Raw genomic sequence first — 57,671 nt, forward strand, 5'->3', positions numbered from 1 at the left:
GTTCATCTCCCCGATCAGGTTTCTCTCCATATCGCCCTCCCGTGTCTCTGCACGGTCGAGCGTAAGCCCGTTGGTCGAATCGGTGAAAGTACGTTGGTGCGATCGGCGGGGATGCGTTGGCGGAATCGGCGCCGCCCGTTGGCCTAAACGGCGAATCTTAGATTAGCGGTAACACCTTTTCAGCCTCACGAGGCATGCCGAAAACAGACGGGGCTCGCTACAGGTGGTAGCGGCCGAGCAGCTCGGGGTATCCCTCATCGACGGCATCGTTGAACTGATGCGCGTACAGCCCGATGGCGAGCACCCAGGTGAGGGTCAAGACGATGGCGACAAGGATCGTGAGCGCCACCGCGCTGAACGCAAGCGCCGGCGTCGGGCCCGTGAGCGACCCGGTCATGATGAGCAGCGCCGCCACGAGCACCGCCACGAACACGGTCACCCGCCGGAACGCCCGACGGCGCGCCCGATGGGCGCGCGCGAGCGCCGCGTGCAGCGCCGCGAGCTCGTCGACGGAGAAGCGCCTCTCGACGAGCTTCGCGCGCTCGTGGGCGCTCAGGCTGTTGATGTGCAGCTGCGCCACGGCTCCCCTACCCCTCGAGCTGCTCGCTCGCCTCGAGCCATGCGGTCTCGAGCCCGTCGATCTCGGCGCGCTCGGCATCGATCTCGGCCTGCTTGGCGACAAGCGCCGTGTAGTCGGTCGGGTCGATCTGGGTCAGCGCCGCCTCGAGCTCCTCCAGTTTCGCGCGGCGGCTCTCCATCTTGCGCTCGAGCGAGGAGACCTCGCGGCGCAGGCGCTGCCGCTCGGCATTCGAAAGTCCTGAGGGCTGCGGGCCGGCACCGGACGACTCCGCCGCGCTCGCAGCAGCATCCGCCGTGCGCCCCGCGCGCGCCGCCCCCTCCGTGCCGTCGTGCGCCGCCGCGACCAGGCGCAGGTACTCGTCCACGCCGCCCGCCACATGGCGCAGGCGCCCGTCGATGATGGCGTACTGGCTGTCGGTCACGCGCTCCATGAGGTAGCGGTCGTGCGTCACGAGGATGAGCGTGCCCGGCCACCCGTCGAGCAGGTCCTCCACGATGGCGAGCATGTCCGTGTCGAGGTCGTTGCCCGGCTCGTCGAGGATGAGCACATTCGGCTCGTCGAGAATCGTCAGCAAGAGCGACAGGCGGCGGCGCTGGCCGCCGGAGAGGTCCCCGATGCGGCTCCAGAGCTGCTGCGTGGTGAAGCCGAGGCGCTCGAGCAGCTTCTCGGGGCTCGTCTCCTTGCCGTCCACGATGTAGAGGCGCTTGTAGTGCGACAGCACCTCGCGGATGGTCTGGTCCATATAGGGCGCGAGCTCGTCGAGCTGCTGCGAGAGGATGCCGAAGCGCACCGTAGCGCCGATCTTCACGCGGCCGCGCACGGGCGCGAGCTTGCCCTGGATCACCTGGAGCAGCGTCGACTTGCCCGCGCCGTTCTCGCCGAGCAGCCCGAAGCGGTCGCCCGCGCCGATAAGCCAGGTGGCATCCGACACGACCGGACGAAACGCCCCGGTCTCCTCGTCGGAATAGCCCGCCGTGGCGTCGATCACATCGATCACCTGCTTACCGAGGCGCGAGACCGCGAGCCGCTTCAGCTCGAGCTCGTTGCGCACCGGCGGCACGTCGGCGATGAGCGCCCGGGCCGCCTCGACGCGGAACTTCGGCTTCGTCGAGCGGGCCTGCGCGCCGCGCGAGAGCCACGCGAGCTCCTTGCGCGCCATGTTGCGCCGGCGGTCCTCCGCAGCCGCAGCCAGGCGGTCGCGCTCCACGCGCTGCAGGATGTAGGCGGAGTAGCCGCCTTCGAACGGGTCGACCCGGCCGTCATGCACCTCCCACATGGAGGTGCAGACCTCGTCGAGGAACCAGCGGTCGTGCGTGACCACGAGCAGCGCGCCCACGCCGGCCGCCCAACGCGTCTTCAGGTGCGCGGCGAGCCAGTTGATGGTGCGGATATCCAGGTGGTTCGTGGGCTCGTCGAGCATGAGGACGTCGTAGTCGCCGATGAGCAGGCGCGCAAGGTCCACGCGGCGGCGCTGGCCGCCGGAGAGCTCGCCGACCTTCCCCTCCCACTCGACATCGGCGATCAGCCCGTCGAGCACCGAGCGCACGCGCGGGCTCGAGGCCCACTCGTACTCCGGCGCGTCGCCCACCACGGCATGGTGCACGGTCGCGTTATCGTCGAGCGCGTCCTTCTGCCCGAGCAGGCCCACCGTCACGCCGCGGCGGTGCGTCACGCGGCCGTCGTCTGGTTCCAGCTCGCCGGCGAGCACGGACAGCAGCGTCGACTTGCCGTCGCCGTTGCGGCCGACGATGCCGATGCGGTCGCCCTCGTTCACGCCAAGAGTCACGTCGTCGAAGATATGCTTCGTCGGAAACTCAAGCTCAACCGAATCGCAACCCAATAGGATGGCCATGCGCCGCCCCTTCGCCTCAAGATGTCTTTCCAGCCATCCATCCTAGCACGTCGGCACCTCCTTCCCCCTGAAGGAGAAACGACGCGCATCTCCCTAAGGAAACACTGACTGGCGGCTTCCCCGTCCCCCTTGAGGACAAGCTGCCCCAGTACGATCGCGCGGAAACAACAGCGGCGGCGCACGTTCCCCGAAAGAACGTGCGCCGCCGGGCGAATGTCGAGGTGGGAAGCGGCACGCTAGCGCAGGCTCGCCACCAAGCGGTGCGCCGAGGGCGCCGCGGCGAGCAGCAGCGCGAGCATGATGACGGCGCCTGCGATGGAGGCCGCCCACATGGGGATGAACGACAAGAACGCGTCGAACACCATGCCGCTCATGATGGTGCCGAGCGCATACCCGAGCATCTCGAGGCTCGTGATCCAGCCGGTGATCTTACCCATGTCCTTCGTGCCGTACAGGCGGACCGCCACGAGCGGCGGGGCGACGGTGCCCATGCACGTGCCGAAGCCGAAGAACGTCGCCGCGACGATCGGGCCCACCGTCGTCGCCGGGAAGCACATGCCCGCGCTACCGATCAGGCACGCGAGGCTGCCGATGATGATGCCCCAGCGCACGCCAACGCGGTCATAGAGGCTGCCCGTCACGATCTTGGAGATGAGCACGACGATCATGTTGTAGGAGTAGAACATGCTCGCGAACTCCGCCGTGTGGCCGCCCGTCACGACGGTCTGGCCCTCGACGGTCACCGAGGTCAGGTTCGTGATGGAGTTCGGGATGGCAGCGCCGTTCAGCACGCCCATGACGACGAAGCCGGCAACGAGCATCCAAAACGACGGATGGCTGCGCACGCGCTTCCAGCCGACCTCGACGTCCACGACGGCATCGCCCGCCGCCCCCTTCTTGGCGCCGGGTGCGCCGGAGGCACCCGAGCCGTACGGCTCAAGGCCGATATCGGAAGGGCGGCTGTGGAAGACGGCCACCGTGATGGGGAACGAGATGATGAAGCACACCGCGGCGAGCACGAGGAAGGCCGTGCGCCAGCCGTAGGCGCCGATAAGGCCGTTCACCACGGGGCCCAAGATGGCGCCGCCGAAACCGGAGCCCGAGAGGGCGAGCGCCACCGCGAAGCCCTGCTTGGCCGAAAACCAGTTCGTGACCACGATGGAGATGAGCAGGCGCGTGCCCGCCACGACCACGAGACCGTCGATGGCGAACAGCACGAACAGCTGCCAGGCCGCGCCCGCGCACGCGAAACCGACGAGGGCCGCCGCCGTGATGGCCACCGACAGGCCTCCAAGGATGCGCCCGGGCACGCGGTCGACGACGTGGCCCACCACGAGCGCGCCCACGATCGAGACGAGCGTCGACAGCGAGTTCGCCGTGTTGTACGTGCCGACGGTGATGCCCAGATCAGCCACGATGTGCGGCTGGAAGAGCGACATGCCGCTCACCATGATGGTGTAGCACGTCGCCATGATCAGAAATCCCGCGGCGACGAGCCACCATCCGAAAAAGGGTTTCGTCCCCTTGCCGCCCCGAGCGGCACTCCCCTGCGTCATCGCTCCTCCTCATAGGTCATGTGGCACCTGCCCCCGCGCGATGGCGCTCGCTTCCCCCGGGAAGCGCGCGCCGCGGCGCAAAGGCACGTCAACGGTTTGCAAGCCAGGTCACGGCGGCGGCCGCGTGCATCGCCGCGCCCATCCACAAGACGCTCTCGTCGAGCACCATATGCGGGTTGTGGTGCGGCGCGGCGTCGACGCTACCCGCGCCAAGCTGCACGAACATGCTCGGCACCGCGCGCGACACGTACGCGAAGTCCTCCGTCACGGGCATGGGCGCGTCGATGGTCACGCGCTCCGTCCCCGCCACGGCCCGAAGCGCGTCCACGAGCTCATCGGCGAGCGCGGGATCCGTGACCGTGCACGGGACCTCGAACGTCGCGATGTCGCAGGTTGCCCGCCACGCCTCCGTGTAAGCACGGATGATCTCGGGCAGGCGCTCGAGCGCATGGGCGCGTGCCTCGACGTCGAAGCTGCGCATCCCGAGCTTGAGCTCGGCCGTGTCGGGCAGGGCGTTCGGCACCGTGCCGCCGCCCATGGTCCCCACCGACAGCGTGATGGAGGCCGCCGGGTCGATCTCGCGCGTCATGAACAGGTTCACCGCCTGGTAGATCTGGTTCACGACCATGAGCGGGTCGATGCACTGCTGCGGGGCCGACGTGTGGCCGCCGCGGCCATGCACGCGCACGGCGATGGTGTCGAGCGAGGCGCTCGTGACGCCGGGCGTGTACACGATGCCGCCCGCCGGCGCGTTGGCGATCACGTGCAGGGCGAAGGCGGCGTCGACCTTCGGGTTCTCGAGCAGACCGTCGTCGATCATCGTCTGGGAACCGTACCCGAGCTCCTCGCCCGGCTGGAACATGAGCTTGACGGTGCCCGGCAGCTCCGCCTCGTGCTCTTTCAGCACGCGTGCCGCCGCGAGCACCATCGCCGCATGGGCGTCGTGGCCGCACATATGGCTGCAATCGCGCTGCGAGCAGAACGGCAGGTCGTTTTCCTCCACGATGGGCAGCGCGTCCATGTCGGCGCGCAACAGGATGCACGGGCCGCCGGCGCCGATCGTGGCGACGATGCCCGTCGATGCGGTGATGCCCGGAAAACCGAGCTCCTCGTAGCGCTGCGTGAGCTCGGGCGCAACCGCGCCGCAGGTGCGCCAGGGGATGCCGAGCGCATCCAGGCGGGCGCACACGAACCCCGCCGTCTCGGGCAGGCTCATGCCCACCTCGGGGATCCGGTGCAGCGCACGGCGGTCGGCGACGATGTCATCCTGCAGGCGACGCGCCGTCTCCACCACCGTGGACCTCAGGCGATCGAGATCGAGTTCGCTCATGGCCCGACCCTTCTGGTACGTAAGGCGGTCTCGCGGCACCTATGCACATCGAGACCCGTGCATGGTGGGATAATACCACCGTTCGTGTAGAGCGGCCGTTTTTATGCATATTGTTACGTTTCGGGCATGCGGGCGCCGCCCACGGATGCCGCGCGGACGCCGGCCAGCCTCCCCGTTCACAGGCGCGCCCGTACGCACTATGCTGGATGCAGATGCGAACGACGATGCCGGGAGGCGGACATGAGCGAGACGATTCCGACCAGATTCGAGAACGCGGCGATCCTCACCGAGGACCCCGCCTGCCCCCGCGCGGACACGATGGTCGTCCAGGGAGGGTCCATCGCCTGGGTGGGCTGGGCAGACGATGTGCCCGAGCGCTTCACCGGCGACGCGTGCCGCGCCGTCGACCTCGCGGGCGCCCGCGTCATCCCCGGTTTCGTGGACGCGCACATGCACGCGCTCATGCTCGCCGCCTTCAGCACGCAGATCTCGGCGCTGCCGCCCGCGGTCAACTCCATCGAGGAGCTCGTGGACGCCATACGCCGCGTGCGCGCGACCCAGGACGCCGACATGTGGATCCAGGGCTGGGGCTACGACGAGGAGCTGCTGGCCGAAAAGCGCTCCCCCACCCGCTGGGACCTCGACCGCGGATGCGCCGACGCCCCCGTGTGCATCCTGCGCACCTGCGGGCACATCCGCTGCGTGAACAGCCGCGCCCTCGAGATCGCCGGCATCACGCGTGACACCCCCGATCCCGCAGGCGGCCAGATCGAGCGCGACGAGAACGGCGAGCCCACCGGGGTCCTCAAGGAGACGGCGCGCGACCTCGTGAACCCGTACATCCCGCATGCGAGCCTCGAGGACGACGTGCGCAACCTCGTCGACCTCGGTCGGCTCATGGCCTCCCAGGGCATCGTCGCCGCGACGGACATGTGCACGCTCGACGGCACCGACGCCATGCCCGCGCTGCGAGCCGCCGCGCGCGCCGGCCTGAAGCAGGATGTCGCCACCTACGTGCTGTGGGATTACGTGAAGGACGACCCCGCCTTCCGCATCGATACGAAGGAGACCGACCGGGCGCAACAGGTGTTCTGCGCCGGCATCAAGCTGCTCTCCGATGGAAGCGTCTCCGGCAGGACCGCCTGGTTCGACGTGCCCTACCTGGGCGCCGACCCGTCTGACCCCGACGCGTGCGGCTTTCCCACCTGCACCGATGAGGAGCTCGACGGCGCCATCGCCTTCTGCCGCGACAACACCTGCCAGCTCTCCGTCCACGCCATGGGCACGCGCGCCATCGACCGCGTGCTGGCGCACCTCGACGGTATCGCGCCGTGGTGCGAGGGATATCCGCACGTCCGCATGGAGCACGTGACGGCGCCGTCCGCTCAAGCCGTCGAGACGTTCGCGCGCACGGGCATCGGCGTGGTCACCCAGCCCATCTTCCCCTACGCGGAGATCGCCACCTACCGCGCCAACTGCGGGGATGAGCGCACGCGCACCTACTATCCGCTGCGCACGCTCATCGACGCCGGCGTGAGGCTCTGCATCTCCACCGACGCGCCCGCAACCTCGTGGGCCACGCCCTCCGATCCCTTCCCCAACATCAAAAGCGCCGTCACCCGCCACGCGAGCACGGGCTTCGACTTCGGGGCGTCCGAGCGCATCGACATCGAGGAGGCCCTCGCGCTCTACACGCGCGAGGCGGCGCGCATGGTCGGATTCGCCGACCTCGGCATGCTGCGCGCAGGCTACAAGGCGAGCTTCGTCGTGCTCGACCGCGACATCCTGGCCGTTCCCGCCGATGAGATCGACCAGGTGGGCGTCAGCGCGACCTACATCCGCGGCGAGCGGGTCTTCTAGCAAACCCGGGATCCCGGCGCTCGCGCGCCTGTGGCGGGGTGAGCGCCGGAATGGCCGGGGATATCACGGCATATGAATACAGCGACGACCCGGATGACCGGGCCGCCGCCGCTGCATGGTTGTCCGCTCCGCGCCGGCTGCACCAGCAAGCCGCCGCAGGGGTATGAATATGCGCTCGGCTAGGAGAACATACCGGTGAGGTAGTCGTTCAGGCGCTTGTCGCCCGGGCGCTGGAAAATCTGGTCGGTCTCGCCGTACTCAACCATCTCGCCCATGTAGAAGAAGGCCGTGCGGTTGGAGACGCGGGACGCCTGCTCCATGTTGTGCGTCACGATGACGATGGCGCGGTCCTGCACGATGGAGTTCATCAAATCCTCGATGGCAAGCGTCGAGATCGGGTCGAGTGCCGAGCACGGCTCGTCGAACAGGATGACATCCGGATGCATGGCGAGCGTGCGCGCGATGCACAGGCGCTGCTGCTGGCCGCCGGACAGCGCGAACGCGCTCTGGTTGAGCTTGTCTTTCACCTCGTCCCACAGCGCCGCGCCGCGCAGGGACTCCTCCACCATCTGGTCGAGCGTGTCCTTGTCCTTGATGCCGTGGCGCTTCGGCGCGAACGTGATGTTCTCGCGGATGGACTTATGGAACGGGTTCGGCTGCTGGAACACCATGCCGATGGACTTGCGGAGCTCGTAGAGGTTCTCGGTCTTGGTGTTGATGTTTCTGCCCTGGTAGAGGATCTCGCCCTCGACGCGACAGCCCTTGATCTCACGGTTCATGAGGTTCAGGCTGCGCAGGAAGGTGGACTTGCCGCATCCGGACGGGCCGATGAGCGCGGTGATCTCGCCCTTGTGGAACTTCAGGCTCGTATCGTTCAGCGCATGGTGGTCGCCGTAGTATACGTTCACGTCCTTCGTCTCGAGGATGACCTCGTCGGAGATGGCCACGCCCGTGGTGCGGTGCGCCTTCTCGCTCGAGCCGACACTCTTCAGGAACTGATCGGTTTCTGTCGTCATTCGGCAGTCATCCTCCTCGCGAGCGCGTTGCCGGCAATGCGCGAGAGCACATTGAAGAGCAGCACGCAGATCATCAGAAGCGCGGCGGTACCCCAGACGATGTGCTGGGCCTCGGGGCTGCCCTCACCGTAGATCTTATAGATGTGCACGGCGAGCGACTCGCCCGGACGGAAGATGTTCCACGCGCACGTGGGGCTGGCGAAGTTCAGGGAGAAGAAGTTCAGGCGCGCCGGCGAGCTCATACCGGAGGTAAAGAGCAGCGCCGCGGCCTCGCCGAACACGCGGCCGGCCGAAAGCACCACGCCGGTGACGATGGCGGGCATGGCGGCCGGGATCAGCACGTGCAGCGTCGTCTCCCAGCGGGTGAGGCCCATGGCGAGGCACGCATCGCGCTGGCTCGACGGAACGTCCTCGAGCGCCTGCTGGATCACGCGGGTCAGGATGGGGATATTGAACATCGTGAGCGCGATGGCACCGGAGATGAGCGAGTAGCCCCAGCCGAAGCTCACCGAGAACATCAGGAAGCCGAACATGCCGACAACGATGGAGGGCAGGCTGGAGAGGGTCTCGATGGCCGTGGACGCGACCTTGGTGATGGGTCCCTCGGGTGCGTACTCGACGAGGAACACCGCCGCGCCCAGCGAGATGGGCAGCGAGATGATCAGGGTCAAGATCAGCAGGTAGAACGAGTCGAACAGCTGGTAGGCGATACCGCCCTCAGTGCCGTTCGAGCGGCTCGCCTCGGTCAGGAAGCCGGGCTGGAAGAGCTGGCCCATGCCCTGGGCGAGGATATAGAGGACCATCGCGACGACGATGAGCATGACGATGCCCACGATCAGGGTCAGGATACCGGTTGCGATCCGGTCGTTGCGCATGGAGCGCCTGATACGGGCGTTCTGCGCATCCGTGGAGATGTTAGCCACGAGCCTTCGCCCCCTTCGCGCCGATGAGGTGGATGATCAGGATGAAGATGAGCGACATGCCCATCAGCAACAGGCCGAGCGACCACAGGACGTCGTTTTGCACCGAGCCGGTGGCGTAGACCGCCATGGAGGTGGTGAGCGTCGTGGTGATGGTCGAGGCGGAGTCGAGCAGGCCGTGGGGCATGGCCTCCACGCCGCCGATGACCATGCGCACGGCGAGGGTCTCGCCGAACGCGCGCGTCATGCCGAGGATGACCGCGGTCATGAGGGAGGGCGTGGCGCTCTTCAGCACGACGTGCCAGATGGTCTGCCAGCGGGTGTAGCCGAGCGCCAGCGAACCGTTGCGGTAGCCGTCGGGCACCGCGCGCAGCGCATCGATCGACAGCGTCGTGATCGTCGGCAGGATCATGAGCGCGAGCACGATGGAGCCGGGCAGGATACCGAGGCCCAAATCGACGTTGAAGATCACGCGGATGGCCCCGACGATGACGTGGAAGCCGATCAGGCCGAACACGACCGAGGGGATACCGACCAGCAGCTCGATGAGCGGCTGGAAGTACTTCTTGCCGAACTTCGGCTGAATCTCGACGACGAAGATGGCCGCACCGATCGCGATGGGCACCGCGATGATCGTCGAGATGATCGTAACCGCGAACGAGGTCACGATGAGCGGGAGCGCGCCCGTATTGGGCAGGCCGGTCGCCTCGTTGGTGTTCGCGAGGTTCCAGTCCGTTCCCGTGAAGAACTCTGCTACGTTAACGCCATCCTTGATGAAGGTGGACAGGCCGCGCTGAGCAACCATGAAGATGAGAGCCACAACGACAAGTGTCACGAGCGCGACACAGGCGCCCGTGACACTCAAGCCTACCTTCTCAAGGTTGCGTTTAGGCATCTGCTTCGCCATAGCGCACCTTTCGAAGAATATCTACGTACAGGGGCGTAAACCGGGGATACCCGAGTCTACTTCTCGGTGACGTTGCCCTCGGCGTCCTTGACAACGGTCATCTTGGAGACGGGGATGAAGCCCTGCTCCTCGACGAGGGAACCCTGGACGTCATCGGAGAGCATGTACTCGAGGAACGCCGTGGTGGCCTCGTCGGCGTCCTTCTTGCAGTACATGTGCTCGGTGGCCCAGATGGGGAACGAGTTGTCGCAGACGTTCTCGGAGGTGGGCTCGACGCCGTTGACCTTGATGGCCGTGAACTTGGAGTCGTCGAAGTGCGAGAAGTCAAGGTAGGAGATGGCGTTGTCGGTGGAGCCGATCTGGGTCACGACGTCGCCGGACTTGTCGAGCTCGGCCTTGCCCTTGAAGGTGGACTCGGGCTGGCCGGCGCCGAAGACGGCGGCCTCGAAGGTGGCGCGGGTGCCGGAGCCGGACTTACGGTTCATGACGTAGATCTCGGCGTCCTCGCCGCCGACCTCGGACCAGTTGGTGATCTCGCCGGAGAAGATGCCCTTGAGCTGCTCGAGGGTCAGGTCGCCGACGGTGACGTTCAGGGAGACGACGGGGCCCATGCCGACGACGGCGACCTCATGGTCAACGAGGTCGGCGCACTGATCGGCCTCGAGCTTGGTCTCGGCGAACACGTCGGAGTTGCCGATGCTCACGGTACCGTCGGCCACAGCGGTGAGGCCGGTGCCCGAACCGTTGCCCGAACCGGTGATGGAGACATCCTGGTTCTCGTTCATGAACTGCTCGGCGGCAGCCTCGACGAGGGCCTGGAACGAAGAGGCGCCATCGTAGGTAACCGTACCGGTGAGCGTGGAGCCCTCAGCGGCAGAGGAACCCGCGGCGGTCGCGGCGGTATCGCCACCGCAGCCGGCGAGACCGAGGCCCGCGACGGCGGCAAGGCTGCCGGCGAGACCGAGGAACTGACGACGAGAGCAAGCGTTGTCGAACATAGTTCTCCTTTCGCGAACACACGCGATCCGTGTTTCGCACCATCTGTATTAGGGCGGCCATGCATTCCCGCCCACGTTCCGCAACGTACTGTATCGCGCGTTCGCCGCCCGATTTCGCTCGCTCACGTCTTATTACGATGCTCTGACCAACCATTACGCGGGGATTTCTACCCCCTTACAAGCACCTTACAAACCGCCCCGTCTCCGTGTCTCCATTGGGGACGGGGTAGTTTGGTGCCACTGTGGCACCTGCCGGGACAGACCTTGCCCACGCGACGTCACGGTTCTCAGCGGGGACGGCAGCAGGTGTGCCGAGCGGCACGCCCGCATAGGGCCCCTTCGCCGACGGCAGGCGATGCGCAGGACGCAGCAGCCGCGATGCCGGTGCCGCATCCGATGACGGCCCGTCCGCACCGAAGCCCATCATGCCCCTCGGCATCCGCGCGCCACAAAAAACGGCCCTGACCGCCTGTGCAGTCAGGGCCGTCGGAGCGCTCGAACCCTAGAGCTCAAGTTCCATCAGGCGCACGAGGGCCAAGATGTAGATCTTCAGGGCCTCCTTGAGCTGCGCCTCGTTCGCGCACTCGTTCGGGCCGTGCATGCTGCCGCCCCAGGCGGGCAGCTCAAGGTCGTTGTCCTCCGGGCCGAACGACACGGCGCAGGCGAAATTGCGCGCGTAGGTGCCACCGCCCATGGAGAACGGACGCGCCTCGCGACCGGTCACCTCACCGTATACATCGAGCAGAGCCTGGACCGCCGGGTGGTCCGCCGAGCACGAGAACGGCGGCTTGGCGCGCCCCAGCTCGCACGCGGCGCCGAAGCGCCCGGCAAGCGCCTCGCAGCGCGCGGCCAGCTCATCGGCGGTGGTGCTGTCGGGGAAGCGCACGTCGATGGTCTGGCGAATGCGGCCGCCCGCCACCTCGATCGTGCCGCCGTTCACCGTCAGCGGGCCGAACGCCTCGCTCGCAGTGGCGATGCCCATGGCCTCCCCCGCCGTGTCGGCGTGGATGGTCGCCAGCAGCTCGGCAAAGCGGCGCTCCTCCCCCTCCAGCACGTCCGCCTCGATCAGGTAGCCGACGATGAGGCCGATGGCGTTGAGGGTGCCCTCGGGCAGCGACGCGTGGCCGCCGATGCCGTGCGCCACGATGCGCGCGCGGCCGGGCTCGACGGATGCGATCTCCAGCCGGTCGGCATGGGCCACGGGAGCCGGCAGCTCGGAGGCGTCGATCGCGACCACGCAGACCGACTCGGCGGGAATGGCGTTCGTGGCCTCGGCCCCGCTCCACGAGACGATGCGCCCATCTTCGATGGGTGCGCTCACGAACGTGGCGCCGAAGCAGCCCTTCTCGGCGTTGCCCACCGGGAACTCGGCGTCGGGCGTGAACAGGAAGGCGGGGTCCTCATGGTCGTCGAGGTAGTGGTGCACGTCGGTCATGCCCACCTCCTCGTCGCAGCCGAGCAGCGCGCGGAACGTATAGGGCGCAGGCGCGTCCAGGCGACGCAGGTAGGCGCCGGCGTAGAGCGACAGCACCGCCGGGCCCTTGTCGTCGATGACGCCGCGGCCGAGCAGCCAGCCCTCGCGGCGCTCGAGCGTGAACGGGTCGGTGTTCCAACCGGGGCCCGCGGGCACGACATCCACATGCGCGATCGTCGCGATCTGGCGCGCCGATGCGCCCGGAATGTCGGCGATGCCCACATACCCATCGTCGTCAGACGTCTCAAAGCCCAGGCGCTGCGCGATGCCGAGCGCGCAGTCGAGCGCGCCGCGCACGCCCGGACCGAACGGCGCACCCGCGGTGCCCAGCGACGAATCGGCCACCGATGCCACGCCCACGAGCTGGGCGATATCGGCGACGACGTCCTCCCATACCTCGTCGACGTATGCGTCGACGGAAGCCTCGAGTTCCTTGTCCATCTCTATCCTTTCGATCAAGCAGAACGATCGCGACCCATCATACCCCGGGCACGCCCTGTCCTCATAGGGGACAGTCCCCAATGAGGACAGTGGCACCAAACTACCCCGTCCCCAATGGAGACAGGCTAGAGGCCGAGCAGAGCCGCCACCTCGGGCATGCCATGGGCGATCACGTCCGCGCCCGCGCGCTCGTGCTCGCCGGAGCGCGCCGTACCGGTATAGACGCCGATGCAGGGCACGCCGCACGCATGTGCGCCGATGGTATCGTGCTCACGGTCGCCCACCATGACGGCGTCGTCAGGGCTGGCACCAAGCCGCCGCAGCGCCTCGGCGATGCAATCGGCCTTCGTATCGCGACCGGGCTCGACGCGCCCCGCAACCGTCTCGAACGGCGGCAGGTCCATATGGGAGAGCATCTCGAGTGCCGTCACCTCGAGACGCGACGTCGCGATGGCGATGCGCGTGCCGCGTTCACGCAGGCCGGCGAGCAGCCGCGGTACACCGGGATTCGGCGGGTAGTCGGCGGGCGTCACGGCCACGTTGAAGATCTCGCGGTAAGCGTCCGTCAGCCGCATCGCCTCCGCTCGGTCGACCCCGAGCAGGCCCGCGAAGCCGTCCAGGAGCGGCGGCCCGATCAGATAGTTCAGGTCCCCCACCGAATCGGGATCGTAACCGCAACGCGCCAGGGCCGCACGCGCGGTCGTCAGCACGGCACCCGTCGTGTCGGCGACGGTCCCATCGAAATCGAACAGCACCACGGGACGCGCCGCGAACGGGCACGCCCCACCACCCTTGCGCTCTTCCATGGTCAGCCCCTCTCCTTTCCGCATAGCACCTAGTGCGCCACCGAGTTCAAATTCAGCATGACGACGCCCACGACGCACAGGATCATCCCGATCACGCTCACCGGCGTCATCTGCTCACCGAAGAGCACAACCGCGATCAGGGTCGTGGCGACGATACCCACCGCGCACCACGTCGCATACGCCACCGACAAATCGACCGTCAGCAACGCGCGCGACAGGCACCAATAGCAGGCGACGTAGAACACGACCGTCGCTGCGCTCCACGCCGCATGCGTGAACCCCTGCGAGTACTTCAGGCACGTGGTCGCTACGATCTCACTGCCGATCGCGGCAGCGAGCAGCAGATACCCCGTGTGCGCCATAGTTGCCCTCCATTTGTCGGCACCCGCATCCCCAGGCACTCCCATCTACGCAAAAAGCCCCGACACCAGCGTGCCGGGGCTTCTCATTCTAGCAACGATGCTCACGCATCGCACGCAGCGTCAGCAGCAGATGCTACTCGGCATCCTCGTCCTTCTTCTCGGACGGCAGCGGAGCGACCTCGATCTCGACGCCGAGGGTCTCGGCGGCGGACTTCATCGAGAGGCTGATGCGACGACGGTCGAGGTCGATCTCCATGACCTTGACCTGGACCTTAGCGCCCACATGGGTGACCTGGGACGGCTGGTCGACGTGCTTGTTGGCCATCTCGGAGATGTGCACGAGGCCCTCGATGCCATCACCAAGGTCGACGAACGCACCGAACGGCACGAGCTTGGTAACGGTGCCCTCGACGATAGCGCCCACGGGGTACTTCTTGACGAGCGCGCGCCACGGATCCTCGGTGGTCTGCTTGAGACCGAGGGAGATGCGCTCGCGGTTGAGGTCGACATCCAGAACCTCGACCTCGACCTCCTGGCCGACCTTGACGACCTCGGAGGGGTGGTTGACATGGTTCCAGGAGAGCTCGGAGATGTGGATGAGGCCGTCGATACCGCCCAGATCCACAAAGGCGCCGAAGTCCACGATGGAGGACACGGTGCCCTTGAGGCGCATACCGGCCTTGAGCTTGGAGAGGATCTCGGTGCGCTCGGCCTTGCGGGACTCCTCGAGCACGACGCGGCGGGACAGAACGACGTTGTTGCGGTTGCGGTCCATCTCGATGACGCGAGCCTCGATGGAGGTGTGCAGGTAGGAGCTGAGGTCCTTGACGCGACGGAGGTCGACGAGCGAAGCGGGCAGGAAGCCGCGCAGGCCGATGTCGAGGATCAGGCCGCCCTTGACGACCTCGATGACCTCGCCCTCGACGTTCTCGCCGGAGTTGAACTTCTCCTCGATGCGGTTCCAAGCGCGCTCGTACTCGGCACGCTTCTTGGACAGCACCAGACGACCATCCTTGTCCTCCTTCTGAAGGACAAGAGCCTCGATGGAATCGCCCAGCGAGACGATGTCTGCAGGGTTGGCATCCTTGCGGATGGAGAGCTCACGGACGGGAATGACGCCCTCGGACTTGAAGCCGATGTCCACGAGGACCTCGTCGCGCTCAATCTTCACGACGGTGCCGTTGACCAGATCTCCCTCGTCGAAATCGGTGATGGTGCCGTCGATGAGGCTGTTCATCTCCTCCTCATTCACATCATCAAGGGAGAAAATGGACGAGTTCTGAATCTCACTCAAAGGTGGACCCCTTTCGAACTACGGGGCCCCGATTGCTAGGACCTGCAGATTGCACGAGCACTGGACCTTGTCCGACGCCGTGCGCACCGTTTGGAACTTCTCGGGAGCCGACAGATACTGATGCGAGCGTATGCTCACGTTTGTCTAGGGTACGTGGAAACGTACCGAATTTCAAGCGCGAACAGTGATTTTTACGTAAGCGGCCGGAAATCGCCCCGGCGCTACGGGCTGCCCGCCCTTCCATTCGGCGACATGATGCCGCAGGATTTCGGGCCTGCCTTCATCGACCGATCGCATTTCATGAAACAGAAACATCCATCGTGCAAAAATGGTGGGCATATGGCCCGTTGTCGCACTACATATATATGTGCAGCCTGCGTCCGTTTGATTGTTTCCCGAATGCGACACCGCGCTCCTGCGCTGCCGCCCGTCGTGCTACGATACCCGCCAACCGAACGTAGCGGGACATCGAGGAGGCGCCATGCTCAAAGCCGTCGTATTCGACATGGACGATACCCTGCTCGACATCAATCTCGGCGCCTTCGTCGCCGTCCTCGCGAAAGACGAGTCGAACCTGCTCGCCGACATCGGGCGCAAGAACCCCCTCTCCATGTTCGCCGCCTACACCGCGGCCATGCTCGAGATGAATCGCGCCGAGCGCGACAACACGTGCACGAACCGCGAGCTGTTCGACAGCATTATCGAGCGTCGCGGCGGCGTGGCGCTGCGCGACCCTGTGATCGCCGACGCGCTCGCCTTCTACGAGCGCGAGATCCTCCCCTCCCGCAACGACGGCATCATCAGTGCGCGCCCCATGCCGGGCGCGCGGGAAACACTTGAAGCCGTGCGGGAACGCGGCCTGCGCTGCGCGCTGCTCACCAACCCCTGCTTCAGCGCCGAGTGCATCGAGTGCCGGATGGGCTGGGCGGACATCCGCGACGTGCCGTTCGAGCTCGTGACGACCATGGAGAACACCCGCCGCGCCAAACCGAACGCGACCTACTACCAAGACGCGCTCGATGAGCTCGGGCTGGCCCCGCATGAGGTCCTTATGGTGGGAAACGACCCGCGTCGCGACTTCCCCACCCCCGATATCGGGCTTGCGACCGCCTACGTCGGCCGCGGCACCCCGGTGCGCGCCCGCTGGTGCGGCCCGATTGCCGATCTGGCACGCGATCTCGACCGTCTGATCGAGCAGTTCGCTGAGAGCGGCGACGATGTGCCGGCGGATTGCACCTGATTTCCGATATTAGGCTCCCCCTGTGAGAGACAGCTCTGGCAGCGCCTGTTGTCAGGGTGCGTACCTGCGTATTCGCCGCTTCGGCAGGTGCCGATAACTCCGGTATGTCGTTTTGGGCGCCTAACTGCGGAAATACATTGCAGCTACCGCCGCTGCGGCCTCCTGCGGACACTGCGCCCGGGCGCGCACGCCGCCCCGATCGACCTCCAACCGCAAAACAACCCTGCCCGGACGCTCTCACGGCACGTGTGCCGGGGTGCAACCGGGCCGGGCTTTCTCGCCACGTGAGGTAATGGGCACCGCCTATACGCGCGTCTTGCCGATCATGATGTTGAGAATCTCCACGTCGGTCTCCTTCATGCCGACACGGCCCACGTACCCCATGCTCTCGATGGTCTCCTCGACCGTCTTCTGCACGAGGCCCTCGCCCGCGCGGAACCCGCGCCCGGCCATCGCCATGTCGCAGCCCAGGATAGCCGCATCCACCGCCGCGGAGATCTTCGCCGCGCAGCTCGGCTTCGCGCCGTCGCACACGATGCCGCCCACGTTGCCGAGCGTGTTCACGATCGTCGCACCGACCTGCCCGTGCGTGCCGCCACGCATCCAGCAGATGGCAGCACCTGCGCCGCAGGCAGCGCAGACCACACCGCAAAACGCCGACAGCGCACCGATGTAGCCTTTGACGTGCGCCGCCACGAGATCGGAAAGGGCAAGCGCGCGCACAAGCTTCTCGTGGTCCACTCCCAGCTGCTCGGCGTACTCCATCACGGGCATGCAGGCGGTGATGCCCTGGTTGCCCGAGCCGCACACGATGGCGACGGGCAGGGCGCAGCCGCTCATACGGGCGTCGGAGCCGGCGGCGGCGCGGGCGCGGGCGCGGCAGGCGACATCCTTCTCGCGGCAGGCGAGCAGCGTGCGGCCCACCTCGGCACCCCAGGCGTGCTCCAAGCCCTCGCGCGAGATGGCGTCGTTCAGCGCGAGCTGACGCTCGAGCACCTCGCGTGCGCCCTCGATGTCGCCCGAATCGGCGAAGTCGATGATCGCATCGATCTTCAGCATGTCGTAGGCGGGATTCGCCTCGTGCTCCATGAGCGCCGGATCGGCCTCGCGCGAACCCTCGAGCGTGGCGTCGTCGAGCGCCCGGAAGACCACGTTAGTGTGGTGCTCGGCGATGACGACCTCGGCGGTGTGCCCCGAGGCGTGCGCGCAAACCTTGATATAGAGGTTGGGGACATCCTCGACAAGCTCGACCGTGCAGAAGCCGGGGCGCTCGAGCAGCTCGCGCGTGCGGGCGATATCCGCCGTGCTCACGGTCTCGAGCACCTCGAGCGCGCTGTCGGCGTTGCCGCCCACGGCGCCGAGCGTGGCGGCAGCCTCGATACCCTGCATGCCGTCGGAGTTGGGCACGGTCACGCTCTTGACGTTCTTGATGATGTTGCCGGAGCACCCCACCTCGAGGGACTCGGGCTCCGTTCCCAGCGTGCGCGCCACGAGCGCGGCGGCGTAGGCCACGGCGATGGGCTCGGTGCAGCCGAGCGCGCAGACGAGCTCCTCGTTCAGGACCTCGCAGAACGCGCGATCGCGGATGTCGGTGCAGAACGGGGCTTGCGGTTGCGCCATGGCAGTCTCCCTCACAGGAAAAACTATGCAAATCAACCCCTATTGTATGCGTTTTTCAGCCAAACCGAAACGCCCTCCAGACCCCATGTCCTCATTTGTCCTCATTGGGGACGGGGTATCCAGAGGACATCTGGCATCGTCCGGGACAGCCCTTGCACATGGGGCCAGGTGGCGCAAACGTTCGCGTTCGCCGGATGCGGGCCCCGGCAGTCTTTGCGGGCAAATGCAGGAGCTCCCTCATCCGCCGCTTGCGCCGCACAAACGCAAACTTCGAGGCCGCCCGTTGCCGCCGGGGGCAACATGGCACCAAACTACCCCGTCCCCAATGAAGACAGGGCGCTTCCGGCGGAGACGGGGGCGCTAGGGGTCGCTCCCGTCCCCGCAGGAAGCGCCCTGCGGGATGCGCTTATGTTGGCGAATCTGCCACCGTGCGCCAGCGCGCTAGAACACCGACTGCGTACCGGTGCCCATCTCCACCACGGGGGACAGCGCATCGAGCGCCGCGCGATCGGCGGCGATACCCGCCTCGACCTTTTCCATCTGCTCGGCCACCGCAGACGGGGCGGTGCCGCCGCGCGTCGTGCGCGCGGCCACGATAGCGTCCAGGTCGAACGCGCCCAGCACGTCGTCGCCAAACAGGTCGCTCGCCGCGCGGAACGTCTCGAGCGGCAGCTCAGAGATGTCGCAGCCGGCCTTCTCCGCCTCGAGCACGAGATGGCCCACCACGGCGTGCGCCTCGCGGAACGGCATGCCGCGCTTGGCGAGGTAGTCGGCAACATCGGTCGCCGCGAGGTGCCCGCGGTGCATGACGGCGCGCATGCGGTCGGCGTGCACCGTCCACGTGCTCACCATGCCGCACATCACGGACAGGCACTGCTCGAGCGTTCGCGCCGCATCGAGCGCGCCCTCCTTGTCCTCCTGCAGGTCCTTGTTATAGGCCAGAGGCAGGCCCTTCACCGTCACGAGCAGCTGCACGAGGTCGCCCACCACCCGGCCGCTCTTGCCGCGGATGAGCTCGGCGAAGTCGGGGTTCTTCTTCTGCGGCATGATCGAGGAGCCCGTCGAGAACGAATCGGACAGCGAGATGAAGCCGAACTCCTGGCTGCTCCACAGCACGATCTCCTCGGAGAGGCGCGACAGGTGCACCGCCATGACCGAGCAGGCGTACTCGAGGTCGAGCAGAAAGTCGCGGTCGGACACCGCGTCGAGCGAGTTCTCGATCACACGGGAGAAGCCGAGCGCGTCGGCTGTCATCTGGCGGTCGAGCGGATAGGTCGTACCCGCGAGCGCGGCGGCACCGAGCGGCGAGGCGTCGGCAGCGTCGAAGGCGGCGGACAGGCGGACGAAGTCACGCGCGAGCATCCACGCGTAGGCGAGCAGATGGTGCGCGAAGAGCACCGGCTGCGCGTGCTGCAGATGCGTCATGCCCGGCAGGATCGTGTCGCCCGCATCCTTCGCGGCGGCGACGAGAACGTCTCTCATCGCGAGGTTCTGCTCCATCAGGCCGCGCGCAAGGGCCTTCGCGGCCAGGCGCGTATCCGTGGCGACCTGGTCGTTTCGAGAGCGCCCCGTATGCAGGCGGCCGCCCGCGGCGCCGATACGGCGCGTGAGCTCGCTCTCGATCGCCATGTGGATGTCCTCGTCGTTGATGTCGAACGTGAACGTCCCGGCGTCGATATCGGCCTGGATGCCGTCGAGGCCCGTGCAGATCGCCTGGGCGTCCTCATCGGAGATGATCCCCTTGGCGGCGAGCATGGTCGCATGCGCCTTGGAGCCGGCGATGTCCTGCCGGTACAGATGGCGATCGACCGGCAGCGACGCGCCGAACTGCTGGGTGAGCTCGGACACCGAGCCCTCGAAGCGGCCTCCCCACAGCGCCATCTAGCACGCCCCCTCGAGCTTGTAGACCGACACGCAGGTCATGGCGCCGCCCTGGTGGAGCAGCTCGCGGGCGCTGCCGGCGGCGACGGGCGCGGCGCCGGTCACGGCAAAGCCGGCGACCCGCGAGCGCGGACCGCGGTGGGCGCCATCGGCGTGCACCCACTCCTTCAGCGACGAGGGCGTGGCGTATACGGCGTCATAGTCGAGCTCGGGTACGAGCGCGGAGAGAAAGGCGAACATGGGGAAACTCCAATCGAAAGACGAGGGGCGCAGCGGCCCGAGCGCGCAGCGGCCAGAAAGCGCGGCCGCCCGCAGGCATGAGCGTAGGCGCGATAAGAAGGCGCCGCCCCCGGCAAGTCGCGACCGGGGACGGCGCGGCGGTGCGCACGAGCACCGCAAGAAGGTAGGAGGCTCGGGGCCCCGACGTGTCAGTGTCAGTGGTCGGTCGGAACCAGAGCAGGGAGGTAGCTGGGGCTTAGGCGAGCTCGGACGCGGCGACAGAGGTCGGGCCCTGCATCTTCGCCCAGGTCTTGAGGGAGAGGGTCTCGATGGTGATGAAGCCCTCGGAGGCCTTCTCGTCGAAGGTGGTGTCGCGGTCGTAGGTGGCCAGGCCGAAGTCATACAGCGAGCAGGGGCTCTTGCGGCCCATGACGGTGCAGTGGCCCTTGAAGAACTTGACGCGGACGGTGCCGGTCACGAACTTCTGCGTCTCGGCCATGAAGGCGTCGAGCGCCTTCTTCAGCGGGCTGAACCACTGGCCGTTGTACACGCAGGTAGCCCAGGTCTGCTCGAGGTAGAGCTTCTGGTGCAGCACGTCGCGCTCGAGCGTCAGGTCCTCGAGGGCCTTGTGGGCGTTGATGAGGGTGAGCGCGGCGGGAACCTCATAGCACTCGCGGGACTTCAGGCCCACCATGCGGTTCTCCATCAGGTCGAGGCGGCCGTAGCCGTTCTCGCCCGCAATCGCGTTCAGCTTCTCCACGAGCTGGGCGAGCGGCATCTCAACGCCGTCGAGCGCCACGGGCTTGCCGCCCTGGAAGTCGATGTCGACGTAGGTCGGGGTGTCCGGGGTCTCCTCCGGGTCCTTCGTCATGACCCAGACGTCATGCGGGGGCTCGTTCCACGGGTCCTCGAGCACACCGCACTCGATGGCGCGGCCCCACAGGTTGTCGTCGATGGAGTAGGGGTTGTCGTTGGCGCCCTCGGGCACCGGCACGCCGTGCGCATGGGCGTAGGCGACCTCGTCGGGGCGGCACTTCAGATCCCACTCGCGCACCGGCGCGATGACCTCGAGCGAGGGGTCGAGCGTCAGGATGGACGCCTCGAAGCGCACCTGGTCGTTGCCCTTGCCGGTGCAGCCGTGGGCGACGTACTTGGCGCCGTACTGGTGCGCGACATCAACGAGCTTGGCGGCGAGCAGCGGGCGGGACAGGGCGGAGAGCAGCGGGTACTTGTTCTCGTACATGGAGTTCGCGGCGATGGCCTTCGTGAGGTACTCGTCGGCGTACTCGTCTTTCAGCTCGAGCACGTGGCAGTCAATGACGCCCAGGTCGAGCGCCTTCTGCTTCTTGTACTCGAGGCCGTGGATCTCCTGGCCGACGTTACCGAGCACGCAGATGACATCGAGGCCCTTCTCCTCCTGGAGCCACTTGATGCAGACGGAGGTGTCCAGACCGCCAGAGTACGCGAGAACGACTTTTTCCTTGCTCATGGGAGTTCCTTTCAAATAAATGAGCGGATGGAACCGGATGAGCCCGCCTTGGCAGTGCTTGCGCTGCGCATACGCATGGATATCGAGCTGTTCGAACGAAAACTCCCCTACCGGCCTACGCATAGAGCGCGACCCCGATATGATCAGAGGAGGAAACCCGACGCACCTATCGACGAACCCTGTGCACGAGAGTTTGCCCTCATGCGGATCGAGACGACTCGGTTATCGTCGTCGGGAAATCGCACGCTGGCGTCGGATAGCAACCGTGGCGGCATTCTGGCTGGGCATGATGGCGCTTGCGGCCATGCCCTCATATGTTGCCAGAACCGTGTTCACCGGAGTGCTCCCTAGACGTTCCAGTACGTGCAGATACAACCGTGAGCGGTAGCGTGTGTTCGCTGAGCGGTCGTGCCGCCTGTCCGCTTCACGTTGGACGCTACTATACGCTAAAGCGCGTACAGCGTGAACCGAGATTTTTCAAATTCATTGGATTTATTTTCGGCACCCGTGGCGAATACCTAATGCGACCTGCGGGTTTGCACACCTTGATGCCACGTAACAAACAGGAAACTTTATGCACGCGCTCCCCCGAGACGCATAACGCAGCGTCGATATGCGGCCGAGGACGATATGATGCGCGTGTGATGAAGACGGCAGCGTGCCGAAATCGACGGAGCCCGAAGCGCTCCGAAAGCGTCGGGTACGGGGCGCCAAACGCCGCATGCGCAATAACGACGAACTTGCCAACAGTCTCGCTAAGAGGTCTTCTGAGCGAGACTGTTGGCAAGTTCGTCAAGTTGCCCTGGGGGTAGCCGCCCCCGGACCTGTCACGGCACGACGCACTCGCTTCCCTCCCGTGGCGTCGGATGCGCGTACCGGCAGCGGTGCCCTATTCGCCCTTCCCCAAGCGCAGCACCAGGGCGATGAGCGGCACGCCGAGGACCACGCAGCTCGCCCCCACGAGCACCGCCTGCACGCCGAACAGGTCGGCAAGCACCGGCGCGGCGAACAGCGGCAGAACGCCCGCGCCGTTGAAGCCCGCGTTCATGACGGAGTTCACGCGGCCGAGCAGCGACAGCGGCGCGTTGATCTGCACGAGCGTGTTCTGCAGCGGTGTGACCATGCCGAACGCGCAGCCGAGCAGAACCTGGCCGCAGATGGCGCAGATGACGTTGTCCGTCCCCACGTAGAGGATGCAGGCCGCGCCCTCGGCGGCGATCAGCAGCATGAGTGTGCGCACCGTGATGAGACGGTGCGGCACGCGCATGGCGAGCATCGCACCCGCGACGCTGCCCACGCCCGCCGCGCTCGACAGCCACCCCATCCACGAGATCTCGACCTGCAGCACATCGCGGTAGTAGAGCGACTCGAGCGGGTCGAAGGCGCCGTAGCCCGCATAGGCGAGCACGCCGACCAAAAACAGCAGGGCAAGCGAGGGCACCGAGAAGACCGCGCGGGCGGAATCGGCGAAGGTGCCGGCGGAGGACACCTCATCGTCTGCCCGCCCCAGGGCGCGCTCGACAGCCGGCGCGCCGCCGATACGTCGCAGCAAGACGGCAGCCGGCAGGACACCGAGGATCGCGAGGACGCCGGCGAACACGAAGACGCGCTGCACGGGCAGCACGGTCGCGATGATGCCGCCGATGGTCGGCCCCACCACCACCGCGGCGTTCGACACGACCGACAGCAGGGCGTTGGCGCGCTTGAGCTCCTCGGTATCGATGGTGAGGTAGGCGGGGTAGCTCGACAGGAACGTAAACCCGAGGCCCGTGGCCAGGCCGAACCCCGCGCTCATTGCGAGCACGCTCGCCATGCTCACAGAGACGAGCTGGAAGGCAAAGCTCGTTGCGGCGGCGGTCACGAGCGCGACCAGTGTGTGCACCGCGGGACCGCGCGTATCGAGCAGCGAGCCACCGCAGGCGTTGCCGCCGATGATAAACAGGTTGAAGAGCCCGACGGCGAGCGCGATGGCGGCGGTGCTCGCCTCGAGCTCATAGGTCAGCGTGCCGATAACGCCGATGAAATAGGCCGCCTGGACCCCCAGGTAGAGCAGAAAGCGCACGGCGGCAAGCGCGATGGCGCCGCGCGGCAGCCGGGCTGCAGACGATATGTCCATACGGAGCAACCTCCCGAACGTCGATATCTACCGGACAGATGCGCCGGAAATATCAGTCGGTAAGCTCCAGCAGCCGATCGATGACCTGTGCCACACCGCGCTCGTTGTTGGTGGGCGCCACGAAGCGCGCGTGGGCGCGCATGTGCTCCTCGGCGTTGGCGACCACGTACCCGTGGCCCACGGCCTCGAGCATCTGGATGTCGTTGTAGGTGTCGCCGAGCGCCAGCGCGTCGGCAAGCGGGATGCCGAGGTACTCGCACAGACGGCGGATGCCCGTACCCTTGTCGACATGCTTGTTCATCATGTCGATCCACTCGCGCCCGGCGTTCGTGACCGAGAAGCGCCCGCCCCAGGCATCAGCGTAGGTCTCGGCGTAGACCTCCTCGGCCGTCTTGTCCGGGAAGTAGACGGTGTACTTGTTGACATCCACATCGAGGTCGTCGAGCGAGTCGACGTAGACGATCTGCGTGAAGAAGCGACGGAAGAAGTCGTCGTAGACGGCGTCGCAGCGGCGCAGGTAGCCCGCCTCGATGCCGCAGACCACCGGGCAGCCGCGCCCGTCGGCGAGCGTGAAGTCGATGAGCTCGTGGTAGGTGGCGACATCGATGAGATCGGTGAACACGATCTCGCCGGCGCACGAGATGGCCGCCCCGTTGTCGGAGAGCAGCGCCATGTAGTCGGTCAGGTCCGGGAACATGTCGCGCAGCGTGTAGAGGGGACGGCCGCTCGCAGCGCAGAACACGATGCCGCGCTCGGCCAGCGCGCGGATGCGCTCGGCCATGTGCGGCGGCATGCTGCCGTCGTCTGCAAGCAGGGTGCAGTCCATGTCGCTCGCCACGAGCTTCACGCGGGCGAGGTCCGCGTCATCGAACATCGTGGGCATATCGTGGATGGACATACAGCTACCTCTCCTCCGGGCGCCTTCGCAGCAACGCCATCGATTATAGCGTGGCGCAGCCGCACACGGGACGGCTTCGCGCCAAGTCGGCACAGGCGCGGGCGGGCACGCACCCCGAAGGACGCTCGGTACCGGGTGTGCCCCGGCGGCGCACCCGGTACCCCCTCGTGCTACTTGGCGTCAGCCCAGGTGACACCCGTGGAGGCCTCGGCGATCAGCGGCACGCGAAGCTCCACGACGCCCTCCATCTCGCGGCGGACCATCTCCGTCAGACGGTCCACCTCCTCAACGGGGCACTCGAAGTCGAGTTCGTCGTGCACCTGCAGGATCATGCGCGCGGCGAAGCCCTCCTCGCGCAGGCGGCGCGCCACGCGCGCCATGGCGATCTTGATGATGTCGGCAGCGCTGCCCTGCATGGGGTGGTTCATGGCCGTGCGCTCGCCGAACGCGCGCTGCGCGGGGTTGCGCATCTTAAGCTCGGGGATGGGGCGGCGCCGGCCGAACATGGTCTCCGCGTAGCCCTTCTGCTTTGCCTCGGCGACGGTGCGGTCCAGATAGGTGCGCACGCCGGGGTAGGCGCGGAAGTACGCCTCGATCATCTCGCGCGCCTCGGCCATGGGGATGTCGAGCGACTGCGACAGGCCATAGGCCTGCTGCCCGTACACGATGCCGAAGTTCACCGCCTTGGCGCGGCTGCGCAGCTCGCGGGTCACCTCGGACACGGGCACGCCGAACACGCGCGCGGCGGTCTCGGCATGGAAGTCCTCGCCCTCGTTGAACGCGCGCACCAGATGCTCATCGGCCGACAGGTGCGCGAGCAGGCGCAGCTCGATCTGGCTGTAGTCGACGGCCAGAAACACGCGGCCCTCGCCCGCCGAGAACGCCGTCTTCACCGTGTGGCCCAGCTCCGAGCGCGTCGGGATGTTCTGCAGGTTCGGATTCGAGCTCGACAGGCGGCCGGTGGCGGTGATCGTCTGGTTGTAGGTCGTGTGCACGCGGTGGTCGCCATTCTGCTCGGCAAGCGGCCCCAGCGTGTCGAGATAGGTCGACTTGATCTTCGACTTCTCGCGCCACTCGAGGATGAGGCGCACGATCTCGTGGTCGCGCGCGAGGTCCTCGAGCACCTTGGCATTCGTGGAGTAGTAGCCGCGCTGGGTCTTCTTCAGGCCCTTCGTGGGAAGCCCCATGACGTCGAACAGGATGTGCGAGAGCTGCATCGGGCTGCCGATATTGAACGAGTCGTCGCCCGCGAGCGCGCGGATGCGCCCGGCGAGCTCGTCGATCTCGCCGGCGAGCTTCTCGCTCATGGCGTGCAGGCGCACCGGGTCGACGAGCATGCCCGTGCGCTCCATGTCGGCGAGCACCGGCACGAGCGGCATCTCGATCTCGGTGAACACCGCCACCGCGCCCTGCGCGTCGAGCGCCGTCGCGAGCGGGGTCAGCGCGGCCAGCGCGAGCGCGGCGGAGCGGGCGGCGGCGGGCAGCGCGTCGGCGGCGGCACCCTCCTCCCCTGCCGCTGCCGGCAGCGGCGCGTGCAGGTAGGTGTCGGCGATGTAGGCGTCGTCGAACGACGAGCGGGCGGAATCGAGCAGGTAGGCCGCCACGACCGTGTCGAAGATGCGCATCGCGTCGACATCGAGCGCGTCCATGGCCGCGGGCTTAGACGAGTCGGTGGGCACAAGCTCGTGGATGAGCGCCTTCACGTCGGGCGAGACGACCTTGCCCGCCTCGAACAGGCGGCGGAGCACACCGGTGATGAGACCGTCCGCAAAATCGAAGCCAGCGGCCGCCGCCACACTGCAGCTCGCGCCCTCCGGATCCTCGAAGGAGACCAGGGCATCGGGCAGCGCGACCCAGAGGGTATGGGTGAGACCGAAAAGCGCCCCCGCCTCGCGGTCGTCATCGAGCACGGCGGCGACCCACTCGCCCTCCTCGATGGCGCGTGCCACGAGGGCCGCGGCCTTCTCCACGCCCTCGCCGCTCTCGGCATACGCGCGCACGGGCGCGGGCAGCTCGAGGGCGGCCACGGCAGGTGCCGCGGCGCCGGACTCGCCGCCGATCAGCGAGAGGAAGCGGTTCTGCATGGCGTTGATGCCGAGCTCGCCCAGGGCTGCCGAGACCGCCTCGGCGTCGTAGGCCGGGAAGGCAGTGTGCTCGAAGTCGAGCTCCACCGGCGCGTTCGTCTGGATGGTCGCGACCTTGCGCGACAGCAGCGCGTCGTCGATATGGGCGCGCAGGTTCTCGCCCATCTTGCCCTTGACCTCGTCGGCGTGCGCGATGACCTCGTCGAGCGAACCGTACTGGTTGATGAGGGCGGAGGCCTTCTTGGGGCCGATGCCCGGCACGCCGGGGATGTTGTCGGAGGAGTCGCCCTTGAGGCCGTAGAAGTCGGGCACGAGCTCGGGCGTGATGCCGTGGTAGAGGTCCTCGACCGACTCGGGCGTCATGATCTGCACGTCGGACAGGCCCTTCTTCGTGCCGACGATGCGCACGTGGTCGGTGGAGAGCTGGTACATGTCGCGGTCGCCGGTGATGAGGTACATATCGCAGCCGGCGGCCTCACCCGCGCGCGCGAGCGTGCCCAGGATGTCGTCGCCCTCCCAGCCCTCGGCCTCCAAGATGGGCACCGACAGCTTGCCGAGCAGCTCCTTGATCATGGGGAACTGCTGGCGCAGATCTGGATCCATCGGCGGGCGCTGCGCCTTGTACTGGGGCAGCATCTCCATGCGCACGCGGGGCTTGCCGCGGTCGAAGGCCACGGCGACCCCGTCCGGATGGAAGGCGTCGATCATCTTCAAAAACATGTTGAGGAAGCCGAAGATGGCGTTCGTGGGGCGTCCGTCCGGCGCGTTCATGGTCGGCGGCACGGCGTGGAACGCGCGGTGCATGAGCGAGTTGCCGTCGATGACGGCGAAGATGCGGCGGGAGCCGGCGGGGGTATCGGGCATGGGAAACGTCCTCTCTTGTCGTATGCCCTACAGTCTACCCGCCCGCGCGGACTCGCGCTATCGGTGTGGTGGAGGCGAGATGGACGGGGAGGATACATGTGGCATTTCGCGGAGGACTGCAGCGGCGACCCGTTTGGTGACGCGCCGTCCTGGCGAATGCGAGCGCGTGCACCGGGCAGCACGACGCGCGATACAGCAAGGCGGCCCATCCGCTTTGTGGCAGATGGGCCGCCTCTGTGTTGCAGCGGTACTTATGGCGCGGGGCAACAAATGTGCCCGATGACCGCTTACGCCTGGGATGCGGCCTTGCGATCCATGTAGGCGAACACCGCGACGATGATCAGCAGCACCATGGTCACGAAGTTGCTGCCGATCAGCGACGTCACGGCACCGGCGATGCTCCAGCCGAACACCGAGCCGAGCTTCGCCGTGTCGGCGCTGTTGCGCATGGCCTTGGCGCCCGCGACGAGCGCGACGATGTGGCACACGACCAGAGCAACGACCAGCACCACGCCGGCACCCATCAGGACGCTCAGGAAGAACACGGGGTTGTCGGTGAAGGAGAAGCCGTCGAGCTCGATCGATCCGCTGACGGCGCCGAAGGACACCGAATCGGAGAGCGAGGGGTCGTTGATCGCAGCCGTGCCGAACGCAAGACCAGCGGCGACCAGCACCATCAGCACGATGCAGATGGCGGCGACCACGACCGTCGCGATACCCAGACCGCGTATCGCCTTCGCATGAGAGGTATTCATAGTTCAATCCTTTCCGCCAAATGTACGCCTCGAAGGGCGACATCCACTGAGTAATACCACAGCGGTGCCAGACGATGACGAAATTGGGAATGAACGCAGCTGATACGGATTGAACGACGAATGCGGAGCGTTGAGTGCGTGCACCGCTTGCATGCCGCTTCGATAGGCGACGAAATGCGGTGACCACCTAGTGGGCGAAGTGCGCGCCCTCCTCCGACGCCGCAGCAACCCCGCGCTCGCCGGCGACGAGGACCGCGATGATGATCGTCAGCACCAGCAAAACGGGATTGCAGCCGACAAGCGACGCGATGGCGGCAACGATCATCCACACGAACAGCGCGCCGAGCTTTTCCGCATGCCGTGCACCTCGGATGCCCATGATGCCCGCGATAAGCACAATGACGTGGGCGGCTGTCAGCACGCCCACGACAACGCCCAGCGTCTGGATGATCCACTCCACCAAGACGGCCGGATCGCTCGCGGGAATGCCCAAGCTCTCGAGCGTCTGCATCTCATCGGGATTGAGCGCCAGCTCGTACGTCAGCTGGCTGCGCGCATCAGGGTTGTCCATCATGGCACCGGCGAGTCCGAAGATCGCAAGCGCGGTGCTCAAAAGCAGAATGCAAAGCAGCGAAATGACAACAGTCGAAATGCTGAGCCCTCGGATCAGTCCCGCGTGAGATGTCTGCATGGTGCCACGCCCTACTCGGTCGATTCGGATGGTGTGACCATCGTAGCATGCGAAACCTGCAGCTCCGCTGCTGAAGACGGCCAGCGGTACGGCTTGAACCGGGCTTTGGAGCGGGAATCGGACGTGCGCGTCGTCCCCTGGACACCACCGCTCCGCGCGAACAATTGCAATAGGAGTTTGGTAAGCCTCGAGCAGGACACGAGGAGCTTCTCGCGCGCACTCGCACAAAGGCGGACGAACCCTGTCGCATGCCCCACCCTCTCGACGGGGAGATCTGCATGCGAAGGGGCGTCCGCCACTCGACATCGCTTGCGCAAAGAATGCGCTACGCCGTCTGTCCACCCGACAGGCTCGCCGCGCGACGGTCCATAAAGATGAGCATGCCGGTGATGACGAGAAGTATCACGAGAATGAAATTACGTGCAACGACAGACGCCAGCGCGGCGATAATCGTCCAGACCAGCAGCATCGTCAGCTTTCTCCGGCCTGCGCGCGTTGCAGATGCCCAGGATGCCGGCGATCAGCGCAACCACGTGGCATGCAACCGCAACACCCGCCAACGCGCCGCCCGCACCGAGAACAAAGCCGGCGAAGGCGGCATCATCGCCCGCGGGAATCCCGAGGTCCTCGAGCGATTGGACGTCTTCAGGGTCGATATCGAGCTCGTACGAGGCCTGATCGCGCATATCAGGATTGCTGAGCACAACCCCGCCCAAGCCAAATGCCGCCAATACCACCAGAAGAATCACGGTGCACAGCGCGGCGATAACCGTCGTCGCGATGCTCAGCCCGCGAATGACGCCTGCATGCTGGGTTCCCATTTGATCCACGTCCTTTCTATCGTGCCATCTGACCACACATCAAAGGTACGGCAGCAGGGGGCTGGCATTGGCATCCTCTCGCGCCCGAAGGGACACCATTCGCGCCATAAGGACCCCCCTCGTCTTAGCAAAGACGCAGCTTAATAAGCTCGGAATCACCCCCGCATACGCGAGGAACACGAGTTCCCGAAGGACAACCACATCTACGAGCTGGGCTCATCCCCGCATACGCGGGGAGCACAGCCCGGTCCCCGCACTCATCACGCGCTACCGGGGATCATCCCCGCATACGCGGGGAGCACGACTACGCGGGCGACCCGCGCCACTTCAAGGTGGGATCATCCCCGCATACGCGGGGAGCACCTGAAAGGGTTCGACCTCGGCGACCTGGTGGAGGGATCATCCCCGCATACGCGGGGAGCACTCCGCCGCCTTCCCGGCCCTGCCTGCCGCCGCGGGATCATCCCCGCATACGCGGAGAGCACTAGCCCAGCTTGAGGTTGTCGAGCATTGCGTAGGGATCATCCCCGCATACGCGGGGAGCACGGGCCATTGGGTTAAATTGCGTGGCGCTCTCCAGGATCATCCCCGCATACGCGGGGAGCACATGTCCGTTATGAGGGCGGGCCGTTTTTTCATCGGATCATCCCCGCATACGCGGGGAGCACATGGACTCGATGTTCGTGCTCATCTTGTTCGCGGGATCATCCCCGCATACGCGGGGAGCACCTCCCTGTACGGCTTGACGCATTTTTGGTGCGAGGATCATCCCCGCATACGCGGGGAGCACCTTATCGATGGCACGCCCACCACCTACAAGTGCGGATCATCCCCGCATACGCGGGGAGCACAAGGCCGGGTACTCAAGGATAATCAGCTCGTCGGGATCATCCCCGCATACGCGGGGAGCACCCGCGAATATCGAAACCGTCGCCCTGGCAATTGGGATCATCCCCGCATACGCGGGGAGCACGCTCGGCACGGGATTGCCATGCGGTCTGGGCCGGGATCATCCCCGCATACGCGGGGAGCACATCGAGGGCGTCAACAAGGCGGTGGACCCGTCGGGATCATCCCCGCATACGCGGGGAGCACGACGATGGGAAGCCTTGCGAATGGGCCTACGCAGGATCATCCCCGCATACGCGGGGAGCACTCAAGCCGGTGACATTGCTTATTGTCAGAGTGTAGGATCATCCCCGCATACGCGGGGAGCACCAAGCAAGCAACCTGCTTGTGAGGATTTTCGAGGGATCATCCCCGCATACGCGGGGAGCACCGATATCACGCTCACGATGGACGATATTTCTTGGGATCATCCCCGCATACGCGGGGAGCACCTGATTAGGTGGGGCCGGATGCACCGGCCCCGGGGATCATCCCCGCATACGCGGGGAGCACTGGAAGTACGCCTGCAGGGCCGGTGCCGCCGCGGGATCATCCCCGCATACGCGGGGAGCACATCTCGGGGATGGTTATCTCGTCGATGCTGATGGGATCATCCCCGCATACGCGGGGAGCACCGCTCCGCCTGCGACGGGGTCACGCTCAGCGAGGGATCATCCCCGCATACGCGGGGAGCACTCCGCGAATTTCGAGCGGATGCAGTCACGGGCGGGATCATCCCCGCATACGCGGGGAGCACCCGCTCTGCTTCTTGATTCTGTCGCTGTTGCTGGGATCATCCCCGCATACGCGGGGAGCACAAGGGCACGAACATGTGCCCGTACGCCGCGCCGGGATCATCCCCGCATACGCGGGGAGCACGGGGACTACGGCGGCACGTTCTGCATGGGGACGGGATCATCCCCGCATACGCGGGGAGCACCATGGAGGCCACCGTCTCCATCGCAAAGGGCGAGGATCATCCCCGCATACGCGGGGAGCACGAGCCGCTGTACCCGGGCGACGAGCGCCGCATCGGATCATCCCCGCATACGCGGGGAGCACATCCTTCTTTCTATCGGGGCTTGTTATCTGCCGGGATCATCCCCGCATACGCGGGGAGCACTCGGTGCCGATGCCCCCGGTCTTGACGGAGACCGGATCATCCCCGCATACGCGGGGAGCACGCAGTCGGCGCATCTCGAGGTCGGTCAACCTCAGGATCATCCCCGCATACGCGGGGAGCACTCCGTCGATATAGATTGGGACCGCTACAGGCGGGGATCATCCCCGCATACGCGGGGAGCACGTAGTCAAAGAAGACGGTTACGCATCCGTGCGCGGATCATCCCCGCATACGCGGGGAGCACGAGGCCGTCACGAACCCCGAGATCGACGCGATGGGATCATCCCCGCATACGCGGGGAGCACGCGTATCGCAGCATGGTCTGGCGCGCCGCGTCGGGATCATCCCCGCATACGCGGGGAGCACGTCCTCTGCCGCGAGGACGGCGAGTGGGCGGGGGGATCATCCCCGCATACGCGGGGAGCACGCGGGCTCGTCATCCTCCCCGACGCGCTCTGTGGGATCATCCCCGCATACGCGGGGAGCACATCAAGGGGGCCGATGAAGCGCTCCGCGACGAGGGATCATCCCCGCATACGCGGGGAGCACGTACGAAAAGCTGATGGCATCGCAGCAGGCCGTGGATCATCCCCGCATACGCGGGGAGCACAACATCGGGCGGGTAGATTTCCTGCACCGTGACGGATCATCCCCGCATACGCGGGGAGCACTCGACGGTAGCCAAACGAGAGTGCAACCACATGGGATCATCCCCGCATACGCGGGGAGCACTAGGCCTGCTCGGGGCCGGCGACGCTGAGTCTGGGATCATCCCCGCATACGCGGGGAGCACGCCATGGAGAAGGGAGAGATATCCGCCCAAGAGGGATCATCCCCGCATACGCGGGGAGCACGTGAACGACAAGCACGTCACGGTCATGTACCAGGGATCATCCCCGCATACGCGGGGAGCACGTGCTGTGGGGACCGCATACGGCGGCCTACGAGGGATCATCCCCGCATACGCGGGGAGCACTGAGCGGCGTTGCGCGCGTCCTCCGCCGCCGCAGGATCATCCCCGCATACGCGGGGAGCACGCTTCAACGCGGCGACGGGCGCCGTCCCGAGCGGGATCATCCCCGCATACGCGGGGAGCACGTGGGCAAGCTCGATTCCCTGCAACGAGAACGGGGATCATCCCCGCATACGCGGGGAGCACCATCACGTCGACGTACCACGTGAAGTCCATGGTCGGATCATCCCCGCATACGCGGGGAGCACCCGCACGTACACGCCATCAAAGGTGATGGCCGGGGATCATCCCCGCATACGCGGGGAGCACGTGGCCGTAGATAACGCCGTCGGCGGTGAAAAGGGATCATCCCCGCATACGCGGGGAGCACAGCTCGCCGAGGCGGCGCTAGACTTCGCATGGGGGATCATCCCCGCATACGCGGGGAGCACTTCGGAACGTACACCGACATGTACGGCGTTGAGGGATCATCCCCGCATACGCGGGGAGCACGCCGACATGTTGTACGCGATGAGCTGCACGTTGGGATCATCCCCGCATACGCGGGGAGCACAAGGGGCCGGACGGCTCCACGCGCAGCAGCCTGGGATCATCCCCGCATACGCGGGGAGCACGCGTCGGTGAGCTGGTGGTCCTGCTTCCATTCAGGATCATCCCCGCATACGCGGGGAGCACACTAAACGACCTGCGCCGCAAGCCAGAATCCCCTTGATCCCACTTCAGTTTATCAGCCAATCATTGAACGTCAAATCTACGAGCTATATCTTCTCGCCTTATGGCGCTTGCTTGCTGAGCTCCACCCCTTTTGCTTAACGCCAGTCAGAGTTGCGTCGTCCGTACCACGCGGTCGCTTTATCAGTTCAATACCGTCGCAGTCGACAACTTTCCAATCAGGCTGAAACACTTCGAATGAGAAATGTTGCTCGTTTCGGGCGGAATACACCATAATCGCACGACCATCTCTTAGCATGCTTATTACGCGCGCCCACAAACGCTCACGCAGCCTCGCTGAAATCCTGCCAACAAATACGCCCGGCGCAATCTCTAACAGCCATCTGCTCAAGTCGCCCTTGACGCCCGAGGGGCATGCGGTCAAAACCATCACCGTCATTGCCGTCCCCCATCGTCGACTTCGCCATACAATCTTCCAGCAGGAACTTCCCCCACGCGCTCATCCCAAATGCCAACGTGATTGAGCCCCGGATCATCATTTTCCTCTACGGTAAACAAGTATTTGATGTCAGAAACAACCCTATCTAGAATCGGCAGGTCATACATCGCGTCGCGCATCTCGCGCCGCACGACCTGCCCTATATCGACTGGATGATCAGCGGCAACCTTAAACGCTACGGGTATAGACAACTCCGCTTTGTACAAATCTGCGATATCGTAGACAAATGATCGTTCATGACCAGTATGAACGAATCCAAGGCCAGGTGAGCACCCAAGGGCAACGATTGCCGCATGAACAACGCCGTAAAGGCAAGCATGCGCCGCCGACAACGCCATGTTAATATCGCTCGCATCGTCAAAATCGTCGGGGTTGTATTCCCTTCGATTCCACGAAACACCGGTTTCCTTTGCGAGCCTCTGATAGACCTTCCGGACTCGTGCGCCCTCCTTTCCGCGAAGTTGCTGCATAGTCAGTGCGCTGACATCCTCACCGGGAAACCTCATTCCATACATCGCTCTTGCGACTCTGAGCCGAGTCCGAGTGTTTGATACAAGCTTTGCCTGTATCTGGAGCAACGAGCTTGAATGGGTGAGCGGACGACCCGCTGCATACATGCGCACGCCGCGCTCGCCCACCCACACCACTGTCGCACCGCTCTCCCCTATTGTCACCATCGCCTTATGCGTGATGCTTGTACCGGGACCCAACATGAGCACGCTCAGCGAGGCTGTAGGAACGCGTATCGTCCCCTCGTCGTCAATGATGGTTAGAGCGTTGTCCTCCTGATTGATTCGGCAACGATCAAAGTACAGGAACGAAAGTCGATCAGACGACCGCGTAAGGTCCATAACGTCAACAGGGGAAGCGCTCGGCAGAGCGCTTCCCCCTTTGGATTCGCTACCCAACTCATTCATTTTCTCTCCATTCGATTGTCAAGGTACACCGAACAATAAGGCTATACAGGGACGATGGTCATGAGACCGCATCCGAATCCCTTTGCCCGCCCGATGCCGAAACCAAGCGCATGGCGAAAGTGGTCGGCATCGAGAACGCGGAGCACGCCGTCGAATTGGCCCGTTGCCAGCGTCACCTTTGAACCATCACGGCCAAATGCCTCGCGAGCGCGATGAGACACAATGACGTCGGCGGGATCTCCTATTAGCCCAAATCCATGGGCCCCGCTGCGATCAGCGAGCCATTTGATCTGCTGTGAGACGGTCACGTGTCCGAGTACGCTGCCAATGGCTCCCTCGCGCGGCCTTGCAGCCTTGTCGACGAGAACCTTGCGCGCAGGGTTTGCCTTAAGCCGGAAACGCCAAAGGCTGCCATCTTGAATCCGCCCAACAAACGGCGCATAGTCTTTCGAGCGGACACTCTCCTCGGGCACACCGAAGCGATCTGCCACCTCGTGAACAAGCGGTATCTCGGGGCTCACGATATACAGGCGGGCCGTGTCAGCGGTCAAGCCGTCATCGATGCGCCAGAGAATGCGGCAATCGTCATCCTCTCTCAGAGCAAGGGAGGAAAAAGATGCCTCGATGGCGGCATGCGTTCTATACGGGGAAGCTATGACCTTCAGCGTCTGACGTCGCGTCATATCAAGGTCAACACAAGATAGGAACACGAATCGGTCACCTCCAATCTAAAGAACAGCCATGGGATCGTGGTCGAGAGCAGCCCCCGACTTATCCCAGGCGTGCAACTCAGACGCCTGCTCGGGATTGGGGATTCTCAAACGCACGACGGGACGGCAGGCGTAACGGCGACCCGTCAGGCTGAAGCTCAGGGGATAGTCTGCCTGGCTATCGCACGCCTCACCATCATGCGCATCACATACCAGCTCGAGCTCATCGGAAGCGTGCTGGCGGCGATATCGCGCAGAGGCGCACCAGGGCTCCTCCGCGAGCACCGCCCTCACGTCGTCTCGATCTTCCACAAGATGCATGACTATCGGCATGTCGGGGGGGCATGACCTCCGCCCTAAAAAGAGTGGCCAGCGTGGAGCTTTCAGCGCACCTTCCAGGACACGCAGCATCTCTACTGGACCGCCCAGCGCAACGAGAAACTTCGAGTCGCACAGATAGAACCTGTGGGAAAGCGGAAGGGCATCCTTTCCTTCCGGTCGCTCCGTTTGGAAATCGCGAATGATCTTTCCCGGTTGGTCGATCCGGACAGCCATCTCAAGCTGCGCTAAACCATCAACAGGCTCTTCACGCGTCCTTCCCAGAGCAGCCGCAAGCAATCCGACGACACCGCTTTTTGTCGGCTCGCGCCTCGTCAATCGGCGTGTATAGCGCGACTGATCACCCCATGATTGCATAGGGCCCGCGAGCCGGAGCACCAATACAGCCATCAGACCTCCTCAGATGCAAGCGATTTCACTGCTTCATCTTTCACTGCGGCAAGAAGACCGGGCAGAGACATGCGCTCCACGCTGCCATCGAATGCCGTCTCCTTTCCCTGGGTGCTAACGAGCAGCGCACGTACCGGCACGAATCCATATGCCTCATCCACTCGCTTCATCTCGCCCGCAAGACGCTCCTCGGCAATGCGTGAAACCGAAACGCTATCTCCCGGGCGCACTGGATCTTCAAATGCTGCAACGAGGTTGACAGGCTGTTTGTCCCTGAAGACGCACAGCAGGGTACCAGGCAGGGTACGGTTCGCGAAGGTATTCTGCTTTCCCGTCGGCATCGAGCAAGCGAACGCCTCTGCAAAGGCAGCAAGTGCCTCGGCGCATGCCTTGCTGTCTCCCAGCTGGCCGTAAAGATTATTCAGATCGACCGTCGCGTACCGATACAACGTCGACGAGTTGAATTCCACGCTGCCAATCATGCCCGCACCGGCATTATCTTCAGCTGCGCAATCATCAACTGCAGTAAAGTAGTCGTACTCTTGCGTGACGCGATCGACCGAAATCGCATGAGCAACTTGGCAGGCCGCATCGACATTCAGCGCAGGGGCATCGGCAAGCATGCGCCCGAACAGGGCGACGTCGACGGCCTGCACTCCATGGAATGCCTCTCCCGCTGCCTTCTTCATCTCCTTGTCGGGTTTTGCGATGTCCTTACCTGCATCGACCCAATCGATAACGAGGTTTGCAAGGTCCTGAAGCTCTCGATCGGCAATGAACACAAGGTAGTCAGTCTCCTGCTCACCTTCGTTCTCCCCCTTGCGCTTCGAAGGCTTGCACTTGATACCGACGGCACCAAGCACAGCGGTGCCCATGGCGACCGCCCGATCCGAAAGATCTGGCCTTACGGCCACAATTCGGTCCGCAATCAGTGATACCGCAAGCTTCGTCCTGGCACCGAGCTTCTCTTTGGGCAGGAGATCCTTGAACGCCACGCGCATACTGCGCTTCCATGCTTGACTGGATACGCGCGAACGAAGAGCGCCGCCATAGATTGCCGTCTTGGGGCTACCCGTGTCATCACGATTTAGATTGCTGGAGGGAACGGTCTGAATCGCGTAGAAATCAACGAACATTATCGAATCTCCTCTTCCGCAGGGATCGGTCCACCCTGCTCGTCGGTTTTGGACTTTTCGTACGAACGGTAGTAATCACGCGACCAGCGCATGAACACCTCGTCTCGATAGCCGTCAAATTGCAGCAGGTACAGGTCCCGGCCGAGTTGGCAGTAATCAACCTGCACGTCTTCTGCCCGCATAAGCTGGATCAGCCCGCGCAGGCATGTCTCAATACCGGCGAAATCGCGCGCAGCCTCCACGGACGCCATGCGTCTGACGACTCCAGACGCCTCATCGAGATCGTATTCGATGGCGCGACACGACCAGCCAAACGAGCGACGAAACGGTGGTTCGTTCTGCTCATCGTCCTTCTTTGTGATGGCCATAGGCTTCTGCTGCGACTGTTGGTGCAGTGCATACAACTTCAACGCCACCTTGACTGCCCTGAGCATGCGATCCTCGTCTCGTTTAGACAGATCGAGCTCGGGAAGACCAAGAAAAATCTCTCCACCAGCTGTTGCCCACGAGCCACCAGAAGGCTTATCAAGCCTTCTCAGGCGAGCCAGAGACCCGCGAGCGGACGCCGTTGCAGAGCCAGTTCCTAGCAACGCTGATTGCAGACCTGCGACCTTACGCGCCACATACGCGCCTACTTGGAGCGCAGCCTGAGATACCGATTCGGACATATTCCTCCCTCGCAATACTATTGTTCCTGTTCATCGACCAAAGTTCTCGTTGAAACGGTGTCAGCTGATAGGGATCCAAGTTCCCGGTTCAAGCTTCTCCTCAGCTGCTCGAGCGCCCTGCCAGCAGGTATCGTCCCTCCCCCAAAGAGCGGAACTTCAGATTCGGACAAGAAGTCCTCAGCAATGCGGAGAAGCGTTTTATGGACTTCACGAAGCCACAATGAACAATAGTCATACACATCATCGTTCGGTCCAAGATGCGCGATCCGTGCCCTGAACAGCCCATCGAGCTCATCGTACGCTTGCGTCGCAACATCTTGACGCGATGCGCCGGCAGCAGAGTCGCCCTTCGAACCATACCGACGTTTATCGCCTTGAGACATCGACACGTTCACGACGAAGTGGATCAAAGAGCCCACCGCCCTGTCGGTCTGAGAGATGACCTCAAGAGTCTTGACCGTCGCCTCAGCATCATGGCGAAGCATGAGAGCATGAAGTGAAACCGTGTCGTCAACGCCATCGGCATAAACACTATCGTTGGTTCCATATTCCATACCATGAGCCCGAATAGAAAGCGGCATCGCCTTGTCGATTGCGCCCTCGAGTTCGAGCCGTTCTACCCACCGAATGACACCGGGGCGCATGTCAGGCTGACCCGAATCGGCTGAATCTTCGTACGCGATCAGCGAAGAAAGGCCGCGCCAGATGCTCCTGTTCGGGTCGTGTTTGCGAGCCATCCAGGGAACATATGGGAGGGCCCATTTCTTTTGCTGGGCTTCGCTCTTGCGCCACGGCGTCATCATCTCGACACCTTGCTTGTCAATAGGCCTTATGGCGTCTCCGTAACACAAAACAACACCTGTCACACACGTACCCTCGTCATTGGGGATAAGCCGGATGCGCCGGCTCTGCCATGTGAGCATCTGAATAGGCCCCGCCGGTTCAGCCACCGTCATGTCCGGACCGATGTCATCCCGTTCCCACGGTGCGAAATCGCCGTCGATATCAAGAAGTCCGATGCGACTCGAGCGGTCATCGACCATCACCCAGTTCAGCATAAGGGTCTGGAAAAGATTCTCGCCTTCGACAATTGTTCCGCCGATGCCTCCGCACCAACCAGTACCGGGCATGTTCTTCGGTGGATACACCTTCCCCTTGTTGACATGGGTATTGCCAACAACCGGCGTCTTGATGCCCGAAGTGTCGTACCCCTGTGCTACCAAGAGATATCGAGCTGCCTCATCAAAGGCAAGTGTCCCCGCATGCCTGAAAGAGCGCATGGAAAAAAGCGTCTTATCGAGCCTCGTGGGGACATCGGGCATGATTGCGCTGATAGGCGATGGGTCGGCAGCTGTATAGGCGAGTCCTGACACCTGATAGAATGGTTTGTCGCCGAAGAGGTCAAACCGGTCCCGATACTCATCGAGATATTCGGCGACCCCCTCGTGGGGAAAACGTCCAAGCTCCCAAATCTCTCGCCACAAAGTGAGAAGTCCCTGTTCTCCCTGTTCAGGATCTCCATATGTGCAATAGAGAATCGCCTCGCAAAGACGGACCGTTGCGAAATGCATGTGTGTCAGCTCGCCCGATATCGTTCGGATTCGATGCGCTTCCGCAAACAGTGCCTTCAGGCCGAGTTTTGTTGTCCTGCCGTCGAGCATCTCGACTTGGATCCAAGGCTCTTCAAGTAGGTTATACGTTGGCTGCTGAGCTTCCATCTCTCCTCCCTTCCTTTCGTCGGTTTGCCAAATCCCCACGTACGTGGGGAACATTCTGAGAGGAGCTGCAAAAACCAACCACAGCTATGGGTCAACCAGAGGGCGTGCCGAACCCGGGGAGGTTGAACGAGCTCGGCACATTTCTGGAACACGTAGCTCCTACAACAACTAGTCTAACTAGCTTTGTTTAGTTTTTGGTTAGATTCTCCGCGAACGGCAGATAAACCACCCTGTCTGGTATACGCCAGGTTCCAGCCGAGGACCTCCGCGCAAAACATCATCGGCTCCCATTCGCGCAAAACCAGGAGAAGCTCGCCAGCAAGCCAACCGGAATCCTGCCACGCTCCGACATACGGGGCGCTCATATCCTCAAGAGCGTCTAGAAGCGGATCGATACCCCTACCGGGACACATCTCGAGGGGCAATCGTACCGACGACTGGGACAGCACCCTCGCCAGCCTATCTTCGGGCTCATATCCCACGGGAATGTACGAACCCTTTTCAACACCATGGGGTTCATCGCCGATCCAAGGAAGTAGATGGAGCCCGTCTTCCCTTTCGCACGCAAGCAGCACCTCAATGGTCTCTTGCGTATCGCGCACGGCGCGAGGGCCTCTGTCCTCATCGTGACCACGAAGGGCCGAGCTTTCCGCATCAATCATATCGTCGAAGAGCCCGATGAGACTCTTCCCGTTCTCAACCAACTCAGAGACAGATTTGAGCAAGCATGCCTGCGCACGACGCTTCTTCTCTTCCTGATGCGAGCCCCTACGGACAACGGCATCAAGATATCGGTCTTTCCAACTCTCTGGTACGCTCTCATCAGCTTTACCGCCATAAGCGCTTTGAACCAGACGCGCAATATCCCTGGGAAGCTCCAAGGTTGCAGCGTCGCCCCAAGAGGAAATCCCGCAAACAGAAAGGGCCTCGATAAGAGACGCTCGCTCATACACTGCCTCAACACCGCGACTAAAGCCAATTGAATCGCTTGAAAGCTCCTCGATTCCGCGCATATAGCAGTGCGCCCGGCGCAACCCGGCAGGCCTTTCCAGTTCTCCTTCACCACGTCCGTGACGATGCAGGCGTCCTATTCTCTGCATGAGCAGATCGATGGGAGCCACATCGGTGACCATCGTATCGAAATCGATATCAAGCGACTGCTCGATCACCTGCGTACCGACGACGATGAGCCGATCCGGGCGGGTCCCAGCGGAGCGCCGCGCCTTCGGCCCCAACAACCTCCGGAGCTCCTCCTCGTTCTCCATGCGATCGATATCGGTAAAGCGCGAATGCGTCAGCAAGACCTCATCAGTCCCAAAGGTCTGCGACAGTACGGCAAAGGCATGCTGGGCGCGCTTCACCGTATCGCAGACGACGCCCATGCATCCTCCATCGGTCAACAGCTTGCGCGCAAGCGACACCAAAGAACCCTCGTCATCAGCCAAAACTGACAGCTCGATCGAAATGTCACGCGATGAGGGGCTCACCTCCTCGGTCATCGATGTGTCCCCGGCCGTATAGGTAATCAGCGGATACGCACTGCATTCCCGTTCATCATCGTCTACAAGAACAGACCTTTCCGGTGCACCCAAGCGTGCACCGCGCCTGCGCCGAAACGAGCTGCGGACGCTCCTCGCTTGACCGGATCTTTCCTGAGCTTCGGCACCTGCCTTCCGCCCTGACACGCTCCGACCCCTCGAATAAGAAGCGACAAATTCCTTTCGCAAGGAGGCGGGCAACGTTGCCGAGAGCAGCACGACGGGCGTGCGCCAGGAACCGAGCCACTCCAGCACACGATTGAGATACTGCTGCATGTACATATCATACGCATGGCATTCGTCAATGATGACCACCTTGTCCAGAAGCGCAAGGTGACGTAAGGGCAGATGCTTCATTGCCAGAGCCCCCATGAGGACCTGGTCGACCGTACAGACGACAAAATCGGCCAGCATACCTTTCTTTCGTCCGCGCATCCAATCGGACACCTGAGCCACCTCAGAAGCGCTTGTTCTGCCCCGACCATATCCGAAATCGTCATCATCCTGGTTAATGGAACCGTATCGGTCAGGATGGGGCGATCGAATCAAACCTTGAAATTCCTCGTTGAGACCCGCCTTACCGTGAGCCAGGTACACGCTCTCGGGATGCTCGGCGGCACGGGGAAGATTTTCGATCCATCTATGCACACGGCCAAACATAGCATCGGTCGTCGCCATAGTGGGAAGTGCTACGCATACGCCACCCCGTCCATACCGACCGGCAAGGATTTCAGCCGCTGCGAGCGCAGCTTCGGTTTTCCCCTCGCCCATGGGCGCTTCAACAACCATGATTCCGAGGTCATCGACCGTTCGCGCTATCCGCATAGCCGCTTCCTGTACGGGCCGCGGCTTCGCCGTATCCGGCAGATCGAAACGCTCGGCAAACGGAAACTCCAGGCCCAACGACGGTGCACTCCAGCTGGGGAGTATGCCGGTGATCTCCCATGCGTCGCTCGTCCGCCGCTCAAGCCACGACTCCCAATCGTGACCATCGGGCCCCGCTTCCATGGGTTCGAGTACCGGAAGCAAGGGATAATAGCTCTGGTTACTAGCGATCCAGTCAGCCATGATCATCAGACCGACGAGCGCGCTTTCCACATTAACGGGAAGCGACTTACGTCCGCATTCTTCGTGATCGAGAAGGTTCAGGCCCGAAAGCTTTTCTGCGAACTGAATCAATTCGACCTGGACGGCGCGCCAAGAAGCTGCATGGGCCTCATCCCATCCAAGGGCAGTCGACTTTTTGGTTGCCTCGGCAATATCTCTGGAGACCGGCGGCTTGCCATGATGCGCGCCCACCATACTCGAAAGCTCATTCGCTCGCGACGCGCTCCACCCGCATTTCTCGGTAAGGTAACCCGCAAGAATGACCTCGCCAGCAGCTGCATGCTTGGGCCGATGTTCGCGGAACAGAGCAGGATGGATATCAAGTCCTGCTCGTTCTGGCTTCCAAGATAAATCGCCATCCTCAGAGTGAGCGTAAGTGCGTCCGCTCCCCTGAAATAGCGGTGTCGCCTTTCCGATATCATGTACAGCGCCAAGGAACCGGACAAGCTTGCTGAGTACCTGATCGGAAGCCCCGCTTTCGTGCGCAAGCATCTCCTTGACACCGGATGGTATCCAATCGGTCCACAGCCTACCGATGACACATGCGCTGTCGTACATGTGTACAAAGAGCGGGAGCCATTCCTCGCCGATACCATAGTCGGACTTCGCCCAAAGCGAACGCGCCTGTCGGGAAAGCTCTTTTGCGACCATCTGGCTTCCACCTCAATCCCCATCGCAATACGGACCAATCGGCCTTTGACACAGTATCGTTCATCGTGTGGACAAAAAACTTAGCCAGTCGCTCAGATACCGCTCTGACTCGATGAAGCAAAGTGCTCTACCGCCCTCAAATACGGCAGGGTCCCGGGAACGGCGAAGCGCGTACCGTCATCTTGCAAGAGCCTGTGGAAACACATCATGGTCGCGCGAATATCAGACAGTGCGTCGTGGGCGACGAAGTCGACTCCGTAGTGGCGAGCACATTCTGAGAGCGAACGGAATTGGAAACGGCCGAACCTATCGCGACATTGCGCCACGACTGCGTATTCGCGCATCACATCGAATTGCGGGACATCCGGTACCGCAACGCCTGATGACCTGAGAAATTCCAGGTCGAAACGCAAGCTATAGCCAACAAGAAGCCGAGCTCCGTTCAAGGCCGCAACGATTTCATTGCCGCACTGGTCAATAGCCGGACAACGGGCAACGTCAGATGGCGAAATACATGTAAGTCGCTCGGCAACCGGCCATGACGTGTGTTTCATCGGTCTCACGAGGCTACAGAAAAGCTCCTCTCCGGTCCCATCGATAACGGCAACCTGGATTATTTCATCCGATGCCGGGTTCAGCCCCGTGGTCTCAAGATCGACGCCTCGCACTCTCCGAGGATCAAGGCACAGCAGTTTGGAGATTTGCCCCGAGACGTACCACGACATCAAACACCTTCTCTATAACGCGCGAAAACAAGGGATGCATAAGAGGTGCAACCGAATCGCCCAACCAGCAAACGCCCACAATCAGTCATTCTATTTCCCGTTCACAATGCCTAGCCATGAGAATAGCGAAATCAGCTCGTCATCGGACACGATATCAGCGCATCGGCGCTGCCATCGCCCTGAAACGGAAGGGGGCCTCACGGCCCCCTCAGTAGCAATCTCAGCTATGTGCTGTAGCGCCCTTATGCAGCCAGACGCTTCAGGACGTCGACGAGCAGCTCGTAGAAGCGCTCGGCGGAGTCGAGCGACATGCTCTCGTCGGGCGTGTGCACATTCGACAGCGTCGGGCCGACGGCGATGGCGTCGAGTCCGGGAAGCGCCTCGGCGAACAGGCCGCACTCGAGACCGGCGTGAATCGACTCGATCTTGAGCTCGGTGCCGAACAGCTCGCGGTAGCTCTCCTGGAAGACCTCCCGCACGTGCGAGTGCTCGGCATAGCTCCAGCCGGGGTACTCGTTGTCGAACGAGACGTTAAAGCCGAGCGTGTCTGCGAGCGTCTGGATGCGCTCCTTGATCTCCTCCTGAAGCGACGAGATGGAGGAACGCGGCGAGAGCAGCACGGTCACGCTCCCCTCCTCGGTGACGACCACGCCCAGGTTGGACGAGACCTCCACGAATCCGTCGGCGGCGACGTTGCGGCGCAACACGCCGTTGGGCGCGAGGCGGATAAGGCTGATGAGCGCCCAGGAATCCTTGGCGTCCATGGCATCGAGCGCAACACCGTCGGCAACCTCGACCGCGCAGGCGAAGGAGGGGTCGAAGACCTCGAGCTCACGGGAGATATCGGCCGCGACGTCCCGAGCGATGTCGGCTCCACGCTGCGCGTCAGAAGCGTCAGCGAACGCGAGCACCGCCTTGCACTCGCGCGTGATGGCATTGTCCTTGGTGCCGCCGTCGAAGCTCACGAGGCGCGCCGCGGTACCGCGCATGACTTGCTCGACGATGCGGGCCATCAGCAGGTTGGCATTGCCGCGCTCCAAGTGGATGTCGGAGCCGGAGTGGCCGCCCAGAAGGCCGGAGATCTCGATCGTGAGAGAGCTGCCCTCGATGCGCTCGCGCGAGAAGGAGCGCGTAAGAGTCGCCACGACGCCGCCAGCGCAGCTCACGGTTGCCACGCCCTCCTCCTCGGAGTCGAGGTTGATCATGGTGCGGGCTGAGATCTTCGACTTGTCGAGGGTCTCGGCGCCAATCAGGCCGGTCTCCTCGTCGGTAGTGAACACGCACTCGAGCGCGGGGTGCACAAGGGTGTCGTCGTCGAGCACCGTCATCATGAGGGCGACGGCGATGCCGTTGTCGGCGCCGAGCGTGGTGCCGTTGGCGGTCAGGACACCGTCTTTGACGACGAGCTCGATGCCGTCGTGCTCGAAATCGTGCTCGACGCTCGCGAGCTTGTCGCACACCATGTCGATATGGCCCTGCATCATGACGGGCGCGGCACCCTCGGCACCGGCGCTCGCGGCCTTCTTGATGATGACGTTGTAGACGTCGTCCTGGTAGACATCGAGCCCGCGCTCCTGGGCGAAGGCAACCAGAAAGTCGCTGATGCCCTTCTCGTTACCCGAGCCGCGCGGAATGGCGCTGATGTCCTCGAAGAAATGGAAGAGGGCCTCGGGCTTGTATCCGGAAATGATGTATGCCATGTCTACCTCACTGATCGTCGATGGCTTGACCTGACGCCGCGTGCCGCCGAACATGTGCCGACGATTGCGCTGCATAAACACATCATCGCAGATGTGGACATCGCATACACGCGCGAAGCAGGTGAACGGCATGGAGAAGCCGCAGATGACATGCAATATGCAAATTTCGACGGAAACTATGCACTACAGACGGCAATCTGGTTTCGAGAGCCAGAAGCCATAGCAGAATGAGAAACCCTGCACCTCATCGTGCGAGGCAGACCCAGGAGCGAACAGCACGCTTACCCGGTTGCCCCATTACACACCAATCCGCTTGCTACAATTAGCTTCGAATCGACCTTTAGAGATGGGTTGCCTATGGACCGCAATGACCTGCTACAAGCCCTCACTCTCGCAATGATTCGACTGACCGCATGGGAAGAAAAGGGGTTTAATGGACCTGTGCTTCGAGCGTGGAAAGGCTGCGACTGGGGCACAATCGATCAATTGGTCGAAGAGGATTTCATACATACCGAGCATCGTTGGAAATCGATCTATCTCACCGACAAGGGAGAAGCCCGGGCAGATGAAATCCTGAACCATCTCGAGCCTCTTCTTGAGGAGAAGTTGTCTAATGACGCAAAGCGAAATGGTCAGTATGACGTTCTAGCCATCATGACCGTTCATGAGCAGCGAAAGACAAGACAGGATATCTTCCATCCCATTGTCGCGCAACGACCTTTGGTGCCAGCCTTAAATGAATGAGGGCTATCCGCTTAATCATGAAGCATCAGTGCGGCGACGTGATTCTGGACTGTGCCCCATGGTCCCCGGATTCATCATAATAAATGGAGAGATTTTTCACCAAGTGTCCCCTAAAGCAATGCTGGGGGAAATCCCCCCGGTTGCCGTAAGCCCTCCTTGAGTGGAAGACCATTGATTTCTTTTCCGGGCCTGTTTGAAAGCAAAAAAGCTTCATGCAGACAATCTCGAACCCAGCCACGACATCGTTCTGAGTTTCTCCTTAATCAACCAATTGCATTTGGAATGATAGCCGTACCGATTTGGTAACAACCCGTTACCAAATCAGCAAAGAGGCCGCTCGCCATCGCCGCGCATCGAAATCAAGAACCACCTCCTGTCAGACTGCCCCCACGGCTATCATGAAACACAACAAGTTGTTCCCAGGAGGACCCATGGATCCGACGCTCGATGACCTCAGCCGCGAAGTTCGCTCGTTTTGCGATGAACGCGATTGGGGGCAGTTTCACACTCCGAAGGAATTGGCCATCGGCATGGTCACCGAGGCATCTGAGCTGCTGGAACTCTTCCGCTTCCAAACCGATGCGCAGATGCGGGACATGCTCGATGATCCCGATGAACGTGTCCACATCGGCGACGAGCTTGCCGATCAGCTGTACTTCTTGCTGAGGTTTTCCGACCTGTACGGCTTCAGCCTTGCAGACGAATTGGAGCGCAAGCTGAAGAAGAACGCCGTCAAGTATCCCGTAGAAAAAGCACGTGGATCGAACAGGAAGGCCTAACGACACATGGATGACCTTCTCGAACAGGATAACTTCAGATTCCAGAAGCTCCCCTTCCCCCTACCGGCGGACCTGGAAAGCAGCGCGAATTGGCAAGGCCCCTGCACCGCCGCGCTGGACCATACGGAGAGCTGGCCAGTCCTCTATATCCTTTCCAACCGTCGCAACCAAAGCGTCTATATCGGTGAGACCACCAACTACAGGCGCCGCATGGCCCAGCACCGCGACAATCCCGAGAAAGTTTTTGACGAGACGCTGCTCATCGACAGCCCCACCTTCAACCAGTCGACGACCTTCGATTTCGAGAACCGTCTCATCGAACTGTTTCTTGCCGACGAATCCTTTCGCGTAACCAATAAGAACAACGGCTACTGCGCATTCAACTACTACCAGCGCGCCCAGTACCGCCAGCAGTTTCGCCTACTCTGGAGCAAGCTCAGGACGCTCGGCTATGCCACGCACTCCATTGGCGAGATCGAGAACTCCGACCTGTTCAAGTACTCCCCGTTCAAGGGACTCACGCCCGATCAATACGAGGCCATCGAGCGCATCTTGGCCCTTATCTGCCGAGAGAAGAAAACCTGCACGTTTGTCAGCGGTATGCCCGGTACCGGCAAATCGATTCTCGCAATCACTCTCCTGTTCAAGCTGAAGAATGATCCTGAGCGAAACCATCCGCGCGTCGCTCTCGTCTCCCCTATGGATCAGCTTCGCAAAACGTATAAGATGCTCGCCCGCTCGGTCGACGGGCTCAAACCTGGCGACATCATCGGACCGTCAGATGTTGCCTCGCGCGAACCCTATGACGTATTGCTCGTTGACGAAGCGCACCGCATGTATGGCGAAAAAGGCGCTATGAACATCTCGGTCTATCGCAACACCTGCGCCAAGCTGGGGCTCGACAATTCCGCAACCCAGTGGGACTGGATTTTGAAGTCAGCCCGAAACGTCATCTTCTTTTTCGATCCCAAGCAGCAGGTTCGAGCCACGGGCATGGGAGCCGAGAACCGAGAGAGGCTCATCGATCGGCTCGAAAGCGAAGGCACCGAGGTCTATACGATGGAGCTCTCCACGCAGATGCGCGTGCAGGGCGGAGACGAATATCTCGACTTCATCTACGACATCCTTACCGGAGGCCCCGCAGCCACCATCGCCGCCAAGGAGTTCGGCAACTTGTTCTCCTCGACCCCTCTGTCCGAGTCGGCACGCGCAAGGCAGCTCGAACAGGGAACCGCCCCCTTGTACGAGCTGGCAATCGTCGACTCCTTTGCACACTTCGAGAAGCTTCAGCTGGAGAAGGAAGTCGATTGCGGCCTTTCGCGCATGGTCGCAGGCTACGCGTGGGATTGGATCTCGAAAAAAGACCCCGACGCCTATGACATCGAAATCGAGGGCATCCGCAGACGGTGGAACAGCACTTCAAAAGGCAACTGGGTCAATTCCCCCAATGCCGTGCAGGAAGTTGGATCCATCCACACTGTGCAGGGGTACGACCTGAACTATAGCTTCGTCATCATCGGCGACGACCTGAAATATGACCCGGAGCAGGACAAGCTCGTCGTTAACCGCACCGCTTTCAAAGACCGCGGTGCGAAGAAGACCGCAACGGAGGAGTTGCTACAATCAATCGTCATCAACGCTTATTACGTGCTGCTGACGCGAGGGATACGGGGCACCTTCATCTATATTTGCGACCCGGATGTGAAGAGGTACTTCCAACGGTTCATTCCGACCATTTGATGCAGCCGAGCCGCATTGTAATCTTCCGCGATATTGTTCAGCTACGTCCGGTTCTCACCGCATGTCCGGCATGTCCACGGCTATGAGTCACATCCGATCTATCCGAATATGCCTGCGCGGCAATACCAGCGGAACCGAAAAACTGCGCGTCCGAAAGAGATCCGTACTCAAGGTCAAAAGTCAGGCTCGACTAAACACAGGCATATGCTCACCGGCATCGATGTTGCCCGAGAAGATTCTGTCTTCCACCGACCAAGTCATAGCTTCAAACGCCCAGATCGAGGTGCTCTCGCCATCTGAAAGCTACGAGAGGCCAGTGGAGATTGCCTGCCCGCCTGGACAACGCCAGAGCACGACGGCAACCTACTCAGGGCTAATTTTTGGAAAGAGACCCTATGACAAAACCCATAATCCGTCGCATCGCATACAAAGCGATTCCCGCATGCATCGTCGCAGGACTCGGCATCGGCGTCCAAGTCTCCCCTGCCCTTGCGGAGAGCCCAGCAATTAGCACAACCGAAGAGGACGGGGCGGTCAAAACCGAATCAACCTGCACAGGCATCGCTAAAGATACCAAGGAGCCCACTAATCACGACACGCTTGCAGATGCCTTGCGCAAGAATTATAGCTACATACAGCTCAATCGGAATGTTACTGAGAATATCAGGATGACTGAAAACTCAGAGCTCGATCCCTATTATCAAGATACGATCGTCATGAACGGACATAAAGTCGAGGGCACCGACCAAAGCACGCCGACGCTCTACAACGAGAGCAGACTCGAACTAAGAACTGAAGTGCCTTGGGATGTAGATTTAGTCAGAACCAGCAAACTTTCGTCCGCCGCTGGCAAGGACACCAACCCTGTGATCTATAACGGCCCGAAAGGAGAATTAGATACTCGCAATATCGACGTGACGGGCATCGTCGAAAACAACGGATTCCTCAGAATCAACGGCGGCACGTTCTCGGGCTCCATCGTCAATCACGGCAGTGCAGACGGCGACGGCGGCTCCATCTACATCCTTGATGGCGATTTTACCAGCTGCAACATCGAGGAGATAAACGGCGAAGACGGCATCATGGCGACAGGCGGCACATTCTCGTCCTCCTTGACGAAGGATGACATGATTGGGTTACTGACTGAGAGCAGCTGCGTCAAACAGAACGATAACGGCACTTGGACTGTGTACCAACCCCTCAACGAGAAGCTCCAGGAGGGGGACCTACTACGTGGCCACGGACGAACGGCAATGCTACATTACGGGCAACTGTATCGCGCCAGGTTTTCGCTCTTACCACATCGACGACAATACCTATCTGGTCGTTCGTGACGACCTCGCCGAAGGCAGCATCTGCTATATCGAAGGCGAGGGCGGCACCAAAGAAGGGGAATTCTCCTCGCTAGACGCGGCGCTCAAAGCGGCGCAACCCGGCGACACGGTCTGCCTAGCTGAAGACATCAAGGTTAGCGAGCCCATCACCATTCCGGACGGCGTGAGCATCAACGGCAAAGGCCATGAACTCAGGTTCACTGGCGAAATTGGCACCGACGCATTTATTATCGTAGAGGGCGCAACCCAAGACATCTCAATCAAATATTTAAACCTCTACTGCGAGAAGCGCACGGACACCGCAATACTTGTCAAGGACTGCACGGGTCCCGTCGACCTCCATCAGCTCCACGTCTCGGTCCCCATCGACTACGGCATCACCGTTGACAGCTCGAACGTAAGACTGACGAATTCTCTCATCGATCCCTATGGCTATAATGACATGAAAGCCACCATCAACTACCTCAAGGGTGGAGACAACCTGGGCAAAGTGGAATATAGCGGATGCACCAGCACGAATCCTACTTTCCTTCTCATCAACCCAGAAGATCTTACAAAGATCATGAATGACGTTAACGAGCAGTACGGTACCTGCCTTTACAGCCCGGAGCAAGCAGTCCGCTGGCTCAACCGCACAGGTATGCTCGGTGATATCTACTACTGGCCCAGCGATGGGCACGCTGCCGACCATTCCCCGTCCAGCGGCGACGTGCTCGAGCCCGTCGTCGTCTCAAGCTCCGACCATGGCACGGCAACAGCCGACTCCGTCGCGTCGGGCACTATGTCGACCCTCCATATGACGCCCTATGCAGGCTATGAGGTCTCCTCGGTGACGATTAAGGATATCGACGGCAACGACGTTGAAGTTGTTGAGAATGAGAACGGCTCCACGGAATTCAAGATGCCCTATGGCGGCGTGACCATCTGGGTCACCTACAAGTACATTGGTAATCCGACCCCAACCCCCGATCCCAATCCTGAGCCCGAGCCGGATCCCGACCAGGACGTCGAGATTCCCGAGACCGAAGGCGGCGCGGTCGAGGTCGCACCCGTCCCCACAGGCGAGACCGCCACGGTCGTCGCCAAGCCGGACGCCGGCCAGGAAGTCCGCGACGTCATCGTCACCGACAGCGAGGGCAACGAGGTCGAGACCTCCGTCGACGAGGACGGCAACGTGACGTTCGAGATGCCCGAGGGCGGCGCGACCGTCGAGGTCGTCTTCGGCTGCGACGGCGGCGACCTGTGCGTGGCCCATAAGTTCAGCGACGTCACGCATGACGACTGGTTCCACGACACCGTGGACTGGGCGCTCGACAACGGCATCTTCCACGGCTACAACGACACGTCATTCGCCCCGAACGACACGCTCACCCGCGAGCAGGCCGCAACCGTCATGTACAACTACTTCGGCGGCGCTGCCGGCTCCCCCGGTTCCGGCTTGCCCGATGTCGAGGGTGACGAGTGGTACACCGATGCGGTCAACTGGGCCGTCGAAAACAGCATCATGACCGGTTACTCCGACTCCGGCGAATTCGGCATCGGCAACGGCCTGTCCCGCGAGCAGTTCTGCACCGTAATCGTCAAGGCCATGGGCGCAGATCTCTCCGACGTGGACCTCTCGGTCCTCGACCGTTTCACGGACGCGGACTCGGTGTCCTACTGGGCGAAACCGGCTGTCGCCTGGGCAGTCCAGAACGGCCTCATGAACGGCGTCGAGAACCCCGACGGCACTCGCTCGCTTCAGGGTATCCGCGACATGACCCGCGCTGAGATGGCGACCATGATGAAGAACGCCGTCGACGCGGGCGTGCTCACGAAGTAAGCGCGCTGGATATCCGATTATCATCAGCCAGAACGGGAGGGTCCGAATGGGCCCTCCCTTCTTTTGTGCCCTGTTGGGGCGCATCATCTAAAATCACGCCTGCAGGCAGCTCGTTCAGCCCCACCCTATTCAGCAGGGCAATCGAACGGCGCCGCGCCGACCATTCCCTCAGACACGTTCGTTTTACCTGCCAGCGAATCAGGGCGAAGCCCGTCATCTTGCAGCAACACCGCGTTCTGCATCACAGCCAGCAAAAAGAATCCACCCAGCTCTTCCAACCCGTTTCGATCGGGACGCGGAAAACCTCACGGTATTCCTGCCTTATGAAGGCTTGTAGCAGTGTTCGGCGAACTCAACAAACAATCGATTCCAGCCTCACCCATGTGCGTAACGAGATTGAGTCGGTATCCAAGAGACGGGGCTTTCCCCTGACCTCAAAGAGGATTCCATGGGAGACACATTCACAAACCATTCCGGGCGCCCGAGGCCGTTGTCGATGAAGAGCGCCACCACGCGGTGCACCCTCTTGTCGAAACCCGCCTCCATGACGTTGTCGTCCACCATGCTGGTTGGCAAGAGCGATGTTGACGGAGTCCTCTCCGGCTCTTTATTGCATCAGTAGTTTGTGCCACGTTCTCCGTGCGGACATGACGCGAACACGTTACGTTTTCCGTCGGCGCAAACTCCGGAATCCTTAATTTCGCACCCTCCCCTATAGCCTTTCAAACGCCGTCTTCGCCAACTGCGCCATAAGCCTCCTGCGCTCCTCAAGGAACTCCTCGTATGCCATGTTCTCAAAGTCCAGGGGCAGCGCGTGTTCGCGGCAGTTGCGCTCATATTCTTCCTGACCGAGCTCGGCGCGATAGCGCCCGACGTATTCGGCTGGATCATCGTCGGATATGTAGATGTTGGTCGCATAGTCGATGAGCGTGAAGTTGGCCTTGTTGCTACGTTTGGCGAGCTGTCCCTTCTGTTTGAGGAAGTTATCAGGGAAGATATGATGCTTGTCGACCGCCTTCTTGGTCCCAGAGGCACCAATTGTAAGTATCTGAGAGAGTGGCACGGTGCCGAACAGCGATTTCGCACCGAGAATTACCTGGGAGGCAACGAAGCCCTGCCACGCCGGGCCCATGGCCTCATTGGAATCGAGCGCGATAGGCATGGTGATCCGGAAGAAGTCATCGGTAAGCTGGGCTGCAATCTCGCGCTCGAAGTAAGCCTCGAACTCCCCCGCGCTCGACAACTGTTTCACATCGTTAAGCTGCCGCTCAAAGTTGGTCTCAAAGGATCCGACATAGAACGACGTAATGGAACTCGCAAAGAACCAGCGGCTCGCAAGCCTACGAATTGCGAGGGCATCCATTCCGAACTCATATTTGCCGATAAGGTAGAAAGCGTAGCAGAACGCAATGGCATTAGCAGACGTCGCCTGCTCAGAGCAAATGTAACCCGCCTGCCCCAACGCGGTAATGAAAGCATGCCAGTCATTAAGATTGAGCATCTTGGAAAGCGCATCGCCGAACGTTGCGAAGTTCTCCTCGCGCTTAGCCTCGCTAGTGACCTTGGTCTCCAAGTCTCGACCACGTAGAATCTGATACGCATAGCGAAGTCTACCGCGCTTGAAACCGACACCCACTGTCGTGCGGATAACATGCGTAGGTGTGACCTCGACAAGCGGATTATACGAGGTTCCCTTTGCGGGCACATGGCTATCGGCGCAGAACTTCTCGATGCTTTCGCGCATATGGGGCTCGTACACTGAAAGCAACGTCATGATGAAGTCATCCTGCTTAAGTGTCTGGCCTTGCGAATTCACACGTACGAAGATGTCGGACACCATCTCCTCATCCGCTTGAGCGCTGATCTCAAGCGTTGGAATGGGATACCGTTCAAGCGAAAGAAGCTCGTTGAGGCCATTCTCAATCTGGTACTGCTGATCAGTCGAAACGGGCTCTTCGCCCTTTTTCGCGTTCGACTCGTTAAGGCCATCCACAAAAGCCTGTCTGAAGGCCGGCAGAGTCATATCGTGGTAGGCTGCAAAGACTTCCGACACGGATGAGATATAGCGCGGATCGCGGTCCGTAGATGCGTCAGCATTCTTAAATGAGCGGTCAAGCGGGTTGAATGCAATTCGGATGGAACGCGTCTTGTAACTACTGTCGCGCACCTCGATACCGTAAAGCGCGGCAAGCAGGGCGGTCAGTCGTTGCTGGCCGTCGATGACGAGCGACTTAGGAACCTTATACACCTTGTTGTTATCGCCGATGTACTGACTCTTGCCATCCATATCCGCAGGAGAGTCCCAGAGCATGATATAGCCAATAGGATAGCCGCGAAGCATAGAGTCAAGAAGGTCGCGCACCTTGTCGTTCTTCCAAACAAACGGACGCTGCAGGTCGGGCAGGCCGATTCTCCCCGTACGGACATCATCAAGAACGCTGCCGATGGAAAGGCTTCTTGCGTCATAAATGGGATTGCTCATCGCATGCTCCTGGATCACGATCTCATTTCTCTATCGAACTTGAGCCAAGTCACTTTCTAACATGTCAAAAGTGTACGACAGGAAAAGCTGTATATCATTTCACGTAGAACTGGGGAATGAACCAACGGTCGAAGTGATACTCATCCCCCTCGGGAATCCATCTCCGATTGTCGAGAAACATCGAGAAATCATCATCGCCGCATAGGGCTTCAGGCCATTCGTCCCAATCCTCACTTTCAGAAATCGGCTCGCCATCAACGTCTTCCCCGCAGGCATCGACTTCTTTGCTCTTAAGCCATTCGTCGACGGCATCGAACGCGTTGTCTCGGATCACTCGAACGAGAAGCTCCTCAGCAACAGTATGCGCATAGCAATCGTGTCCGTAATGAAGCCGCTGTATTAAATCGTACAGAGCCGCTCGCAAGCGATAGATGAATTCATAATCGTACCGCACGAGAAACTGCTTCGGCATATAGCCGACAATCCAGCTAGAGCCCAGTTGGCCGATATGAGAACCCTTAGACATCTCTTGTAGTTCAGAGAGATCCTGGCTCAATAGGTCATAGACAAAATCGCTCCCCAAAGCAAAGGAGACCGCAGCGGGGCGACCGAATACCTCGCAAAGGACGGGCGACCAGGCCTCGTGCTTCTCGTCAATCGATTCAATCCAGGCATATTCGTTGGAGTCGTCGTTCACGTTATCTTGATCCAACGGTAGCACCGTCCAACCAAGTGCCCTGCAGACACCCTTCACCTTGTCGTTACGAATTGATCCAGCAGATTCATAGCGATACCAAGTCTTAACGCCAATACCGGCACGATTCGCAGCCTCCTCGATACTCAAGCCCAAAGCTTCCCGCCTGTTTTTGATCTTTACAGCCAATTGCGCGTCGATCGTAGTTGTCCTCGGAGGCATAAGAACTCCTTCCACAATTGTCGGTACATGGTTAGTTTATGTCACTATCATTCGAAGACAAGCCGCTCATGATCAGCTATCCACAGGCGGTACGATATCCTGCGCGAGCGTCACCGAGGTAGGACGATTGCATCATCATGACTTCAGCGAGCAGTAACCTAGATTGGCAACGGCAGGGATGATACCGCAGGTCAGCTGTCGACAGCACCGGATGTAAGGCGGCTTGGCACTGCCACCGTTGACCTGCTTGGCACACTATTGTGTACCGACGTTCAAGACAGCGTGAAATTGCTGCTGACTTGCCCCACCCCAGCGGACCGCTGGCGCCCTTGCAGAGGACATCCGCCATCAAGCCGCCCAAGGAGATGGAGACGGGTACTCCCACCCCCTTCCTTCCGATTTCGCTTTGGACCCAAGCTGCGGTTACGAACACATGTAAGCCGCTCGTCCCCACGAGCGGCTCGAAGCCGGAGTAGGGCCAGCCCCCTGACCATCGTTATCGCGTCCTTGCCGTCCATATTTCAAAGTCCCGTGTGTTCGAGTGAAGGAAACGCTGTCGTAATACCGTAATACGGATTTCCAGACTAAAGACAATCTTGAAAGTGCTTCCCGTTATCGCATTGTTCGCATTACCCACAAGGCGCTCTCAAAACTAACGCCACGAGCCTCCTCGAGAGCGCTCGACTTCAGGATGATCTCGGTAAACAAAGAACACTCTATCGCTTCCGCCCGTCCGCGAAATCGTCGACACGCCTCTCTCTCCCATCCATCCCCTCCCCACCCCTCCGTGCTACCATACCCAGCGGAACCATTCCCTACCCACAAGGAGGCATCCCTATGGAGCGTCCGAACGCCTGGAAGAAGTACAGCGAGGCCGATGTCGCTGAGCTCGAGAAGCTCTGCGGCGACTACCGTGCCTTCATCAGCGCCAACAAGACCGAGCGCGAGTGCGTGACCGCGAGCGTGAAGCTCGCCGAGGCCGCCGGCTACGTGAACCTCGAGACCGCCGTCGCCGAGGGCCGCACGCTTTCCGCCGGCGATAAGGTCTACGCCGTCTGCCACAACAAGACCATCATGCTCGTGAACCTCGGCTCCGCGCCGCTCGAGCAGGGCGTGAACATCCTCGGCGCCCACGTCGACAGCCCGCGCCTCGACCTCAAGCAGAACCCGCTCTACGAGGCCGGTGACATGGCCTACCTCGACACACACTACTACGGCGGCGTGAAGGCCTACCACTGGGTCGCCACCCCGCTCGCCATCCACGGCGTCATCTGCAAGAAGGACGGCACCACCGTCGAGGTCGCCGTGGGCGAGGACGCATCCGACCCCGTGTTCTGCATCTCCGACCTGCTGATCCACCTGGCGAGCGACCAGATGAAAAAGCCCGCCTCCGAGGCCGTCGACCATGAGAACCTCGACGTCATCGTGGGCGGCCGCCCCGTCGTCATCGAGGGCGATGACGAGGTGAAGGAGCCCGTCAAGCAGATGCTGCTCGACATCCTCTCCGAGAAGTACGGCGTCGTCGAGGAGGACTTCCTGTCCGCCGAGCTCGAGGTCGTTCCCGCCGGCGCCGCCCGCGAGATGGGCCTCGACCGCTCCATGATCTTGGGTTACGGCCAGGACGACCGCGTCTGCGCCTACACCTCGCTCGCCGCCCAGCTCGCCGTCGACACCGTCGAGCGCACGAGCGTCACCCTGCTCGTCGACAAGGAGGAGATCGGCTCCGTGGGCGCCTCCGGCATGACGAGCCGCTTCTTCGAGAACACCATGGCCGAGATCATCGAGCTCGCCGGCCAGATGAGCCCGCTGGCGCTCCGCCGCTGCCTGGCGAACTCCCGCATGCTCTCCTCCGACGTGTCGGCCGGCTTCGACGCCCTCTACGCTGACCGCTTCGAGAAGAAGAACGCCGCCATCATGGGCCACGGCCTGTGCTTCAACAAGTACACCGGCGCGCGCGGCAAGTCCGGCTCCAACGACGCCGATGCCGAGTACATGGCGCTCGTCCGTGACATCATGGACGAGGCCG

The 57,671-nt window shown here is 62.4% G+C and carries 43 protein-coding genes and 1 CRISPR repeat array (1 of these 44 running past the window's edge); of the genes, 8 read left to right on the forward strand and 35 right to left on the reverse strand.

The window, feature by feature from the left end; translation table 11 throughout:
- Positions 1-217: 217 nt before the first annotated feature.
- The 4 genes from H6A21_RS06105 to H6A21_RS06120 all read right to left on the reverse strand — a co-directional run bounded on the left by H6A21_RS06105 (position 218) and on the right by H6A21_RS06120 (position 5,318).
- Entirely contained in the window at positions 218-580 is a 363-nt protein-coding gene (locus tag H6A21_RS06105) for a hypothetical protein (protein ID WP_342589651.1), read from the reverse strand.
- A 7-nt stretch (positions 581-587) separates the two neighbouring features.
- Entirely contained in the window at positions 588-2,432 is a 1,845-nt protein-coding gene (locus H6A21_RS06110) for an ABC-F family ATP-binding cassette domain-containing protein (RefSeq protein WP_204561382.1), read from the reverse strand.
- Between the two features lie 236 nt (positions 2,433-2,668).
- Positions 2,669-3,988: an MFS transporter gene (locus H6A21_RS06115; protein WP_204561384.1), complete on the reverse strand. Its 1,320-nt coding sequence runs from the start codon at positions 3,986-3,988 to the stop codon at positions 2,669-2,671.
- 88 nt (positions 3,989-4,076) lie between these two features.
- The gene (locus H6A21_RS06120) at positions 4,077-5,318 is read right to left on the reverse strand and encodes a M20 metallopeptidase family protein (RefSeq protein WP_204561386.1); all 1,242 of its coding nucleotides are present in this window, start codon (positions 5,316-5,318) and stop codon (positions 4,077-4,079) included.
- 240 nt (positions 5,319-5,558) lie between these two features.
- Between H6A21_RS06120 and H6A21_RS06125 the strand changes: the two genes are divergently transcribed.
- Positions 5,559-7,178 (forward strand): amidohydrolase, encoded by a 1,620-nt coding sequence (locus H6A21_RS06125; RefSeq protein WP_204561387.1) that lies wholly within the window; start codon positions 5,559-5,561, stop codon positions 7,176-7,178.
- A 179-nt stretch (positions 7,179-7,357) separates the two neighbouring features.
- Here the strand turns inward: H6A21_RS06125 and pstB are convergent, their stop codons facing one another.
- The 8 genes from pstB to rpsA all read right to left on the reverse strand — a co-directional run bounded on the left by pstB (position 7,358) and on the right by rpsA (position 15,396).
- Positions 7,358-8,194: a phosphate ABC transporter ATP-binding protein PstB gene (gene pstB, locus H6A21_RS06130; protein WP_204561389.1), complete on the reverse strand. Its 837-nt coding sequence runs from the start codon at positions 8,192-8,194 to the stop codon at positions 7,358-7,360.
- On the reverse strand, positions 8,191-9,117 hold the full coding sequence (gene pstA, locus H6A21_RS06135) for a phosphate ABC transporter permease PstA (protein ID WP_342636072.1): 927 nt from the start codon (positions 9,115-9,117) through the stop codon (positions 8,191-8,193). Before pstA ends, pstB begins: the two co-directional genes overlap by 4 nt.
- Entirely contained in the window at positions 9,110-10,021 is a 912-nt protein-coding gene (gene pstC, locus H6A21_RS06140) for a phosphate ABC transporter permease subunit PstC (RefSeq protein WP_204561391.1), read from the reverse strand. Before pstC ends, pstA begins: the two co-directional genes overlap by 8 nt.
- Positions 10,022-10,077: 56 nt before the next feature.
- Positions 10,078-11,019: a phosphate ABC transporter substrate-binding protein gene (locus H6A21_RS06145; RefSeq protein WP_204561393.1), complete on the reverse strand. Its 942-nt coding sequence runs from the start codon at positions 11,017-11,019 to the stop codon at positions 10,078-10,080.
- Positions 11,020-11,521: 502 nt separating this feature from the next.
- Positions 11,522-12,934 (reverse strand): Sapep family Mn(2+)-dependent dipeptidase, encoded by a 1,413-nt coding sequence (locus H6A21_RS06150; protein ID WP_204561395.1) that lies wholly within the window; start codon positions 12,932-12,934, stop codon positions 11,522-11,524.
- A 125-nt stretch (positions 12,935-13,059) separates the two neighbouring features.
- The gene (locus H6A21_RS06155; RefSeq protein ID WP_204561397.1) at positions 13,060-13,740 is read right to left on the reverse strand and encodes an HAD hydrolase-like protein; all 681 of its coding nucleotides are present in this window, start codon (positions 13,738-13,740) and stop codon (positions 13,060-13,062) included.
- 29 nt (positions 13,741-13,769) lie between these two features.
- On the reverse strand, positions 13,770-14,102 hold the full coding sequence (locus tag H6A21_RS06160) for a DMT family transporter (protein ID WP_204561399.1): 333 nt from the start codon (positions 14,100-14,102) through the stop codon (positions 13,770-13,772).
- A gap of 133 nt (positions 14,103-14,235) precedes the next feature.
- Positions 14,236-15,396, reverse strand: coding sequence for a 30S ribosomal protein S1 (rpsA, locus tag H6A21_RS06165; protein ID WP_204561401.1), 1,161 nt, complete (start codon positions 15,394-15,396; stop codon positions 14,236-14,238).
- Between the two features lie 481 nt (positions 15,397-15,877).
- Here rpsA and H6A21_RS06170 point away from each other — a divergent pair, with 481 nt between their 5' ends.
- Positions 15,878-16,636, forward strand: coding sequence for an HAD family hydrolase (locus H6A21_RS06170; protein ID WP_204561403.1), 759 nt, complete (start codon positions 15,878-15,880; stop codon positions 16,634-16,636).
- A 303-nt stretch (positions 16,637-16,939) separates the two neighbouring features.
- Here the strand turns inward: H6A21_RS06170 and H6A21_RS06175 are convergent, their stop codons facing one another.
- The 20 genes from H6A21_RS06175 to H6A21_RS06270 all read right to left on the reverse strand — a co-directional run bounded on the left by H6A21_RS06175 (position 16,940) and on the right by H6A21_RS06270 (position 45,828).
- Positions 16,940-18,256, reverse strand: a complete 1,317-nt coding sequence (locus H6A21_RS06175; protein WP_204561405.1) for a serine dehydratase subunit alpha family protein — start codon at positions 18,254-18,256, stop codon at positions 16,940-16,942.
- Positions 18,257-18,697: 441 nt separating this feature from the next.
- Entirely contained in the window at positions 18,698-20,137 is a 1,440-nt protein-coding gene (argH, locus tag H6A21_RS06180) for an argininosuccinate lyase (RefSeq protein ID WP_204561407.1), read from the reverse strand.
- Positions 20,138-20,377 (reverse strand): hypothetical protein, encoded by a 240-nt coding sequence (locus H6A21_RS06185; protein WP_204561409.1) that lies wholly within the window; start codon positions 20,375-20,377, stop codon positions 20,138-20,140.
- Between the two features lie 235 nt (positions 20,378-20,612).
- A complete protein-coding gene (locus tag H6A21_RS06190; protein ID WP_204561411.1) occupies positions 20,613-21,845 on the reverse strand; it encodes an argininosuccinate synthase in 1,233 nt (410 codons plus the stop codon).
- A gap of 889 nt (positions 21,846-22,734) precedes the next feature.
- Positions 22,735-23,961, reverse strand: a complete 1,227-nt coding sequence (locus H6A21_RS06195) for an MFS transporter (protein WP_204561412.1) — start codon at positions 23,959-23,961, stop codon at positions 22,735-22,737.
- Positions 23,962-24,013: 52 nt separating this feature from the next.
- Positions 24,014-24,859 (reverse strand): HAD family hydrolase, encoded by an 846-nt coding sequence (locus H6A21_RS06200; RefSeq protein WP_239462704.1) that lies wholly within the window; start codon positions 24,857-24,859, stop codon positions 24,014-24,016.
- 170 nt (positions 24,860-25,029) lie between these two features.
- Positions 25,030-27,807, reverse strand: a complete 2,778-nt coding sequence (gene polA, locus H6A21_RS06205) for a DNA polymerase I (RefSeq protein ID WP_204561414.1) — start codon at positions 27,805-27,807, stop codon at positions 25,030-25,032.
- A 287-nt stretch (positions 27,808-28,094) separates the two neighbouring features.
- On the reverse strand, positions 28,095-28,562 hold the full coding sequence (locus H6A21_RS06210) for a hypothetical protein (protein WP_204561416.1): 468 nt from the start codon (positions 28,560-28,562) through the stop codon (positions 28,095-28,097).
- A 187-nt stretch (positions 28,563-28,749) separates the two neighbouring features.
- Entirely contained in the window at positions 28,750-29,175 is a 426-nt protein-coding gene (locus tag H6A21_RS06215; protein WP_204561418.1) for a hypothetical protein, read from the reverse strand.
- 494 nt (positions 29,176-29,669) lie between these two features.
- Positions 29,670-30,074, reverse strand: coding sequence for a hypothetical protein (locus tag H6A21_RS06220; protein WP_204561420.1), 405 nt, complete (start codon positions 30,072-30,074; stop codon positions 29,670-29,672).
- A gap of 151 nt (positions 30,075-30,225) precedes the next feature.
- A CRISPR array of direct repeats spans positions 30,226-33,733; the repeat unit is 29 nt; unit sequence GGGATCATCCCCGCATACGCGGGGAGCAC.
- 76 nt (positions 33,734-33,809) lie between these two features.
- A complete protein-coding gene (gene cas2e / locus H6A21_RS06225; RefSeq protein WP_204561422.1) occupies positions 33,810-34,169 on the reverse strand; it encodes a type I-E CRISPR-associated endoribonuclease Cas2e in 360 nt (119 codons plus the stop codon).
- The gene (cas1e, locus tag H6A21_RS06230) at positions 34,166-35,146 is read right to left on the reverse strand and encodes a type I-E CRISPR-associated endonuclease Cas1e (RefSeq protein WP_204561424.1); all 981 of its coding nucleotides are present in this window, start codon (positions 35,144-35,146) and stop codon (positions 34,166-34,168) included. Before cas1e ends, cas2e begins: the two co-directional genes overlap by 4 nt.
- Before the next feature lie 41 nt (positions 35,147-35,187).
- A complete protein-coding gene (gene cas6e / locus H6A21_RS06235) occupies positions 35,188-35,856 on the reverse strand; it encodes a type I-E CRISPR-associated protein Cas6/Cse3/CasE (RefSeq protein ID WP_342636073.1) in 669 nt (222 codons plus the stop codon).
- A gap of 18 nt (positions 35,857-35,874) precedes the next feature.
- Positions 35,875-36,585, reverse strand: coding sequence for a type I-E CRISPR-associated protein Cas5/CasD (gene cas5e / locus H6A21_RS06240; RefSeq protein WP_204561426.1), 711 nt, complete (start codon positions 36,583-36,585; stop codon positions 35,875-35,877).
- Positions 36,585-37,721 (reverse strand): type I-E CRISPR-associated protein Cas7/Cse4/CasC, encoded by a 1,137-nt coding sequence (cas7e, locus tag H6A21_RS06245; protein ID WP_204561428.1) that lies wholly within the window; start codon positions 37,719-37,721, stop codon positions 36,585-36,587. Before cas7e ends, cas5e begins: the two co-directional genes overlap by 1 nt.
- A complete protein-coding gene (gene casB, locus H6A21_RS06250) occupies positions 37,721-38,389 on the reverse strand; it encodes a type I-E CRISPR-associated protein Cse2/CasB (RefSeq protein WP_204561431.1) in 669 nt (222 codons plus the stop codon). Before casB ends, cas7e begins: the two co-directional genes overlap by 1 nt.
- Positions 38,390-38,406: 17 nt before the next feature.
- Positions 38,407-40,107, reverse strand: a complete 1,701-nt coding sequence (gene casA, locus H6A21_RS06255) for a type I-E CRISPR-associated protein Cse1/CasA (RefSeq protein ID WP_204561433.1) — start codon at positions 40,105-40,107, stop codon at positions 38,407-38,409.
- Positions 40,108-40,280: 173 nt separating this feature from the next.
- Positions 40,281-43,403 (reverse strand): CRISPR-associated helicase Cas3', encoded by a 3,123-nt coding sequence (gene cas3 / locus H6A21_RS06260; protein WP_204561435.1) that lies wholly within the window; start codon positions 43,401-43,403, stop codon positions 40,281-40,283.
- 92 nt (positions 43,404-43,495) lie between these two features.
- A complete protein-coding gene (locus tag H6A21_RS11300; protein ID WP_204561437.1) occupies positions 43,496-44,128 on the reverse strand; it encodes a 3'-5' exonuclease in 633 nt (210 codons plus the stop codon).
- Positions 44,129-44,370: 242 nt separating this feature from the next.
- A complete protein-coding gene (locus H6A21_RS06270) occupies positions 44,371-45,828 on the reverse strand; it encodes an aminoacyl-histidine dipeptidase (protein ID WP_204561439.1) in 1,458 nt (485 codons plus the stop codon).
- A 357-nt stretch (positions 45,829-46,185) separates the two neighbouring features.
- On the opposite strand from H6A21_RS06270, the gene H6A21_RS06275 reads away from it, so the two are divergent.
- The 5 genes from H6A21_RS06275 (at position 46,186) to H6A21_RS11220 (ending at position 52,247) form a co-directional block, all read left to right on the forward strand.
- Positions 46,186-46,572 carry a DUF6429 family protein gene (locus tag H6A21_RS06275; protein WP_204561440.1) on the forward strand — a complete coding sequence of 129 codons (387 nt, stop codon included), beginning with the start codon at positions 46,186-46,188 and terminating at the stop codon, positions 46,570-46,572.
- A gap of 431 nt (positions 46,573-47,003) precedes the next feature.
- Entirely contained in the window at positions 47,004-47,351 is a 348-nt protein-coding gene (locus H6A21_RS06280; RefSeq protein WP_204561442.1) for a nucleotide pyrophosphohydrolase, read from the forward strand.
- Positions 47,352-47,357: 6 nt separating this feature from the next.
- Positions 47,358-49,091, forward strand: a complete 1,734-nt coding sequence (locus H6A21_RS06285; protein WP_204561443.1) for a DUF2075 domain-containing protein — start codon at positions 47,358-47,360, stop codon at positions 49,089-49,091.
- Positions 49,092-49,486: 395 nt separating this feature from the next.
- A complete protein-coding gene (locus H6A21_RS06290) occupies positions 49,487-50,425 on the forward strand; it encodes a hypothetical protein (protein WP_204561445.1) in 939 nt (312 codons plus the stop codon).
- The gene (locus tag H6A21_RS11220) at positions 50,325-52,247 is read left to right on the forward strand and encodes an S-layer homology domain-containing protein (protein WP_204561447.1); all 1,923 of its coding nucleotides are present in this window, start codon (positions 50,325-50,327) and stop codon (positions 52,245-52,247) included. The genes H6A21_RS06290 and H6A21_RS11220 overlap by 101 nt, the downstream gene beginning before the upstream one ends.
- Before the next feature lie 125 nt (positions 52,248-52,372).
- Here H6A21_RS11220 and H6A21_RS06300 read toward each other — a convergent pair whose 3' ends face one another.
- From H6A21_RS06300 to H6A21_RS06310, 3 genes are all read right to left on the reverse strand, one after another.
- Positions 52,373-52,525, reverse strand: coding sequence for a hypothetical protein (locus tag H6A21_RS06300; RefSeq protein WP_204561449.1), 153 nt, complete (start codon positions 52,523-52,525; stop codon positions 52,373-52,375).
- A 434-nt stretch (positions 52,526-52,959) separates the two neighbouring features.
- Positions 52,960-54,729, reverse strand: a complete 1,770-nt coding sequence (locus H6A21_RS06305) for a GmrSD restriction endonuclease domain-containing protein (RefSeq protein ID WP_204561450.1) — start codon at positions 54,727-54,729, stop codon at positions 52,960-52,962.
- Positions 54,730-54,823: 94 nt separating this feature from the next.
- Positions 54,824-55,645 (reverse strand): helix-turn-helix domain-containing protein, encoded by an 822-nt coding sequence (locus H6A21_RS06310; RefSeq protein WP_204561452.1) that lies wholly within the window; start codon positions 55,643-55,645, stop codon positions 54,824-54,826.
- An 837-nt stretch (positions 55,646-56,482) separates the two neighbouring features.
- On the opposite strand from H6A21_RS06310, the gene H6A21_RS06315 reads away from it, so the two are divergent.
- A protein-coding gene (locus tag H6A21_RS06315) for an aminopeptidase (RefSeq protein WP_204561454.1) crosses the window boundary here: on the forward strand, positions 56,483-57,671 show its 5' portion. 203 nt of this gene lie beyond the right edge of the window; the window shows 1,189 of its 1,392 coding nt (coding positions 1-1,189); its start codon is at positions 56,483-56,485; its stop codon lies off the right edge, out of view.

It is taken from the genome of Collinsella tanakaei (assembly GCF_016902615.1).
Taxonomy (GTDB): domain Bacteria; phylum Actinomycetota; class Coriobacteriia; order Coriobacteriales; family Coriobacteriaceae; genus Collinsella; species Collinsella tanakaei_A.

Bases quoted from the DNA above. Each gene is read 5' to 3' on its own strand.
- H6A21_RS06150 (WP_204561395.1), bottom strand. From the start codon at position 12,934: ATGGACAAGGAACTCGAGGCTTCCGTCGACGCATACGTCGACGAGGTA.
- H6A21_RS06290 (WP_204561445.1), top strand. From the start codon at position 49,487: ATGACAAAACCCATAATCCGTCGCATCGCATACAAAGCGATTCCCGCA.
- cas1e (WP_204561424.1), bottom strand. From the start codon at position 35,146: ATGAATGAGTTGGGTAGCGAATCCAAAGGGGGAAGCGCTCTGCCGAGC.
- H6A21_RS06190 (WP_204561411.1), bottom strand. From the start codon at position 21,845: ATGAGCAAGGAAAAAGTCGTTCTCGCGTACTCTGGCGGTCTGGACACC.
- cas5e (WP_204561426.1), bottom strand. From the start codon at position 36,585: ATGGCTGTATTGGTGCTCCGGCTCGCGGGCCCTATGCAATCATGGGGT.
- H6A21_RS06110 (WP_204561382.1), bottom strand. From the start codon at position 2,432: ATGGCCATCCTATTGGGTTGCGATTCGGTTGAGCTTGAGTTTCCGACG.
- casA (WP_204561433.1), bottom strand. From the start codon at position 40,107: ATGGAAGCTCAGCAGCCAACGTATAACCTACTTGAAGAGCCTTGGATC.
- H6A21_RS06160 (WP_204561399.1), bottom strand. From the start codon at position 14,102: ATGGCGCACACGGGGTATCTGCTGCTCGCTGCCGCGATCGGCAGTGAG.
- H6A21_RS06200 (WP_239462704.1), bottom strand. From the start codon at position 24,859: ATGTCCATCCACGATATGCCCACGATGTTCGATGACGCGGACCTCGCC.
- pstB (WP_204561389.1), bottom strand. From the start codon at position 8,194: ATGACGACAGAAACCGATCAGTTCCTGAAGAGTGTCGGCTCGAGCGAG.
- H6A21_RS06185 (WP_204561409.1), bottom strand. From the start codon at position 20,377: ATGTTCGCCTTTCTCTCCGCGCTCGTACCCGAGCTCGACTATGACGCC.
- H6A21_RS06155 (WP_204561397.1), bottom strand. From the start codon at position 13,740: ATGGAAGAGCGCAAGGGTGGTGGGGCGTGCCCGTTCGCGGCGCGTCCC.
- H6A21_RS06195 (WP_204561412.1), bottom strand. From the start codon at position 23,961: ATGGACATATCGTCTGCAGCCCGGCTGCCGCGCGGCGCCATCGCGCTT.
- H6A21_RS06210 (WP_204561416.1), bottom strand. From the start codon at position 28,562: ATGAATACCTCTCATGCGAAGGCGATACGCGGTCTGGGTATCGCGACG.
- cas3 (WP_204561435.1), bottom strand. From the start codon at position 43,403: ATGGTCGCAAAAGAGCTTTCCCGACAGGCGCGTTCGCTTTGGGCGAAG.
- H6A21_RS06270 (WP_204561439.1), bottom strand. From the start codon at position 45,828: ATGGCATACATCATTTCCGGATACAAGCCCGAGGCCCTCTTCCATTTC.
- H6A21_RS06145 (WP_204561393.1), bottom strand. From the start codon at position 11,019: ATGTTCGACAACGCTTGCTCTCGTCGTCAGTTCCTCGGTCTCGCCGGC.
- H6A21_RS06280 (WP_204561442.1), top strand. From the start codon at position 47,004: ATGGATCCGACGCTCGATGACCTCAGCCGCGAAGTTCGCTCGTTTTGC.
- casB (WP_204561431.1), bottom strand. From the start codon at position 38,389: ATGTCCGAATCGGTATCTCAGGCTGCGCTCCAAGTAGGCGCGTATGTG.
- cas2e (WP_204561422.1), bottom strand. From the start codon at position 34,169: ATGACGGTGATGGTTTTGACCGCATGCCCCTCGGGCGTCAAGGGCGAC.
- argH (WP_204561407.1), bottom strand. From the start codon at position 20,137: ATGGCGCTGTGGGGAGGCCGCTTCGAGGGCTCGGTGTCCGAGCTCACC.
- H6A21_RS06115 (WP_204561384.1), bottom strand. From the start codon at position 3,988: ATGACGCAGGGGAGTGCCGCTCGGGGCGGCAAGGGGACGAAACCCTTT.
- H6A21_RS06175 (WP_204561405.1), bottom strand. From the start codon at position 18,256: ATGGCGCAACCGCAAGCCCCGTTCTGCACCGACATCCGCGATCGCGCG.
- H6A21_RS06220 (WP_204561420.1), bottom strand. From the start codon at position 30,074: ATGGGAACCCAGCATGCAGGCGTCATTCGCGGGCTGAGCATCGCGACG.
- pstC (WP_204561391.1), bottom strand. From the start codon at position 10,021: ATGGCGAAGCAGATGCCTAAACGCAACCTTGAGAAGGTAGGCTTGAGT.
- H6A21_RS06285 (WP_204561443.1), top strand. From the start codon at position 47,358: ATGGATGACCTTCTCGAACAGGATAACTTCAGATTCCAGAAGCTCCCC.
- polA (WP_204561414.1), bottom strand. From the start codon at position 27,807: ATGCCCGATACCCCCGCCGGCTCCCGCCGCATCTTCGCCGTCATCGAC.
- H6A21_RS06120 (WP_204561386.1), bottom strand. From the start codon at position 5,318: ATGAGCGAACTCGATCTCGATCGCCTGAGGTCCACGGTGGTGGAGACG.
- H6A21_RS11300 (WP_204561437.1), bottom strand. From the start codon at position 44,128: ATGTCGTGGTACGTCTCGGGGCAAATCTCCAAACTGCTGTGCCTTGAT.
- cas7e (WP_204561428.1), bottom strand. From the start codon at position 37,721: ATGTTCGTTGATTTCTACGCGATTCAGACCGTTCCCTCCAGCAATCTA.
- H6A21_RS06275 (WP_204561440.1), top strand. From the start codon at position 46,186: ATGGACCGCAATGACCTGCTACAAGCCCTCACTCTCGCAATGATTCGA.
- H6A21_RS06310 (WP_204561452.1), bottom strand. From the start codon at position 55,645: ATGCCTCCGAGGACAACTACGATCGACGCGCAATTGGCTGTAAAGATC.
- H6A21_RS06170 (WP_204561403.1), top strand. From the start codon at position 15,878: ATGCTCAAAGCCGTCGTATTCGACATGGACGATACCCTGCTCGACATC.
- H6A21_RS06305 (WP_204561450.1), bottom strand. From the start codon at position 54,729: ATGAGCAATCCCATTTATGACGCAAGAAGCCTTTCCATCGGCAGCGTT.
- H6A21_RS06125 (WP_204561387.1), top strand. From the start codon at position 5,559: ATGAGCGAGACGATTCCGACCAGATTCGAGAACGCGGCGATCCTCACC.